Annotated in this window: 46 protein-coding genes, 1 tRNA gene and 3 riboswitches; of the genes, 10 read left to right on the forward strand and 37 right to left on the reverse strand. The window is 36.9% G+C overall.

Annotation, left to right across the window (positions count from 1 at the left end; genetic code table 11):
• Positions 1 to 212: 212 nt before the first annotated feature.
• The 3 genes from KGI01_RS06780 to apf all read right to left on the reverse strand — a co-directional run bounded on the left by KGI01_RS06780 (position 213) and on the right by apf (position 3229).
• Complete coding sequence (locus KGI01_RS06780) at positions 213 to 1520, reverse strand: NCS2 family permease (RefSeq protein WP_141274064.1); 1308 nt, start codon at positions 1518 to 1520, stop codon at positions 213 to 215.
• A gap of 88 nt (positions 1521 to 1608) precedes the next feature.
• Positions 1609 to 1710, reverse strand: a riboswitch (purine riboswitch).
• 141 nt (positions 1711 to 1851) lie between these two features.
• Positions 1852 to 2478, reverse strand: a complete 627-nt coding sequence (locus KGI01_RS06785) for a pentapeptide repeat-containing protein (protein WP_141274065.1) — start codon at positions 2476 to 2478, stop codon at positions 1852 to 1854.
• A gap of 88 nt (positions 2479 to 2566) precedes the next feature.
• On the reverse strand, positions 2567 to 3229 hold the full coding sequence (gene apf / locus KGI01_RS06790; protein ID WP_141274066.1) for an aggregation-promoting factor: 663 nt from the start codon (positions 3227 to 3229) through the stop codon (positions 2567 to 2569).
• Between the two features lie 389 nt (positions 3230 to 3618).
• Here apf and KGI01_RS06795 point away from each other — a divergent pair, with 389 nt between their 5' ends.
• Positions 3619 to 5016 (forward strand): aminotransferase class I/II-fold pyridoxal phosphate-dependent enzyme, encoded by a 1398-nt coding sequence (locus KGI01_RS06795; RefSeq protein ID WP_141274067.1) that lies wholly within the window; start codon positions 3619 to 3621, stop codon positions 5014 to 5016.
• Positions 5017 to 5178: 162 nt separating this feature from the next.
• On the opposite strand, the gene KGI01_RS06800 is transcribed toward KGI01_RS06795, so the two are convergent.
• The 3 genes from KGI01_RS06800 to KGI01_RS06805 all read right to left on the reverse strand — a co-directional run bounded on the left by KGI01_RS06800 (position 5179) and on the right by KGI01_RS06805 (position 7993).
• The gene (locus tag KGI01_RS06800; protein WP_141274068.1) at positions 5179 to 6516 is read right to left on the reverse strand and encodes a radical SAM/SPASM domain-containing protein; all 1338 of its coding nucleotides are present in this window, start codon (positions 6514 to 6516) and stop codon (positions 5179 to 5181) included.
• A gap of 273 nt (positions 6517 to 6789) precedes the next feature.
• Positions 6790 to 6927, reverse strand: coding sequence for a hypothetical protein (locus KGI01_RS13855; RefSeq protein WP_165442702.1), 138 nt, complete (start codon positions 6925 to 6927; stop codon positions 6790 to 6792).
• Between the two features lie 118 nt (positions 6928 to 7045).
• The gene (locus tag KGI01_RS06805; RefSeq protein WP_141274069.1) at positions 7046 to 7993 is read right to left on the reverse strand and encodes an arsenic resistance protein; all 948 of its coding nucleotides are present in this window, start codon (positions 7991 to 7993) and stop codon (positions 7046 to 7048) included.
• Positions 7994 to 8163: 170 nt separating this feature from the next.
• Here KGI01_RS06805 and KGI01_RS06810 point away from each other — a divergent pair, with 170 nt between their 5' ends.
• A complete protein-coding gene (locus tag KGI01_RS06810) occupies positions 8164 to 8907 on the forward strand; it encodes a DUF3800 domain-containing protein (RefSeq protein WP_141274070.1) in 744 nt (247 codons plus the stop codon).
• A 216-nt stretch (positions 8908 to 9123) separates the two neighbouring features.
• On the opposite strand, the gene KGI01_RS06815 is transcribed toward KGI01_RS06810, so the two are convergent.
• The 12 genes from KGI01_RS06815 to KGI01_RS06870 form a co-directional block, all read right to left on the reverse strand.
• Entirely contained in the window at positions 9124 to 9726 is a 603-nt protein-coding gene (locus KGI01_RS06815) for a DUF4166 domain-containing protein (protein ID WP_141274071.1), read from the reverse strand.
• A 493-nt stretch (positions 9727 to 10219) separates the two neighbouring features.
• A complete protein-coding gene (guaA, locus tag KGI01_RS06820) occupies positions 10220 to 11752 on the reverse strand; it encodes a glutamine-hydrolyzing GMP synthase (RefSeq protein ID WP_174795798.1) in 1533 nt (510 codons plus the stop codon).
• Positions 11753 to 11932: 180 nt separating this feature from the next.
• Positions 11933 to 12034: riboswitch (purine riboswitch) on the reverse strand.
• A gap of 34 nt (positions 12035 to 12068) precedes the next feature.
• The gene (locus tag KGI01_RS06825; RefSeq protein ID WP_141274073.1) at positions 12069 to 14273 is read right to left on the reverse strand and encodes a DUF4129 domain-containing transglutaminase family protein; all 2205 of its coding nucleotides are present in this window, start codon (positions 14271 to 14273) and stop codon (positions 12069 to 12071) included.
• A complete protein-coding gene (locus tag KGI01_RS06830; RefSeq protein ID WP_082701341.1) occupies positions 14263 to 15480 on the reverse strand; it encodes a DUF58 domain-containing protein in 1218 nt (405 codons plus the stop codon). The genes KGI01_RS06825 and KGI01_RS06830 overlap by 11 nt, the downstream gene beginning before the upstream one ends.
• Entirely contained in the window at positions 15477 to 16427 is a 951-nt protein-coding gene (locus KGI01_RS06835) for an AAA family ATPase (RefSeq protein ID WP_141274074.1), read from the reverse strand. The genes KGI01_RS06830 and KGI01_RS06835 overlap by 4 nt, the downstream gene beginning before the upstream one ends.
• Before the next feature lie 188 nt (positions 16428 to 16615).
• Positions 16616 to 17317, reverse strand: coding sequence for an ABC transporter ATP-binding protein (locus tag KGI01_RS06840; RefSeq protein ID WP_068450681.1), 702 nt, complete (start codon positions 17315 to 17317; stop codon positions 16616 to 16618).
• Positions 17314 to 18123: an ABC transporter permease gene (locus tag KGI01_RS06845; RefSeq protein ID WP_068450679.1), complete on the reverse strand. Its 810-nt coding sequence runs from the start codon at positions 18121 to 18123 to the stop codon at positions 17314 to 17316. The genes KGI01_RS06840 and KGI01_RS06845 overlap by 4 nt, the downstream gene beginning before the upstream one ends.
• A gap of 6 nt (positions 18124 to 18129) precedes the next feature.
• Positions 18130 to 18579 carry a nitrous oxide reductase accessory protein NosL gene (locus KGI01_RS06850; RefSeq protein ID WP_141274075.1) on the reverse strand — a complete coding sequence of 150 codons (450 nt, stop codon included), beginning with the start codon at positions 18577 to 18579 and terminating at the stop codon, positions 18130 to 18132.
• On the reverse strand, positions 18576 to 19853 hold the full coding sequence (locus tag KGI01_RS06855; protein ID WP_141274076.1) for a right-handed parallel beta-helix repeat-containing protein: 1278 nt from the start codon (positions 19851 to 19853) through the stop codon (positions 18576 to 18578). The genes KGI01_RS06850 and KGI01_RS06855 overlap by 4 nt, the downstream gene beginning before the upstream one ends.
• A gap of 68 nt (positions 19854 to 19921) precedes the next feature.
• Positions 19922 to 20560 (reverse strand): nitrous oxide reductase accessory protein NosL, encoded by a 639-nt coding sequence (locus tag KGI01_RS06860; RefSeq protein ID WP_141274077.1) that lies wholly within the window; start codon positions 20558 to 20560, stop codon positions 19922 to 19924.
• A gap of 185 nt (positions 20561 to 20745) precedes the next feature.
• A complete protein-coding gene (gene nadE, locus KGI01_RS06865) occupies positions 20746 to 21570 on the reverse strand; it encodes an NAD(+) synthase (RefSeq protein ID WP_141274078.1) in 825 nt (274 codons plus the stop codon).
• On the reverse strand, positions 21567 to 23054 hold the full coding sequence (locus KGI01_RS06870) for a nicotinate phosphoribosyltransferase (protein WP_141274079.1): 1488 nt from the start codon (positions 23052 to 23054) through the stop codon (positions 21567 to 21569). Before KGI01_RS06870 ends, nadE begins: the two co-directional genes overlap by 4 nt.
• A gap of 362 nt (positions 23055 to 23416) precedes the next feature.
• Between KGI01_RS06870 and KGI01_RS06875 the strand changes: the two genes are divergently transcribed.
• Positions 23417 to 23980, forward strand: a complete 564-nt coding sequence (locus tag KGI01_RS06875) for a phosphoribosyltransferase family protein (protein ID WP_141274080.1) — start codon at positions 23417 to 23419, stop codon at positions 23978 to 23980.
• 47 nt (positions 23981 to 24027) lie between these two features.
• Here the strand turns inward: KGI01_RS06875 and KGI01_RS06880 are convergent, their stop codons facing one another.
• Together KGI01_RS06880 and KGI01_RS06885 are read right to left on the reverse strand one after the other, a co-directional pair.
• Entirely contained in the window at positions 24028 to 24501 is a 474-nt protein-coding gene (locus tag KGI01_RS06880) for a methylated-DNA--[protein]-cysteine S-methyltransferase (protein WP_141274081.1), read from the reverse strand.
• Positions 24502 to 24511: 10 nt separating this feature from the next.
• On the reverse strand, positions 24512 to 25069 hold the full coding sequence (locus KGI01_RS06885) for a helix-turn-helix domain-containing protein (RefSeq protein ID WP_141274082.1): 558 nt from the start codon (positions 25067 to 25069) through the stop codon (positions 24512 to 24514).
• 76 nt (positions 25070 to 25145) lie between these two features.
• Between KGI01_RS06885 and KGI01_RS06890 the strand changes: the two genes are divergently transcribed.
• From KGI01_RS06890 to KGI01_RS06900, 3 genes are all read left to right on the forward strand, one after another.
• On the forward strand, positions 25146 to 25877 hold the full coding sequence (locus KGI01_RS06890; RefSeq protein WP_141274083.1) for an ABC transporter ATP-binding protein: 732 nt from the start codon (positions 25146 to 25148) through the stop codon (positions 25875 to 25877).
• Entirely contained in the window at positions 25874 to 26638 is a 765-nt protein-coding gene (locus KGI01_RS06895; protein WP_141274084.1) for an ABC transporter permease, read from the forward strand. The genes KGI01_RS06890 and KGI01_RS06895 overlap by 4 nt, the downstream gene beginning before the upstream one ends.
• 374 nt (positions 26639 to 27012) lie before the next feature.
• Positions 27013 to 28092, forward strand: coding sequence for a proline dehydrogenase family protein (locus KGI01_RS06900; RefSeq protein ID WP_141274085.1), 1080 nt, complete (start codon positions 27013 to 27015; stop codon positions 28090 to 28092).
• Here the strand turns inward: KGI01_RS06900 and KGI01_RS06905 are convergent.
• From KGI01_RS06905 to hemG, 6 genes are all read right to left on the reverse strand, one after another.
• Positions 28030 to 28632: a response regulator transcription factor gene (locus tag KGI01_RS06905; protein ID WP_141274086.1), complete on the reverse strand. Its 603-nt coding sequence runs from the start codon at positions 28630 to 28632 to the stop codon at positions 28030 to 28032. The genes KGI01_RS06900 and KGI01_RS06905 overlap by 63 nt on opposite strands.
• A gap of 79 nt (positions 28633 to 28711) precedes the next feature.
• Positions 28712 to 29752: a Delta(5) desaturase DesA gene (gene desA / locus KGI01_RS06910; protein ID WP_141274087.1), complete on the reverse strand. Its 1041-nt coding sequence runs from the start codon at positions 29750 to 29752 to the stop codon at positions 28712 to 28714.
• Positions 29753 to 29900: 148 nt separating this feature from the next.
• Entirely contained in the window at positions 29901 to 33335 is a 3435-nt protein-coding gene (metH, locus tag KGI01_RS06915; protein WP_141274088.1) for a methionine synthase, read from the reverse strand.
• A complete protein-coding gene (locus KGI01_RS06920) occupies positions 33316 to 35172 on the reverse strand; it encodes a bifunctional homocysteine S-methyltransferase/methylenetetrahydrofolate reductase (RefSeq protein ID WP_141274089.1) in 1857 nt (618 codons plus the stop codon). Before KGI01_RS06920 ends, metH begins: the two co-directional genes overlap by 20 nt.
• A gap of 92 nt (positions 35173 to 35264) precedes the next feature.
• Positions 35265 to 35373: riboswitch (SAM riboswitch) on the reverse strand.
• A 184-nt stretch (positions 35374 to 35557) separates the two neighbouring features.
• Positions 35558 to 36223 (reverse strand): class A sortase, encoded by a 666-nt coding sequence (locus tag KGI01_RS06925; protein WP_141274090.1) that lies wholly within the window; start codon positions 36221 to 36223, stop codon positions 35558 to 35560.
• A gap of 34 nt (positions 36224 to 36257) precedes the next feature.
• On the reverse strand, positions 36258 to 37655 hold the full coding sequence (gene hemG, locus KGI01_RS06930; protein WP_141274091.1) for a protoporphyrinogen oxidase: 1398 nt from the start codon (positions 37653 to 37655) through the stop codon (positions 36258 to 36260).
• A 175-nt stretch (positions 37656 to 37830) separates the two neighbouring features.
• Between hemG and KGI01_RS06935 the strand changes: the two genes are divergently transcribed.
• Positions 37831 to 39855 carry a Na+/H+ antiporter gene (locus tag KGI01_RS06935; protein ID WP_141274092.1) on the forward strand — a complete coding sequence of 675 codons (2025 nt, stop codon included), beginning with the start codon at positions 37831 to 37833 and terminating at the stop codon, positions 39853 to 39855.
• Between the two features lie 77 nt (positions 39856 to 39932).
• Here KGI01_RS06935 and KGI01_RS06940 read toward each other — a convergent pair whose 3' ends face one another.
• A complete protein-coding gene (locus tag KGI01_RS06940; RefSeq protein ID WP_141274093.1) occupies positions 39933 to 41885 on the reverse strand; it encodes an acyltransferase family protein in 1953 nt (650 codons plus the stop codon).
• Between the two features lie 305 nt (positions 41886 to 42190).
• On the opposite strand from KGI01_RS06940, the gene KGI01_RS06945 reads away from it, so the two are divergent.
• On the forward strand, positions 42191 to 43288 hold the full coding sequence (locus tag KGI01_RS06945; protein WP_141274094.1) for an N-acetylmuramoyl-L-alanine amidase family protein: 1098 nt from the start codon (positions 42191 to 42193) through the stop codon (positions 43286 to 43288).
• A gap of 97 nt (positions 43289 to 43385) precedes the next feature.
• On the opposite strand, the gene groL is transcribed toward KGI01_RS06945, so the two are convergent.
• Together groL and groES are read right to left on the reverse strand one after the other, a co-directional pair.
• Positions 43386 to 45014, reverse strand: coding sequence for a chaperonin GroEL (groL, locus tag KGI01_RS06950; RefSeq protein WP_141274095.1), 1629 nt, complete (start codon positions 45012 to 45014; stop codon positions 43386 to 43388).
• Positions 45015 to 45067: 53 nt separating this feature from the next.
• Positions 45068 to 45352, reverse strand: coding sequence for a co-chaperone GroES (gene groES / locus KGI01_RS06955; protein WP_068450638.1), 285 nt, complete (start codon positions 45350 to 45352; stop codon positions 45068 to 45070).
• Between the two features lie 216 nt (positions 45353 to 45568).
• On the opposite strand from groES, the gene KGI01_RS06960 reads away from it, so the two are divergent.
• Positions 45569 to 46300: a CPBP family intramembrane glutamic endopeptidase gene (locus KGI01_RS06960; RefSeq protein WP_141274096.1), complete on the forward strand. Its 732-nt coding sequence runs from the start codon at positions 45569 to 45571 to the stop codon at positions 46298 to 46300.
• A gap of 77 nt (positions 46301 to 46377) precedes the next feature.
• Here the strand turns inward: KGI01_RS06960 and tatC are convergent, their stop codons facing one another.
• The 3 genes from tatC to KGI01_RS06975 all read right to left on the reverse strand — a co-directional run bounded on the left by tatC (position 46378) and on the right by KGI01_RS06975 (position 48099).
• Complete coding sequence (tatC, locus tag KGI01_RS06965) at positions 46378 to 47130, reverse strand: twin-arginine translocase subunit TatC (RefSeq protein WP_141274097.1); 753 nt, start codon at positions 47128 to 47130, stop codon at positions 46378 to 46380.
• Positions 47131 to 47142: 12 nt separating this feature from the next.
• A complete protein-coding gene (locus KGI01_RS06970) occupies positions 47143 to 47370 on the reverse strand; it encodes a twin-arginine translocase TatA/TatE family subunit (protein ID WP_068450632.1) in 228 nt (75 codons plus the stop codon).
• A 93-nt stretch (positions 47371 to 47463) separates the two neighbouring features.
• Positions 47464 to 48099, reverse strand: a complete 636-nt coding sequence (locus tag KGI01_RS06975) for a redox-sensing transcriptional repressor Rex (RefSeq protein ID WP_068450630.1) — start codon at positions 48097 to 48099, stop codon at positions 47464 to 47466.
• 101 nt (positions 48100 to 48200) lie between these two features.
• Here KGI01_RS06975 and KGI01_RS06980 point away from each other — a divergent pair, with 101 nt between their 5' ends.
• Positions 48201 to 50144, forward strand: coding sequence for an ABC-F family ATP-binding cassette domain-containing protein (locus KGI01_RS06980; RefSeq protein ID WP_141274098.1), 1944 nt, complete (start codon positions 48201 to 48203; stop codon positions 50142 to 50144).
• A gap of 378 nt (positions 50145 to 50522) precedes the next feature.
• Here the strand turns inward: KGI01_RS06980 and tsaD are convergent, their stop codons facing one another.
• From tsaD to KGI01_RS07005, 5 genes are all read right to left on the reverse strand, one after another.
• The gene (tsaD, locus tag KGI01_RS06985; protein ID WP_141274099.1) at positions 50523 to 51548 is read right to left on the reverse strand and encodes a tRNA (adenosine(37)-N6)-threonylcarbamoyltransferase complex transferase subunit TsaD; all 1026 of its coding nucleotides are present in this window, start codon (positions 51546 to 51548) and stop codon (positions 50523 to 50525) included.
• Positions 51548 to 51991, reverse strand: a complete 444-nt coding sequence (gene rimI, locus KGI01_RS06990) for a ribosomal protein S18-alanine N-acetyltransferase (protein ID WP_068450623.1) — start codon at positions 51989 to 51991, stop codon at positions 51548 to 51550. The genes tsaD and rimI overlap by 1 nt, the downstream gene beginning before the upstream one ends.
• Positions 51984 to 52694 (reverse strand): tRNA (adenosine(37)-N6)-threonylcarbamoyltransferase complex dimerization subunit type 1 TsaB, encoded by a 711-nt coding sequence (gene tsaB / locus KGI01_RS06995; protein ID WP_141274100.1) that lies wholly within the window; start codon positions 52692 to 52694, stop codon positions 51984 to 51986. Before tsaB ends, rimI begins: the two co-directional genes overlap by 8 nt.
• Positions 52691 to 53143, reverse strand: a complete 453-nt coding sequence (gene tsaE, locus KGI01_RS07000) for a tRNA (adenosine(37)-N6)-threonylcarbamoyltransferase complex ATPase subunit type 1 TsaE (protein WP_141274101.1) — start codon at positions 53141 to 53143, stop codon at positions 52691 to 52693. Before tsaE ends, tsaB begins: the two co-directional genes overlap by 4 nt.
• A gap of 132 nt (positions 53144 to 53275) precedes the next feature.
• Positions 53276 to 53352: transfer RNA gene (locus tag KGI01_RS07005), tRNA-Asp, on the reverse strand.
• Positions 53353 to 53821: the final 469 nt, after the last annotated feature.

The following is a 53821-nucleotide window of genomic DNA, read 5'->3' on the forward strand; positions in this document are numbered from 1 at the left end:
CCATCTTTGTTAGCGACTCTTAACATTATAAATGTTTGTTATTTATAAGTCAACAACTTTTTTTAAAAAGTGAATTCCATAAACATTACTGTTTGAAAAGCACTTGTATTACTATACCTCTATAACGAATAACTGTCAACAATTTATTTCAAATAAAAAAGCTATTTAATTGATTCTTTTCTAAGAACCAACCAAATAGCTTCGTTGTTTAATTACCGTACCCAGATGAAGTAACTTAGGAAGACAAAGAATAAGATGTACATAATCCAGTGAACTTCTTTACGACGACCTGCTAATAACATTGTTAACGGATAGAAGATGAAACCAACCGCAATACCTGAGGCAATACTATAACCTAAAGGCATCATTAGCATTGTTAAGAATGCTGGTACAGCAATTTCGAATTGATCCCACTCAATATTTTTCAATGAACTTACCATTAGAATACCTACAATAACTAATGCTGGTGCTGTTACTGCCGATGTGATTACATCGAGTACTGGGAAAAAGAATAGTGATACTGCGAATAACACTGCTGTTACTACTGCTGCAAAACCAGAACGCGCTCCTGCTGCCACACCTGCTGTTGACTCTACATAAGCAGTTGTTGTTGATGTACCTAATACTGAACCTACTGTCGTACCTAATGCATCGGCCATTAATGCACGACCAGCACGTGGTAACTTATTATTTTTCACAAGACCTGCTTTATCTGCTACAGCCATTAATGTACCAGCTGTATCAAAGAAGTCTACAAATAAGAATGTTAAAACAACTACTAAGAATTGAATATTTAATAATGACGAGAAGTCATGTAAGATCGGGTCAAGTGCAACACCGAATGTTGGTGCGATACTTGGAATTGATGATACAACTGATTTTGGAACTTCGATTACGCCAGAAATCATACCAATGATTGTTGAAGCGATGATTGTAATAAAGATAGCTCCTGGAACTTTTTTAACCATTAAGATGACTGCAATGACAATCCCTACAACTGCAAGAAGTGTGTCACCTTTTGTAAAATCACCTAATGTAACAATCGTGTCTTTGTCTGCAACGACGATTCCTGCACCTTTTAAACCAACGAATGTAATGAATAAACCGATACCAGCTGATACTGCATATTTTAATTGAACTGGAATGGCATTAATAATTGTTTCACGAATGCCTGTTAATGAAAGAAGAATAAAAATAATACCTGAAAAGAATACACCTGTTAAACCCGTTTGCCACGGAATACCATATGTTCCTACTACAGCGAAAGCAAAGAATGCATTTAATCCCATACCTGGTGCTAATGCAATTGGATACTTCGCTAAAATACCCATAATAAGCGAACCAACAATCGCCGCTAATGCTGTTGCAACGAATGCAGCACCTTTATCAATTCCTGCTGCGGCTAAAATGCCTGGGTTGACCGCCAATATGTATGCCATTGCTAAGAACGTTGTAACTCCACCAATGATCTCTCGGCGATAATTCGTGCCAAGTTCTTCAAATTGGAAATACTTTTTCATGATTAAATCCTCCGAATGTCGTCAAAAATAAAAAGCGCACAACTTTTAACAGTCGTACACTTACGATTCTATGTATCCATAGTATGAATAGAATGATCTATTCAATCGTAGTCAAGTCATTTACGGTAACTTGGTAGAAACTTCTGAGCCTTATTCTCAGCTTTATACGACGACGTTATTTAATTTACATTCATAATATAGCACTGTATTTTTCAATTTGCAATACTTTTCACGAACATTTTTAATAACTAATTAATAATAGTTCGTGAATAAAGTATTTTCTGTCACTGTAAATCTCTTTATCTATAAAACGAATATCAAATTTTGTTATCTACTCAACTCGAATACCTAATAAAGAGGCTAATACTAATGCCTGTTCCATATTGACACGACAACCTTTCAAACGTTCTAAATCAACAGTTAAATGTGTGAATTGTGAAGATCGTAAATCAAGTGTAGTTAAATCAGTCTGCTGCATCTGTAAACCTGACAAGCGACATTGTTCAAATTGTAAAAATTGATGTGTCACTGCATAGAAATCAGATTGTTCCAAATCACATTGATTAAATAACACATGCTTTAACCTTGTTTCATTAAATAAAGAAAAATTCATTTTGCACGATTCAAACGTTATGTCCCCCAAACTTGACCCTTGAAAAATCGTTCCAACTAATTTGCAACGTTCAAATACAACTCGGTGAATGGACGACTTTGAAAAATCTACATTGGATAAGTCACAATTTTCAAATCGAACATCTAAAGCATTTAATCTTTTAATGGAACTATTATTCAAACGACAATCTCGTATGATGACTTGTACAAAGCGAAGATCGCAAGCTTCATCTTCTTCGAAGTTAATACTCTCTATTAAACTCTGCTCTGCTTCCCACTCTTCTTGCGCTAAGATACGATTCCATGTTGTCTCTGTTAAATGTTGTGGTAGTTTTGGTTCATTCATCTTACCATCCTCTCCTTTCTTATCACTTTACACTAAAAAAGAGGAACCGCAATTGCAGTCCCTCTTTAATTCACTGTTTAAAAAAATCTTAGTACCAGCCGTTTGCTAACCAGAATTGTTTTGCTTTTTCCCATGAACCGTAACGTTGTTTTACATAGTTATCTGCTACACGTTCTTGGTTTGCTGGTGAGTAGTCACCGTTTAAATATGATTTATCTAGTTGGTATTTACCAATATATTTACCTGTTGCGCTTCGTGCATCATATGAGTTGCTTGACTCTTTTTGTGCAATCCAAGCTTTCGCTGAAGATGATGAACCTTGATAAGATGATGCATTACTTGCTTTTTGTGTTGATTGGTATGATTTTGTTTGTGTTTGCGCTTGTTGTTTTTGTTGTACTGGCGCTTTGTAAGTTGTTTGTTGCTTTTGTTGAGATGGTGCTTTATATGTTGATGATTGTTGTACTTGTTGTTTTTGAACAGGTTGAGCTGTTTTTCTTACTGTTGTTGTACCATCAGGGATTACTAATGTTGTTCCTACATGGATTAAATTTGGATTTGAAATTCCATTTGCTGAAGCGATACTTGATACGAATGAATAGTCTTTACCAAATTTTTGAGAGATACCTGATAATGTATCACCTGATTGTACTTTATATGAAGTGTGCGCACTAGCATCTGCTCCTGCTACAAAACCTGCAACACCAACTGCTACTGTTGTACCTAACACTAACGTTTTTAATGATTTCATAATATTCATTTCCACCTTTTGTTTAATTTTTATATTTGTCTCTCTATTATGTTCTTGCTGATTTTTAATATTTTTTTGCTCCTTCTCTGAAGCTGATAATAGATTAACATGATTTTTTATTACAAAAGTTACAGAAATATCACAGCTAAATGACCAACATGTATTAAAAGTTATATAAAGAACCGAATTAATTATTAAAATAATATATCGTTATTATGATATAAGACCTAAAAACATTAGAATGTTGATATGACTTTGTTTTTACAATAAATTATAGGCTATTTTATTTTTCAATTTATTTAAGCAACATAATAAGAAAAAAGATAAAAATAGATGCAGATTTTTTTGTTATAGTGGATTTAATGAATAAAAAGGAGATTTTTTAGCTTATGAATCAACAACAGACACCACTTTACACCGCACTTATTCAACACAATGCGAAGCAGCCGATTAGTTTTCATGTGCCTGGACATAAAAATGGTATGCTGATCCCTTCTTTTGCACAATCAACCTATGAAAAGCTGTTAAAAATTGATGCAACCGAAATTACAGGACTTGATGATTTACATGATGCAGAGGGATGTATTGAAGAAGCACAGTCATTACTGAGTGAATTGTACAAAACAGAAGCAAGCTATTTTTTAGTAAATGGTTCAACGGTGGGAAACTTAGCGATGATTTTAGCGACATGTCAGCAAGGCGATACCGTTCTTGTTCAGCGTAATTGCCATCAATCGATTTTGAATGGATTAGAACTTGCAGGAGCAGAACCTATCTTTTTAACTCCAGCTTTTTATGAAGATGGACAACTCCCTACCTTATTAACAAAGAAAGTTGTTGAACGCGCGACTCAACTTTATCCAGAAGCGAAAGCCATCATTCTGACGTATCCAAATTATTATGGATTTTCGGATGCGATTGAAGATGTAATTCACGCTGCAAAAGAAGCAGGGCTTTTCATTTTAGTCGACGAGGCGCATGGGGCTCATTTTCAATTAGAAGGTTTTCCAAAAAGTTCACTGTCATTTGGCGCAGATATCGTTGTTCATTCAGCGCACAAAACGTTACCTGCGATGACGATGGGTTCATACCTTCACATCGGAACAGAACGTATTAACAAACGATCAGTTGAACACTACCTTCGTATACTCCAATCAAGTAGCCCCTCTTATCCAATTATAGCTTCACTTGATTTAGCTCGTTACTATTTAGCCAATTTACAAGATGTACAGGCAATTCTAGAAAATATCCAAGGATTCCGTCAGTCTCTACAAAAGATTGAAGGCATTCGTGTTTTAGAAGCGCCTTCACTCGATCCATTAAAAGTAACGATTCAATCAACAACAGGATTAAGCGGTTATGCACTACAATCTCTTTTTGAACAACAAGGTATTTTCTCTGAACTAGCTGACCCTTTCAATGTATTACTCGTACTTCCACTGGCAGTAACGGATTATACTGATACGTTGCAACGAATTAAAAGCTGTTCATTTGAAAAAGGTGAGCCACTTCAAAAAGAAAAAAACATATATATAGAAGAAACTCAAAAATTAGCACGATCTTTTCATGAATTAAAGGGTGAAACAGACTATGTAACATTTGAACATGCTGCCGGAAAAATAAGTGCTGAACTTGTTACTCCATATCCCCCTGGTATTCCACTCATTATGAAAGGTGAATGCATTACACAACAGCACATTGAAACCATTCAGCGTTACCAAAAGCTAGGAAGTCGCTTTCATGGTGGTAGTAAATTAGCATCTCAACAACTACTTGTATATCAATAAAAAAGAGGAGCCGCATGTGATTGCGTCTCCTCTTTCTCATCATTAGTTTAAGTTACCAGGTACAGTTTTCATGATACGACCTGATTTTACGTTTTTTACAGGTTTTGTTGCTGGACGTAATACGCGCATTCGTCTCACCTCCTCTCAAATCGATTCGAACAATTATTGCTCTACTGTTTGTAAGCTGTTCTTCCAAACAAGATTCAATACTTTTTTAATGTTCTTTTTCTCTGAAGGACATGGACGTTCGCCTGATACGACACGGTACCATGGGCAGTGATTCCCTTGACATGCTGGACGGAAGAAGCAAGATTGGCATACTGTATCTGTTTCTTCACCTGATAATAACCAAGAAGCAATTTTATCGTAGTCTAAATCCATTGTACCGTCTGCTTGAATTTTACCTACTTTATTTACTTCTTCGTCTAAAACCGTTGTACATTTATACAATTGACCATCTGAACCGATAACCATCGCATTCGGTTTTGCTGCGTAACATACTGCTGCTGTCGGATTCAATGCACCTTCAACCATGTTACTCATCGCAAGACCTTTATCCATCGCTGTTTCTGTGAACTCCCAGATTTTCTTGTTTGCTGTAATATGCGTACAAGTTGGAATTTCTTCATCGTTCGGACCGCCCCAACGACCAACAGGACGGAAGAATACGCCAAAGCGTGAATCATTCGCAAAGTGCTCTTTTAAAAAATCAATTAAGTGTTCTGTTTCACGTAAGTTATCTTCATCAAAGTTAATACGGATTGTCATATTGAAGTCGCCTTCTACATCACGTAATGATTGTAAGTTTTCAACGATTTTTTCAAACGTTCCTTGTCCGCCAATCATATGACGACGCGCATCATGTACTGCTTGAACGCCATCAATTGTCACCATGTATTGTGATACATTCCATGATAGTAACTTTTCAAATGTTTCACGATTTAAAAAGTAACCATTCGTTACAACGTCTGCTGAGTAATCAATATTATGTTGCTCTGCTTGTGCCATGAATTCTTTCGATAATTCTTCGATAATTCCTAACTCTAATAGTGGCTCTCCACCGAACCAGCTAATGTGCAAATTATCTAGTGTACCCGCGCGCTCTTTTACTAAAGCTTTAACACCTGATTTTGTTTCGTCTGTCATCTTACCTTTTGCAAATGACTCATAGCAATAACGGCAACGGAAGTTACATTGCTCTGTTGTCATTAAGATTAAGTGCAGCATATCTGTACGGTGCATCGTTTGGTGTAATAAATCAGCACGTTTTAACTCATCTACTGTATCTTTTACGATAAAACCATTGTCGAATAAAGCTTGCTTTACTTCTGTATCAAGAGCTGGTGATCCTTGACGCTTTAGTGCTGTTAATACTTCTTCCCGCTCTTTTTCGTCAAAATTAACGATGGCGCCTGTGTAACTATTGTAGACAATTACGCCACCGTCTTCTGTTTTCGTTAATGCATTAAATTTCGATGGAATGTATTTTACTTGTTCCATGTCTGTTCCCCCTCAAAAATCAATCTTTGTACATCCGATAGATGTCATCTTCTCAAACCTTTTTGAAACAGAAAAAAAGGATTGTCCCTTCTATAAACGCTCAGTATTCGCCTTACTGCGTGTTTATACGAAAGACAGTCCTTTAAGTAGAAATAATCGTCATGCTTTTGAATACGGACTTCTGCCCACAAGCAAACAGACCTGTCCTACCTATTTTGCTCACGACAAAATAGAAGGTAGCAACAGTTGTTTGCTCGATTCTCCCTCATGCGATTATTTCGATTCTGTTGTTGGTGGCTTAGAAGTAACATCTTCTTGTACACGTAATGCGCATTCGACTTCGCCAGAAATACGTGTCATAACAAATGCAATGGTTGTACCGATTGTTTTCGTGTTTGCATTATTTCGCATACAGCTTCCCTCACAACTTTTTTATCAATCATTCGTCCGTTTAGCTAGCCCATACATGTATGCGCTAGTGATTGAGTTTATTTTACAAGGGATTTCCGCTTTATGTCAATGTTCTATTTTATGTCCATTTTGGAACAAGTCGAATATAGATTAATTCAAAAATCAGTTCACAAACCGTTTGCGTCAGAATAATCGTCATTGTTAAACTTTGCATCGCATGTGGTAAAGCAAATGTTAATGGTAAGACAGCTAATGAATTACGCGTAAAACCACTAAAGATTAATGCTCGTTCTGCTGGCTTTTTCAAACGATATAAACGTGCAATCATGACAGATAATACAGGCATAATGAGAATGAAGGCAATATAAATCGGAATCACTGCAAAAATTTCTTCCTTCATATTTGCCATGCGTTGTACTTGGGGCGCGACAATCACAAAGATTGTCAAAGCCATCGTCGGCACAGGTAACCATGCAGAGGCTTGTTGAATCTTACGAATGGGTGAATCGAATCGCAAACAATATTGGATTGTTACTGCCACAAATAGTGGTAATACGAAAATCCATAAGAATGATGTGAGGAACGGTTTCCACTGCATGAGCGCAAGACCTTCGCTTCCAACAAAGAACCATAGTTCAAATGGCAAAATGATGAGCTGAAGAATAAGTAAAAAAGGCGTCGCAAATAACATTTGTTTGGCATCACCATGACCAAGTGCTGTAAATACGATGACATAGTCTACACACGGCGCAAGTAATACGAGATAGACAGCTAGTCGTAAAGCAGGTTCAGTTGGTAAGAACGTAACGAGCCCGTAGACCACAAGCGGTACAACGATAAAATTCACCGCAAAAAGCGCAAAGAAAAAACGTAAATTCACGCGGAAATCATACTTCGTAAAGAATGGAATTTGTGAGAACATACTGTACAGTAAAACAGCTAAAACAAATGGAATCCACTGCTCTAATAAGCTACTACTCGTTTGAAAAAAGTAACCATAGATGAATGCAACTCCTAATACAATAAAATAAAAAGTCGCTTGTCTCTCTTCTAATTTTTCACGCATCGAATTCTCTCCTTTCTTCGTGTTATAACACATACTTATTCATTGTGACGGAGGGATGCAAAGTGCGCAACCTCCAAATTCAGTACATTCTTTAGCACAGACCATTATTTTCTTTTTCCAAACAGATGATTTACAATAAAGAAAAGTAGCTCGGTTTCGGGGGTGGGACGATGTTTTATTTAGATGAGTCAGGCACAATTTCAAAGAACAAGCCACACGCTAATAATATGCGTGATGTGTATTTCATCATTTGTTTCGTGCATACTCACGACCCCGAACAATTAAAAAAAGTGTATCGTCGCACGATGAAAAAATTACGTCGTACATTTGCTGATTATTTTGCAACGCATGTACGCAATCCACGCGAACCAAAAGGCTCTGAACTCACACCGATTATGAAGCATTATTTTATTTCGGAACTCATTCAAAAAACGGATATTACTGTATCCTATGTTGTGATTGATAATCGTCATATAAAAGATGTCTTCCGAGAAAATGATGCACGCACATTCAATTTTTTCGTGAAATATTTACTTCAATTAAAAGAGCTAGATGCACGCGATCAGGAACACTTACATCTAAATATTGATAACCGAAATGTATCGCTCATGAATATGCATCAATTAGAAGAATATCTTGCGACAGAACTTGTTTTAACAGAGAAAGTAAGACATGTGCAAGTCGAATATTTAGACTCACGCGATAGCTACGGGGTTCGTACAGCCGATTTGTTTGCGAACTTACTCTATCAACGATTACGCTATCGTCGTAATCCGTTTCCAGACTACCACTTACAAGATCGCATACGAAAAAAATCACCGATTCATCCCGCTTCACTCGAATGGGTATTCCAACAATTTAAAGCGAGCGGACGACTTCAGAATTATTTTTACATCCCTACGCAAAAAAATTGACGCTTACTTTTCGCGGTGCTACTATAGATTTAGGCGTACAAGTAAATCCTGAATCTACGCAATTGTGTCGAAAGACGACTGTAAGCTGTCTCTGTTTGGCAGCCGTACTCAGGTCAGTATGCCTTGAATTGAATACATGCGACATTTTGTCGTCACATAGAAGAACCCCTGATTTTTTAAAAATCAGGGGTTTTGTTTTATATAAAAAGCTAATCTTTATTCTGTTATTTCTTCAAATTCACCCGCATACATCATAATCGTACCGAGTAAATCATTAAAGACTGTCGCATGAACGGTATACACACCACGTTCATCATCATAACCATCTTCAACAATCGCCTGTCCTTTGAAAAAAGAAGGAAGTGGCACCAGTCCAAATAAGTGCTGGGCATTCGTACGTGTAATGAGTTTGCCCTCTTTTGAAACATCCAATAATAAATTCGAACGCATCATCGCAGGTTTTCCGAGTAAATCGTAAGCTGTATTCGTATTCAAATCAATACGTGTTGTCGAGTTGAACGCACGTGTTTTCTTTGGAAAATAAAAATTACGCGACCAATTCATATCGACAATACCATTCCCCTGATCCACCGTTTCGTACATCATATCAAATGGCACATTCGACCCCTGCTCTGGAAATAAAAAATCCATCAACGGCGCTGCATAATAAAAAGGCAACAGTAACGGACTCCCATGCTTCACCGTTGACATCACCCCTTTTGCGCGGAATGTTTCACCAGGAACTGTATGGTAGCGGTGTTGTAACATCGGATGCAAACGTTCAAAATCCTCACCAAGTAATTGCTTATAGACAGACATAGATTAGCCTCCTTTCTATAGTGATTCCCGATTTAGTTGAAAACATACTATGAGAGTATGCGCCCAACTAAATCTCTGGAATGAGATGAATCGCTAAAATATGACGCTGTACAATATGACGCTTTACACTGTTATTATAATATGAATGGAAGGGGAAATATAGTTTGGTGGGTTGGAGAGGAAGGACTTCTTATTTTATAGCATAAAAAGCCTACACCTCTTGCGAGATATAGGCTTTATTGAAGTTTTTGTGCTCCTGCGGTGCTTACGCATCCTCGTCGCAGATTAGCCGTGCGCTTATGTGTAAATTCTTTTATGAGCGATAACCATTTCTTCTTCTCTCACATCATAAAAAGCCTACACCTCTTGTGAGGTATAGGCTTTACTCGATTTTTTGTGCTCCTGCGGTGCTTACGCATCCTCGTCGCAAACATCAACTTCGCTTGCGCGAAAAATTTCTGCGGGGCTTCGCTCCTCGAAATTTGGTTGATGTTTATTCCCACTCAATCGTTGCTGGTGGTTTAGATGTAATGTCATACACGCAGCGGTTGATGTGGTCTACTTCGTTTATGATACGTACTGAGATTTTTTCTAATACGTCCCAAGGGATACGTGCCCAGTCAGATGTCATACCGTCGATTGATGTTACAGCGCGGATTCCGATTGTGTAATCGTATGTGCGTTGGTCGCCCATTACGCCGACAGAGCGGATGTCAGGTAATACAGTGAAGTATTGCCAGATGTCGCGGTCAAGGCCAGCTTTTGCGATTTCTTCACGTAGGATGAAGTCAGATTCGCGAACGATTTCTAATTTTTCTTCTGTTACTTCGCCAAGTACACGGATTCCAAGACCAGGGCCTGGGAATGGTTGACGCCATACTACTTTTTCATCAAGACCTAATTCAAGACCTAATTGACGTACTTCGTCTTTGAATAGTGTGTTTAATGGCTCGATTAATTCGAATTGCATGTCTTCTGGAAGACCACCAACGTTATGGTGTGATTTAATTGTTTGCGCTGTAGCTGTACCAGATTCAATAATGTCTGTGTATAGTGTTCCTTGTGCTAGGAAGTCCATACCTTCTAATTTTGAAGCTTCTTCGTCAAATACGTAAACGAATTCGTTACCGATGATTTTACGTTTTTTCTCTGGGTCAGAAACGCCTTTTAATTTGTTCATGAAGCGTTCGCGTGCATCAATTTTGATCACGTTCATGTCGAAGTCTTCAGTGAAAGTTTTCATTACTTGTTCAACTTCACCTTTACGGTTTAAGTTGTGGTCTACGAACATACAAGTTAATTGGTCGCCGATTGCTTTGTGGATTAATACCGCTACAACTGATGAGTCAACGCCACCTGAAAGTGCGCAAAGTACTTTTTTGTCGCCAACTTGTTCACGAATTTTCTCGATTTCTACTTCGATGAAGTTCGCCATTGACCAGTCGCCTTTTGATTGGCAAATGTCTAATGCGAAGTGACGTAGTAAGTCGTTTCCATAAACAGAGTGACGTACTTCTGGGTGGAACTGTACTGCATAGAATTTGCGGCTTTCGTCTGCCATTGCAGAGATTGGGCAAGATTCGCTTGTTGCGATTGTAGTGAAGCCTTCTGGTGTTTCTGTTACAAGGTCACCGTGGCTCATCCATACAACTTGTTCTTTTGGAAGGTCTGCAAATAATGCATTCTCTTGTAAAATTTTAATTTCAGCTTTACCGTATTCACTGTTACCTGCTTTTTCAACTTTACCGCCTAGTGTATGTGCCATTAATTGCATACCATAGCAAATACCTAAGATTGGTAAACCTAATTCGAAAATAGCTGGGTCAATGCTGAACGCACCTTCACCATATACTGAGTTCGGGCCGCCTGAGAAAATAATCCCTGTAGCATGCATGCCTTTGATATCTTCAGCTGTAATTGTGTGTGGGTGTAATTCACTGTATACACCGAATTCACGAATACGACGTGTAATTAATTGATTATATTGGCTACCGAAATCAAGAACAACAATCTTCTCTTGATTCATTAAATTTGTACTTGCTGACAAAAGTTCCACCTCTTCATTAATAGTTAAATTGATTACGTACTCATACGGTAGGACGGCTGTAGTTTATCTCAATTGATTCGAAAAGAACGCGTATGAAAATATCACTATTTTCCACGCGTCCTCACTTCACATAAAAGATGATTTACTAAGCCTCTATATATACCGTTCATCCACCTTCATAGTCAAGTTATTTACGGCAACTCGGTAGAGACATTCGAACCATATTATCGAACATATATGAGGGTAATTCAATTATTATACTTTGCACTTAGTTTAACTGTAGTAAAGCTTAAAATCAACCTCTTGTTTCATTAATTAAATTTTTCCAACATTCTTTAAATTCATCCCATCTAGCCGAATCAGCATTCGGATCATATAAGCGTCGTTCCATTAAATTTGTCAATTTCGACATATCTTCTGTACGGAGCTGTTGATCCACTCGTTTTGCGAATGTTGCTAGTGTTTCACCGTCTTCTCTCACAAGTAGATTATGACGCGCTAGTCGGCGAAGTAGTACACGATAAGCTTGTTCAATTGGTGGTTTTTTCTGATTGTAATACCAGATGAACAAGTTCACATACCAGCGATGACGTGTAAAGAATAAAACAATTGCTAGTACTATGACACCAATACCAAATGCGATTGGTAACCAATTATTCGTATTCGTTGTTGTTGCTTTTTGTTCTTTTGGTTGTTGTTCTTTTTTCATTTCTTGCTCTTTTTTTGGTTGTTCCTTCTTTTGCTCCTCTTGCTTTTTCTGTTCTTCCTGCTTCTTTTCTTCTTTCTTCGTAGGTGCTTCGTTTTGTGTCGTTTCTTCTTCGACTTGTTCATCGAATCCTTCAAAACCGATTGTCGGTTCAAATGGCATCCAACCAACTTCTGGAATATAGACCTCTACCCAAGAGTGCGCATTATTGTTCGTTACGCTATATTGGCTCATACCATCCTTTAATACTTCCGTTGAAGCGGTTTTATCGCCTGGTGAGAATCCTTTCACCCAGCGTGTTGGCACACCAATTGAGCGCATCATCATGACCATCGAAGTCGAGAAGTTATCACAATACCCTACCTTTGTATCGAATAAGAAGCGATCAACATAATCTTCATCACCTGTTGGGTAACCAACATTTATATTTGAATAGCGATATCCCGATGTTTTAAAGTAATCGACCACTGCGTTTGCTTTGTCATATACACTTTTTTCGTCTTTCGTAATATCTGTTGCTAAGTCGCGTACTCGTTTTGGTAAGGTTGCAGGAACTTGTAAATTTTCTTTTTTCTCTTTCGGTGTAATACCTGTGTCTTTTGCAATCATTTGCATGCGTGATGCATCTAATTCTTTTTGTTTATAGATTGGTTTCGTATAAACATATTCATAACTTAATAAATCAACGACTTTACGATCTTTACCTTTCGTTGCACGAATCTTACCTGAATCTATCTCGATATAAAATTGATTGTTCTTTTCATTACTGCGTAAGATTTCTTTAACTCCATACGGCTGTACAAGGAAGCTATATTTCTTATCCATCTTCACTCGCATATCTAATTCATTCTTTTTCTTACCGCCTGGAATTGATGTTTTAATCGCTTCACCATAGTCAAATGTAGAGACGAGAATTTCGTTCTGTGCATTCTTCCAACCTCGTCCTGTATAAGAAGACTTCGATTCTACACGCATGTACTGCGGTTCTTTTGCAGTGTATTGGAAAACCGGTGTACTATCGCGTTCAAAGTCTCCCCCTAATTGGTCGTCATTTTCAACATAGCCAATTTTACCAACTGTATTAATATTGGCATTCGTCCACTTTACTAAATTTTCAATTGGTTCTGGTAAGTTTGTTGCTGCTTTTTGTTTTGGCATTGCATAAGCAAATGCCGCACTTACACCAATCAATAAAAATAACGGAACCAGTAGTTTTAAATAGTTCCCAATCGTTTGTTTCATTTTATTTTCACTCATCAGTCGCTCTGTGAATAATAAGCCCGTCAATAAGAGACCTAAAATCATCGTGCGTATAATACTTGCATCCGCATTATATTTTGTAAATGTATCAATGAGTGCTAAAAATAAAACTGTTAAAATAAAGAAGAATAAGATAGAACGACGAATCGTCAACCAATGATGGATTAAGTAGATAGTCATCCATAATAAAATTAAGAAGAGCATCGTTTTAAATCCATCTGACATATCTATCCAATTTCCTGTAACAAGCGCACGCATACTCTCTGTTATACTCTGGATAAATGGTCCGTCTTGTGGCTTTTGTATGTATAACATAAACCAAATAATATAGGCGCCTTTAATTCCAACAGAGATACCTGTATGTACGTGCGCAATATTTGTTACTAAGCAAATAACGATAAATAACATTAATAAATCGTAATGACCTGTATTCGTCAATTCCATAACGGGTAGTAACCACTCTCGTAACATAAAGAAAATAAGTATATATAAAAAGAGCAGCTTACTCCACTTCAACAAATCTTTATTCTCCATATCTACCCTCCTGACCCACTAAAGAAAAGCGTCCGCGTTCTACATAGACAACTTGAATACCTGCTTTTTCAGCATGATACTCAACAACTGGATCAGCTTTCCATGTTGTTTTATCATTTGGTTTTACGACATAGATGATTGGTTTACTACCGCGCGTGGCATTCATCTTTAATAAATCAATCCAATCCACATCTAACTGTGATGTAACGAGCATGAGTGCGTTTGAACTACGAACTAATTCATCATGTCCATAGATTTTCTTCGGCTCATAAATTGATGGTTCAATTGTCGCCAAATAATACATCAATTGCTCCAAATCATTCTCTGAACGAAACTCAGCTAATGAGAAGCGGTGTTCTCCTGCTCCTAAAAAACAAACAGGCTCCTTTTGGCGATGTGCCGCTTGCATAAGTGAAGCAACAAACGAAATCTGCCCTTCAAAATTCGCACCTTTTGATGTATCTAACACAACACATACATCATCTGATTGTTGATATTCAAATTCTTTCGTATAGAGCATGCCAGTTTTTGCAAAGCTCGACCAGTGAAGCCATGTCATACGATCTCCTGGGGCATAATCTCGAATACTTGCAACCATTGTCGACTGCTGCGGTTGTTTTTGTGATGTATAACCTAGCATTCCCTGTTCTTGTGAGAATCGTCTAGTGAAGGACATGTTCTCGACTTTCGGATAGACAATCAACGTCTTTTTCGCTTCAATGTATTTCGTCTTTTGAATCCACCCTAATACATCGGCTACTTGTACTTGAATACCTTCTAATTCATGGCGACCACGAGCTAGTTTTGGAACGGTATAGCTCCAACTTACTTGTCGCTTAAAGCCCATCGGTAATAACTTGTGTAAATCACGTGTCTGTAGTTCAGCAAAGGCGCCTTTTGGTTCCATTTCTTGTACAACAATGAACAAGATGGGAAGCCATGATTGTCTTTTTAATGTGACTTGAACTTTTAGTGCGTCACCTTCTACAAAACGCTTATTTAAAACCTTTCGTTCGACTGTCATATGACCAATTGGCGTTAAAAAGACAAGGAAGGAATACAGTGCAAATGGAATGACCATAAAGAACACAAACCATAACACGAATCCTCCTTGAATCGTTGCAAATAATAAACTGCCTAGCACAAGTAATAGGACGAGTAACATACGTGTGACAGACGATGTAATTCGTCTTAACCTCGATTTCATCGTGCTTCCGTCTTTCCAACAGGTACAGGAACACTTGCTAACACGCGTGCTACAATATCCTCTGCTGTTAAGTTTTCATAACGAATCTCTGGTTTTAAAAGAAGACGATGGGAGAATACGAATGGTGCTAAATATTGTACATCGTCTGGTGTCACATAGTTTCTTCCTTTTAAAAGCGCATAAGCTTGTGAAGCTTTCATTAAAGCAATCGAAGCACGAGGGCTTGCTCCTAAATAGATGGCTGTATGTTCACGTGTCGCTTGTGCAATCGATACAATATACTCTTTTAATAATTCTGATACAGCTACTTTATCCACTTGTTTTTGAAGACCAATCAGTTCTTCAATCGTAATGACTGCTTGTAAATTCTTAAGTGGACTTTCTCCCTCTGCTCGTCTTAACACTTCAATCTCCTCCATTTTTGTTGGATAACCCATTTTCATTTTTAATAGGAAACGATCGAGTTGTGCTTCTGGTAATGGATACGTTCCTTCGTACTCTACAGGGTTCTGTGTCGCCATGACGAAGAATGGTTGACCAATATCGACTGTTTCACCATCAATTGTGACAGAAGCTTCTTCCATCGCTTCTAATAAAGCAGATTGTGTTTTAGGTGATGTACGGTTAATTTCATCGGCAAGTACGATATTCCCCATAATCGGCCCCGGACGGAAGTGGAATTCCATCTCTTTTGGGTTATAAATCGAAACACCGACAACATCAGAAGGAAGTAAATCAGGCGTGAATTGAATACGCTTAAATTCTGCGCTAAGTGATTTCGCTAAAGCACGAACCATGACCGTCTTACCTACCCCTGGCACATCCTCTAATAATACATGCCCTTTGGCTAGTAAAGAAACGAGACTTAATTCGGCAATATGTTTTTTACCAATCATCACTTTCTCGATGTTTTCAATGACTGCTTGTAATTTATGTTGTGCTTCCATCCATATTCCTCCTAATATTACTGATTACTTCTATTTTGAAGTTATTTTCATTTTTCGTCAATCTAAGCGCAAGAAAACGAATTAAAATATACTTTTGATTTCTTTATTCTATAAAAAAGAGAAGATGCGCTCCAAATGTCACATCTTCCCTCTTTCCACCTAGAACATTCATCCTGTGTGAAACAAACTTAGTATTTTTTGTTTTGCGCACGAATAAGACCGATTTTACGCATGAAAAGTTCCTCCAAGTGTTCAGCTTCACCTTGAGCTAATACCTCTTCTAAAGGGCCATTCATTAACACTTCACCATCATGTAGTAGAAGTACATCGTCTGCCAATTCTTCTGCGAATGATAGTAAGTGTGTAGAGAATAAAACTGTCTTACCTAAATCTTTTTGTTCTTGTAGGATTTGTTTTAACTCTGCAATCCATAATAGATCCAGTCCGTTCGTTGGTTCATCTAAGATGAGTAATTTTTCATCACCTAGTAAACTTTGTGCTAAGTTCAGGCGTTGGCGCATCCCTTTAGAAAATTGACGCACATGCTGTTTTCTAAATTCCCATAGACCAACACGCTTTAATACTTGTTCTACATCAGACTTTGGTAATTTTTTCAGATGCGCAAGTAGTTGTAGAATTTCATACGCTGTTAACGTTTGTGGGAAGTTTACGTCATCTGGCATGTACTTAATCGATACGCCATCTTCCCATTGTAATTCACCTGATTCTAAATCTTCTTGACCGATTAATAAACGAATTAGCGTACTTTTACCCGCACCATTACCACCTGCTAAAGCAATAATTCTTCCGCTATTTAATTCAAAGTTAATGCCATGTAAACCATTATTAGAGGAATAGACTTTTTTGACATCAATACCTTTTACAATCATTCTGCTTTCCCCTTTCTAGATAGAATCCACTGTGCAAACAGTAGGGGACCTAAAATCCAAGCAACACAAACAACCATATAGATTAGATAACCAAAAACAGAATTATAGAATTCTGTAAAGTCAAAGAAGGCAGGTCCTAAAGCAGTTGTTTGTCCAGAGAATAGGAAATAACCGAAGCGAATCCATTCTGCAGGGTTTAAATGCATCATAATAATCGTTAATGTTAACGTTAATTTACCTGATACGAATGTACCGATTGCCATTAATAAATATGAAATTAATAGCAGTGCAGCTGCCCAGACAACGAGTGAGAGAGATAGTGCGTGTAATCGGTTTTTCGCAATAACACCGCATAGTACGGCAATTGCTGCAAAAATTAAGACGAGTAGGATTGATAATGTAACGAAGACTAAAGGTAATTGCACAGAACCTGCAATACCACTCATAATTAATACGACTGCAAACGATAGGATTAAGATTAAGAAGAACGATAAAACAATGGAGATGTATTTACCGAAAATGTAACTTCCAAGTGACAGAGGATATGTTTTTAGGAGTGAGTACCACCCTGACTCCACATCGCTCGCTACACTCATACTACCGATTGTTAAGATGAATAGTGGTAGTAAGAAAAGTAATAGATTTAAAAAGCTTGCTGTTTGTCTCGTAAAACCATCAACAGGTAATGCGAGTTGTTGAATCAATGCAATTGCTGCAAAGACTAGAATGAACAGAACACCGACAAGTTGCATCCAGCGACTGCGGAGCATCTGCTTCCATTCTAGTTTAATAAAAAGTTGGTTCATGATGGATTACGCTCCCCAATTAAAGCTTTTTAGTTCGTCAAAGCTCATTACTTTTCCAGAGCCATTCTTTTCAACATATTTTTTTGCTGCTGCTTCATCTTTGAATGCAATGACACCATAACTCATTGGTGTTGGTACTTTTTTATCGTAAACGAATGTTGATTTTTCAACGTCTAACCATTCGTCACTGTCATTATCTTTAATGAATGCTTCACCAATATCATCTTTGTTCATTGTTTTATAGTAATCCATTAAACAACCGAGATCATCGAACATTTCATAATCGCCATTTTTCAAAGCGATTTGTCCAGCGTATTTTTCATTCGCTAAACTCATGTTACAGATTTTGCAAATGTCTGTTTGTTTATTAATTTCTTTTGCTTCATATTCTTTATTACCACAAGCAGTTAATAAGAGACTTGTTGCTAAAAGTGCGCTTAACCATTTTTTCTTCATATTTTAACACTCCTTCTCCAGCCATAAAGACTACCAATAAATAAAATACCACCTAAAATAATGAGCCACATTTTCATTGGGCGATCTGTTTCAAATTCTGTAATGGATTTCATACGTGGTTTTTCATCCACTAATTGACTTGTTTCTGTCTTATTTGTTTGTTGGTCCATCTGATTCAGTAGTACAACACTTGGTGATTCAATGTAGTATTGGTAAGCAGGTTCGCGTACCATCCACTGCCCGAAACTTTGAAGTGCTACATATTTGGAGTCGCCAATACCATCATCTTCTACGTCAAAACCAGAATAATCATCATAGTAGTTTCCGACAATATTACTCGCTGTACCATCTGAACGAATGTTCACGATATTCCCCAGGAAATCATTATGCTCTACTTTGTTCTCTTTATAAGACCCTGTGAATTCAACTGCTGTTTGATTCGTTAAAAATGTATTATCAAGAATCGTTGATTTTTTCATATTTTGACTTGAAATCGCTGTTCGATTCCCGATTAATTCATTATTTTTCGTCACGATATTCTCTGCATTATAAAGTGTAAAACCTGAACTATTCCAATCACTTTGATATTGGATTTTGTTCTTTTCTAATAATGCATTTTTCGCAATCATGAGCATAATTCCTGTCACATTATTTTCAAGTGTATTTCCTGTTGCATAAATATCTTTTCCGTACATATAGTGAAGACCATAACGACTAAATGTAGCAATATTATTAATGATTCGTGATCCTGTTACACGTTCTAAATAATAAGCATCTAGCACTTCTGTAATGTCACTATCGGAGATATTAATGCGCTTACTATCATATGCCGCAATCCCTGTCCCCTTATCTGCATACTGTCCATCAATACCACGCATCTTAAAGTTTTTTACGTGGACATCCGATGAGTTTCGAATGTTTACACCGCTGAACATATAGACCATCTTCAGGTTCTCAATATGTATTTGTGAAGATTTCTTCACATCTATGGCAGACTGAGAACGTGAAAAGTTCAAATTTTTAAGGGTGACATCTTTTGTATTTTCGATTGTTAATACGGTCTTATCATAGCCAGCTTTCAGCAGTGTTTTTTCACCACCGACAATCGTAATCGGCTTACGAACCGTTGCCTGTTCTCGGTACACACGATCAAATAGTTTTAACGTGCCTCCGCTTGGCGTTTTGTCGATTTGTTTTTGTAGTGATTCAGCATGGGCTTGTGCTGAAAAGCCAATTAAGCTAATGAAAAAAACGAGTAAAAAACGCCATTTCATATTGGTGCCTCCATTAACTACAAAGGGGAATTGCCCAAAAGGACAACTCCACTCCATGTATTATTTACTTAATGACCGCTGTTATCTGAATGTTCTTCGCTGTCTTTATGGCCTTCTTTGCTATCACCGTGGTGACCGCCACCATTTGCTGCTTTGTACTTTTCGTGTGCTACATCATCAATGTCACTTACTTTTACGATTTTTGCACCTTTATGTTTGTCTGTGAAAGCTTTTGCACTTGCATCGTCTTTGAAGTAAGCAAAACCATAATGCATTGGTGTTTTAATGTCGCCTTTGACAACAACTGCATCATCAAGTTTCATCCAACTCTTATCATCGTAGTTTCTCACATATTTATCAAGTGTTACGTCGTGCTTTCTTTCATAGTTTAACATACAACCTGCATCATCAAAGAATAAATTCTTTCCGTCTTTGTCGACAGCTTGAGCTGTAAATGCGCCCATTTCATCAGACTTTTGATACACCGTCATATTACAGAATGCACATACTTCATCTTTCGCTGGCTCTTTTAATGTGACGCCATCCACTACAGTTGTACCATTTGAATCTTTTGTTTGATTTTCAGTTTGTGTTGTTGAAGCCGTTGTCTTTGGTGATTCCTCTTTCTTTGCTTCATCTTCTGTATTTCCGCAAGCTGTTAATAATGACATAGCAATTAATGCACTAATTCCTAAATGATATTTCATATATTTTCCACTCCTTTTTTTCATTCACTTTATACTCTAACGGTCAATTGTGAAATAAGATGAAAGTTCATGTGACTTTTTTTCGTCAAAAATGAAATCTATTAGACAAAAATCATCGAAACTTTTCACATAAAAAAAGAACCGTACTTAATTTTGTACGGTCTCTTTCATTCTACACGAACATACTATTTCCAAAAATCATCGTACACGGTAATTGGTAGATGACGTTTATGTTGTGAGCGTAAATAATGCTTTTCAAGTGTTTCTTGTGCTGCTTTTGGAATTTCCTTACCTTCCAAGTAATCATCAATTTCATCATATGTGATGCCAAGCGCTACCTCATCTGGCAGAGAAGGACGGTCTTCTTCAAGATCGGCAGTTGGTGTTTTTTCATATAGATGTTTTGGACATCCGAGTTCCGCTAACATCGCGCGACCTTGACGCTTATTCAAACGCCATAAAGGTGTTAAATCTGCACCACCGTCACCGTACTTTGTATAGAAACCTGTTACGGCCTCTGCCGCATGGTCTGTGCCAATGACAACCGCTTGTTTCGCAGCCGCAAGCGCAAACTGGACTTTCATACGTTCACGTGCTTTGTCATTTCCTTTGATAAAGTCAGATATTGTAATACCTGCGTCTGCTAAAGCTTGAACACCTGCATCTACTGCTGGTTTTATATTCACTGTATAAACCTGTGTTGGATTCATAAAAGCAAGCGCATCATTACAATCTGATTCATCTGCTTGTACACCGTAAGGGAGGCGTACTGCATAAAACGCATAGCGCTGTTCACCTACTTCATCATTCAATTCATCTACAGCCATTTGTGTTAGTTTGCCTGCCAATGTTGAATCTTGTCCACCTGAAATACCTAATACGAAGCCTTTTAAGAATGCGTGCTTATGTGCATATTCCTTTAAAAAATCAATTGTACGACGAATTTCTTCATGTACATTAATCGTTGGTTGTACATGTAATTCTTTTATAATCTGTTGTTGAAGTGTCATTTTTCAAAGCCTCCAATTCGATCATTTACCACCTTAATCATTTCTTGTACTTCTGCGATGTTACGCATTTTGTTATCCCAACATTTTTGGCTTAAATCAACAGGATATTCTTCTGGATTTAGTGAACGCTTATATTCATCCCATAGTAATTGTAAGTTGTCTTTTGCATATTGCTTCATCTCATACACTGTTGGATTTGTGTAGATGACTTCACCTTGCTCAATCACTTTTGTGTGTAAGTTCTTCGCTTCAAAGTTTGTGACAAATTTTGAGATGAATGTATGAACAGGATGGAACATCTTAATTTTTTCTTCTGATTGTGGGTCTTCATCATACATCGTAATGTAATCCCCCTCAGCCTTACCATTTTCACGATCGATAATACGGTATAGCTTTTTGCGTCCTGGTGTCGTCACTTTTTCTGCGTTTGCTGAAATCTTAATTGTATCGACCATCTCACCATGTTCATCCTCAATTGATACAATTTTATAGACTGCACCTAATGCTGGTTGGTCATAGGCTGTAATAATCTTTGTACCGATTCCCCACATATCCACTTTTGCATCTTGTGCTTTTAAGTTCAACATCGTGTATTCATCTAAATCATTTGAAACAACGATTTTTGCGTCTTTGAATCCTGCTTCGTCTAACATTTTTCGAGCAGCTTTTGATAGAAAAGCGATATCACCGCTATCTAAACGAATACCGATAAAGTTAATTTTGTCACCTAATTCTTTTGCAACTTGAATCGCTGAAGGAACACCGGATTTTAATGTATCGAATGTATCAACTAAGAATACGCAGTCTCGGTGACGACGTGCGTATGCATGGAACGCTTCATAATCACTGCGGTAAGATTGAACAAGTGAATGTGCATGTGTTCCAGCGACAGGGAGGTCAAATAATTTTCCTGCGCGCACATTACTTGTGGATTCAAATCCACCAATAATGGCAGCACGTGTACCCCAAATCGCTGCATCCATCTCTTGCGCGCGACGTGTACCAAACTCCATTACAATCTCATTTTCTGCTACATGTTTAATACGACTTGCTTTTGTTGCGATTAATGTTTGGTAGTTCACAATATTTAAGAGAGCTGTTTCGATTAATTGCGCTTCTACAAGAGGCGCTTCAATGCGTACAATCGGTTCATTGCCAAAGACAATCTCACCTTCTACCATTGAATAAACATCACCTGTAAAACGTAGATCTTTCAAATACTCAATAAAATCTTCTTGATAACCTACTTCATCACGTAAATAGGCAATATCAGATTCACTGAATTTAAAATCTCGTAAATACTCAAGCATGCGTTCCAAACCGGCAAATATAGCGTATCCATTGCCAAACGGAAGTTTTCTAAAATAAAGTTCAAACACTGATTTTCGATTATGAATCCCATCCGCCCAATAAGATTCTGCCATATTAATTTGATATAAGTCTGTGTGTAACGCTAAGCTGTCGTCAGGATAAGTTGCTTTCATCTTTACACTCCTTCTTCCCCTGTTTCATTTAGTCATTTAATACTTCATTTAGCGAATTACTCCGTATATTACCCGAATGGCTCCATTTCAAGTCATCTCTCATATATTTCAACGCTAAAATAAATATGTATGTCTATTATCATAGCAAAAAATAAGAGGTAAGTCGTCTATCTTGTCATAACTTTGACACATACACATTTTGTAAGTGCTATTATACCATGTAAAAAGTAAACCACTTACAAAAATCATTTGAAGTATTCGACTATAGCGATTAAACTAAATAGGCACCATATTTTCCTATTCCTTACATATGCTTTTTGAAGTTATGTTTGGAATTTAAAAGAGGAGAGGAAAAAGTTCACATGAAGACCTATACGGTTCAAATTGCTGGATTTACACGTCATTTACCCATCGTTCAAATCGAAGAAAACTTATCAATTGCAAGTTTTGATTTACTTGGGGATGTAGAACTTGTTGAAGTAGCTGCACAAAAACTGGCTGAAAAACTACCGCATGTTGATGTGCTCATCACAGCAGAAGCAAAAGGTATACCACTTGTTTATGAACTATCAAAGAAGTTACAATTACCACGCTATGTTGTCGCACGCAAACAAATAAAAAGTTATATGAACCAACCCATAATTCATGAAGTAAACTCGATGACAACGTCGACACCTCAGATTTTAGCAATTGGCTATGAGGATGCTGCTTTTTTAAATTATAAACGTGTTGCCATTGTTGATGATGTTATTAGCTCAGGTTCTTCTCTTGAAGCATTAGAAGCTCTTGTACAAAAATCTGGCGGTGAAATTGTTGCAAAAGCCTGTATCTTAGTAGAAGGCGACTCCAGTGGTCGTTGCGATGTGATCTATTTAGACAAGCTACCACTTTTCACTAATCACATACCAAATCTATCACATACATAATAAAAGGAGGACAGAATAATTTTATAATCATCTGTCCTCCTTCACCATTATATTTGAATTTTTTCATGTTGTAGTAAACGCTCTTTCAGTGGTAAACCGCTACGAAATCCTGTTAATTTACCATTCTTTCCAATAACACGATGACATGGAATGACAATGAGTAACGGATTTTTTCCAATTGCAGATGCTACAGCACGTGTCGCAGTTGGCTTACCAATCGCTTCTGCTATTTGTGCATAATAACGAGTCTCCCCATACGGAATGTTTACGAGCTCTTGCCAAACTTTTTTTTGAAAATCTGTTCCCTGTAAATCAATTGTTATCTGATCCAATTTGAATGCTTGATCTTTTGCATATGCTTCAAAATGATTTATGAATGGTGCTAACTTCAAATCATCTCGAATTAGATGATCTGCGTATTCATTCAATTCATCCCAATCATTCGTTACAAAAGACAGCCCTTCTTCTGTACAAGCAACATAAAATTTCGTTTCTAGCGCTTGCCATTCCGTATAGTACATAACATCACACTCAACTTTCTAACGTTTTTTTATATTGTTTAGGTGTTGTACCAACCAAATTTTTAAATAATGTTATAAAATAAGACGTGTTATGTAACCCCACTTGATGTCCAATTTCTTCAACTGATAAATACGTGTGTTTTAATAACTCCACTGCACGCTGAATGCGTACTTTTTGTAAGTACTCTGTTGGTGTATAACCCTTTACACTTTTATATATACGTTGTAAATGATAGGGGCTACTATGAAATTCATCTGCTAAGACACGTAATGTAATATGCTCTTGATAATATTGATCCATATAAGCATTCATCTGATTCGTCCAGTCTTGATTGCTCAGTTTTAAGCCACCTGGTTTACAACGTTTACATGGATAATAACCTGATTCCATTGCTAAGTCACTATTTTTATAGATGCGTACATGTTCTACATCGGGCTTACAAGATGGACATGACGGCTTACAAAAAGTCTTTGTTGTCGTAATTGCGTAAACAAATTCACGGTCTACACTTGAAGTTCTCATTTGAATTGCTTGCCATTCAAATTCTGTTGGCGTACGTCCTAACATATAATCATCACCTAATTTCTTTTTTCTTTCTAATTAAACATCTATTTTATCGAACTGATTTTAAAGGAGTGGTTTTTTGAATTCAATTTATCAACCTTCTATACATTTTCAAGATATTCATCTAACAATTGATGGACAAACGATTTTAAATGGCATTACAGGATCTATTCCAGATGGGAAAATCACCACATTTGTTGGTCCTTCTGGTGCTGGTAAAACAACTTTACTCAAGATGTGTAATCGTCTCATCTCCCCAACAAGCGGAGAGATTCAAATCTATAATAAAAATGCACAGGATTATAACCCTGTTGATTTACGCAGAGAAGTCGGAATTGCCCTTCAATCTGCTCCTATGATTAAAGGAACGGTCTATGATAACTTGAATCTTCCACGTACACTTCAAAACCAACAATTATCACGAGAAGATGCAATCTCTATCTTACAGGACGTCGGACTAGACGAAACGTTTCTTAAAAAGGATGCATTGGACTTATCTGGCGGACAAAAACAGCGTGTATCCATTGCACGTACACTCGTCAATCGCAATAAAATTTTATTATTAGACGAGATTACTTCCGCACTCGATCGTATTTCTGTACGTGAAGTTGAGGAGCTTATTCAAAAAATTAACAAAAAATACCATGTAACGATTATTTGGATTACACATAATTTAGAGCAAGCGATTCATTTAGGGGATTATGTATGGGTATTGATGGATGGCCAATTGATTGAAGCAGGCGAGAGTTCCATTCTAAAGTCACCGAAGAATGAGCGAATTAAACAATTTATTGAGGGGGTAGATGCATGAGTTATACAGCACTTGCGATTACTTTATTATTCGTTTTAATTCCTTTAATTCTTTCAAAAACACTACATTTACAATTAGAAAAAGACACAATCATCGCAACGATTCGTTCGATTGTTCAATTACTCATTGTCGGGTATATTCTAAAATTTGTTTTTACAAGTGATGGTTATCTTTATACAGGACTGATGATTGGTTTAATGGTTTTAGCCGCTACATTAAATGCGCGAAAAAAAGGCTCACATATTGATGGGATTACGTGGAAACTTGTCGTCACATTTTTAACAGTTGAAGTGATTACAATGTCTATTTTAATTGGTCTAAACGTAGTACCAGCTATACCTCAATATATGATTCCTCTAAGTGGTATGGCAATTGGAAATGCGATGGTTCTCTCTATTCTATTTTTAAATCGCTTCTCTTCTGAAATTGAAGCCTATGAAGACCAGATTGAATTAATCTTGTCATTAGGTGGTACACCAAAACAAGCGATTCATAGACAGTTAATCTCTTCGATTAAAGCGAGTATGATTCCAACGATTGAAAGTCAAAAAACAATCGGATTGGTTCAACTCCCTGGTATGATGAGTGGTCAAATTATTGCAGGAGCTGACCCTATTCAAGCGGTGCAATTCCAATTACTCGTTCTTTTCATGCTACTATCTACAGCTGCATTATCGAGTGTTATTTTAGGATTTTTATCATATCCAACACTGTTCAATAAACAAATGCAAATGATTCATGAGAAATTTTCTGGTGAATGAAAAAATCGTCTTCCCATTCCATGTGAGAAGACGACTTTTTTGTCATAATATTAATTTTGTACCTAGTAACAAGTTACAGATTTTGAGACTCAATTGCAACTCGTTTGTCATAAAACAGTGTAAATTCTGTAACAAAATAGTCGAAAAAGGTCTAAAACCATTAGTTTTCAGCTACAAGTCTATCTTATAATGGATAGAATTTGTTCTCAATTTTTATGCCTACACTTTCATTTTATATAAAATACATATTCTTTTTATTCAAAAGATTCTCTACATCTAGCATAAAATTTATGTTTTTCATAGAATTTTATGTTTTAATAAAATTAATAAAAGAACAGAAAGCTTTTAAATTCATTAGCGAAGGGGTCTGCTATATGGCACTAAAAGATTTTTTCATCGCATTATCTGAAAATCAATTTTTAAATGACAACGCAAAAAAATATGGTTTAAAGCTTGGCGCACAAACTGTTGTTGCAGGAATAAATTTAGATGAAGTCATTATAAGTATTCAGAAACTAAACGCACAGGGGATTTCTTGTACAGTCGACCATTTAGGGGAGTTTGTTCAAAATGAAGCAGAAGCCATCACTGTAAAAGAAGAAATTCTACACTTGATTGAAGTGATACATGAGCATCAACTCGATGCACATATCTCGCTTAAACCTTCACAGCTTGGTCTCAATTTAAATGTTGATTTTTGCTATCAAAACATTGAGGAAATCGTAAGTTGTGCGCAACAATCCAAAATATTCGTGAATTTCGATATGGAGAACTATGAACGTTTACAAACGACACTTGATTTCGTTTTACAGCTTTCAAAAACGTATGATAATGTGGGAACTGTTATTCAAGCCTATCTTCATTGCGCTATGGATGATTTAGAAACATTGAAGAACACGCGTGTCAGAATTGTAAAAGGTGCTTATAAAGAGCCTGAAACGGTTGCTTTTCAAACAAAAGGTGAAATTGATGCCAACTTTATCCGTTTAGCTGAATACCATCTATTAAATGGAAAATTCACATCGATTGCAACACATGATCATCGTATCATCGCGCATCTTCAAACTTTTATTCGAGAACAAGCGATTGCAAAAGAAAAATATGAATTCCAAATGCTCTATGGTTTCCGAACAGATTTACAGGAATCACTTGCAAATGAAGGTTATCCATTCTGTACTTATATCCCATACGGTGAAGATTGGTATGGATACTTTATGCGTCGTTTAGCAGAACGTCCGCAAAATATAAATCTTGTTGTTAAACAAGTGTTCAATAAAAAAACAAATACATTGATTGGTATTGGTGCAGTCGCATTTTTATTAGGACGCCTCACCAAAAAAATAATCGATACAAAAAAGAGAGGTCGGATTCTTCATCCCATCCTCTCTTTACTATTTGTTCCATCCTTTTTCTTTAAAACGCGCAATGGCTTCAATGCGATTACTCACATCTAACTTATCCAGAATTGTTGAAATATAATTTCTTACTGTTCCTGGCGATAAAAACAATTCTTTTGCAATTTCTTTCGTTGTTTTTCCTTCGGCAACAAGACCAAGTACTTCAGATTCACGCTCTGTTAAAGGATTCGAGTCATCTTCATATACGATATCAATTAATTCAGGCGCGTAAATACGACGACCATCCACAATCACGCGAATTGAGTTGACAAGTTCCTCAATTGGACTGTCTTTTAATAAATACCCACGTACTCCTGCTTTTTTCGCTCGTTCAAAGTATCCTGGGCGTGCAAATGTCGTTAAAATAATAATTTTATATTCTTGATCTTTTAATTGCTCTGCTACATCTAGCCCTGTTTTACCCGGCATTTCAATATCCATGATGATGATGTCTGGTTGATGTTCTGCAATTTTCTCAAGTGCTTCTTCACCGTTTTGAGCGATTGCCACAACTTCCATATCATCTTCCATATTAATTAATGCCTTCATAGCGCCTAGTAACATGCCTTGATCTTCTGCAATGACAATTTTAATCATGCTGCTCACACCTCTCGTCTCATTCTCCATATTATAACAAAAAGCGAGGAATATAAAAGCATTCATCCTCGCCCCTGTACTATACAATTTTTTTTATTGGTAAAATTGGTTTTACGGATGTTTTACGGATATGTTGTGGCAACTGCTTAAACGTAATAAATTGATATGTCTCTGGATCATATAATTTGAACTTAAGTGATGCCAAACTTAATTTTAATGTAATCGTCGTTGCATATTGTAATGGTGGTGTTTTTTCATGCGCTTCTTCTAGTGCGTAGTTTGGAATACGTGGCGCTAAATGATGTACATGGTGGAAACCGATATTTCCTGTTAACCATTGTAAAACAACTGGTAATTTATAATATGAACTACCTTCTACTGCTGCTTTCACATAACTCCATTCACTCTTCTCTTCAAAGTATGAATCTTCAAATGTATGTTGAATGTAGAACAACCATACACCTAGCATCGCTGCGATATACATTGATAATCCAGTTACAAGCAAGAATGGTACAAGACCTAAGAAATAAACGACTGCACCATATAGCACGACTAATACGATATTTGTAAAATACGTATTCATACGTTCTGGCATACGCGCACCACGACGATTTTTACGATTCACTACTAATAGTAAAAATAGTGGCCCTAGCCCAAACATAACTAGTGGATTTCGGTATAAACGATAGCCAATTTTCTTCACTTTTGATGCTTGTTGATATTCTTCTACCGTCATCATCCAAATATCGCCTACACCACGTGCATCTAAATTTGAGCTTGATGCGTGGTGTAAAAGATGTTCATGACGCCATTGTGAATAGCCGAACATCGTTAAAATCCCTGTAATTGTTCCCCACACTGCGTTTGCTTTTTTGTTTTTAAAGAACGACCCATGTGTACAATCATGAAAAATAATAAAGGTACGAATTGCGAAGAATGCTGCACCAATACTCAGTGCAATCGCTCCTACAATTGTTTGGTCAATAATCATATATGCAATTACCCACATAGCTACTAGTGGAATAATAGTGTTCATCAATTGGAAAATACTTTTGGTGCGATTTGATTTTGCAAACGGTTGAACCGCTTTGTGTAACTCTTTTGTTCTTTCACGTTCCATTCTTTTGCCCCCATCCCTATTTCCTTAATCTTAAAGGGAGATGGATTATTCACATAGGTGTGATTGTCATAGATGTCATGTGACAAATGTCACTTAAAATGACCCATTGGAAAAAGCGTTCAATATCTCATATCGAACGCTTTTCATTTTATACGTTAAAGTAACGAGCATCTGGGTGGTTAAATACCATCGCAGAAACAGATGCTTCTGGTTGCATCATAAAGCCTTCTGTTAACTCTACCCCAATATCCTCTGGTCGTAATAATTTAAATAACTTTTCTTGATCTTCTAAATTCGGACATGCTGGATAGCCGAATGAGAAGCGCTGCCCTTGATACTTCGCTGCAAAACGGTCGCGCATTGTAAAGTCTGTCGCATCTGGATAACCTGCATGGTCACGCATTTCTTGGTGAATACGCTCTGCAAATCCTTCTGCAAGTTCAAGTGCTGTTGCTTGGAACGCATGACTTTCTAAAAACTTTCCTTGCTCTTTTAGTCGTTGTGCATATTCTCTTACACCATGCCCTGCTGTCACTTGCATAAAGCCTACATAATCCATCTCTCCACTATCTTTAGACTTTAAGAAGTCTGCTAAACATAGGAATGGTGCTTTTTCTTGACGTGGGAATGTAAAACGCTCAATCTCTGTTTTCTCATCTTTTGGATCATAAATGACAACATCATCTCCATCAGATTGCGCTGGGAAGAATTGATACATACCTGAAGCCGATAATAAATCTGACTGTAAGTATTCTGTCACTAAATCATATAACTCATTCGCGCGTTTGTCGCCGTTAAGACGTAAGTCCTCACTATAACCTCTCAGCCCTAAATGATGACCGATTAGTGTACGCATATTCACATATGGATATAAGTGCTTTACAGAATAGTCACGAATAACATGACGTTCTGTATCATGTGGTTTATACACTTTAAAGTCACTGCTTACTGTTTTAACAGGACGTGTCGCTACTGCTACCGCTCTACCTCCTGCTGGTTTATTCGCTTCCTTTTCAGCACGTTTTTGTTGTGCTGTAGCGATTTCAGCGAGTAATTCTTCTCGTTCCTCACCTTGTAATCGGTTGATAATTTCAAGCCCTGCCATCGCATCTTTTGCATACATCACAGGTCCATCATAGTTCGCCGCAATTTTCGTATCAGTGAAGCGACGCGATAGTGCTGCTCCTCCAACGATAATCGGTGTATCGATTCCGGCTTCTTTGAAGTCCTGCGCTGTTATCACCATTTGTTGTGCTGATTTCACAAGTAGTCCTGATAATCCAACAATATCCGGTTTCTCTTTACGAACTGCTTCAATTAATGTTTGCGGTGCGACTTTAATACCTAAATCCACAACTGTATAACCATTATTACTCATAATAATCTCTACTAAATTTTTACCGATATCATGTACATCACCTTTTACAGTTGCAAGTAACATCTTACCCTTACCGACATCATCTACGTGTTTCTCCATGAACTGTTCTAGATGGGCAACAGCTGCTTTCATTACGCCGGCTGATTGTAATACTTCTGCTACAATCAATTGATTTTCGTTGAATAGCTTGCCGACTTTCGCCATCCCTTCCATTAACGGTCCATTAATAATATCAAGTGGTGTATCGTACATCTCACGCGCTAATTCTAAATCTTCAATTAACCCCTCTTTTGTACCTTCTAAAATATAGTAAGCTAAACGTTCTGGTACAGTTTTTGGAATATCATCTTCTGATTTTTCTTTTTTCTTATCTCGGTAAAAATCAGTAAATACAGCTAATGTTTCGTCTGTTGTGTTGAATAATAAATCGTTCGCTAAATTGATTTCTTCTTCTGGAATCGACGCATAACGCTCTAATTTTTCAGTATTCACAATCGCATAATCAAGACCAGCTTGTGTACAGTTATATAGATAGACTGCATTTAACACTTCACGTCCTACAGGTGGTAAACCGAACGATACATTCGATACACCTAGAATCGTTAAAGCGCGCGGTAGCTCCTGCTTAATTAAGCGAATTCCTTCGATTGTTTCAACAGCTGAACCGATATATTGTTCATCACCTGTTCCAACAGGGAATACAAGTGGATCAAAAATAATATCTTCTGGTTCAATACCCCACTTATTCACAAGTAAGTCGTACTCGCGCTTCGCAATTTCGAGTTTACGGTGACGGTCAACAGCCATCCCCTTCTCATCAATTGTTCCAACAACAATCGACGCACCATACTTTTTCACGATTGGAATAACAGCATCAAAGCGTTCTTCACCGTCTTCTAAGTTAATGGAGTTAATAATCGCTTTACCTTGTGAATACTTTAAAGCTTCCTCAATTACTTTTTCATCTGTTGAGTCAATAACGAATGGTACTTTTACTTTTTGTCCAACTTCTTTCATGAAGTTAACCATATCTTCTAATTCTTCTCGGTCAGGATTCGCTAAACAGATATCAATAACATGCGCACCGTTTTTCACTTGAGCACGTGCAATTTCAGCAGCTTCTTCAAACTTCCCTTCGATAATTAGACGCTTAAATTTACGTGAACCGATTACGTTTGTACGTTCCCCTACAAATAGTGGTCGCATAGAGTCATCATATATAAGTGCTTCAATACCTGAAACTGTATGATGCGGTTCTTTTTCTTCCAGTGGTCGTGGCGGTGCATTTTCTACCACTTTACGAATCGCACGAATATGGTCCGGTGTCGTTCCACAACAACCACCTACGACATTTAACCAACCTTTTTCAACGAAACCAGCAAGCTTTTTCGATAAACTATCAGGTGTTTCATGGTAATGCCCTTCTTCATCTGGTAAACCCGCATTCGGATAACAACTAACATAACTTGTTGCTAGTTCAGATAATGAACGTAAGTAGTCGGTCATAAACTCTGGACCCGTCGCACAGTTTAAACCAACTGATAGTGGTTTAATATGTTCAATTGAAATATAGAAGGCTTCAATACTTTGACCTGCAAGTGTTGTTCCCATCGGTTCAATCGTACCTGATATCATGATTGGAATTTCTTTACCGAGTTCTTCAAATGCTTGCTTAACACCAAGTGTACCGGCTTTTACATTCAACATATCTTGCGATGTTTCAAGGAGTAGTACATCTGCGCCACCTTCAATCAAAGCTTTTGCCTGTACATAGAAGTCGTGTTTTAACGCATCAAATGTAATACCACCTGTTACAGATAGCGTTTTTGTTGTTGGGCCCATCGCACCTGCAACAAAACGTGGCCATTCAGGTGTCGATAATTCCTCCGCTACTTCTTTGGCAATTTCGACAGCACGTTTGTTAATTTCAACTGCTTGATGACCTAAATCATATTCATTTAATACGAGTGGTGTACCACCAAATGTATTCGTTGAGACGATATCCGCTCCTGCTTCAAAATAAGCACGATGAATTCCTGCAATAACATCCGGTCGTGTTAAATTCAAGTTCTCGTTACAACCATCATATTCATCGCCTCCGAAGTCATCTGGCGTTAAATTCGCATTTTGTAACATAGTACCCATCGCACCATCTAATACAAGAATATGATCTTTAATTCTTTCTTCAATGAGATATTTCGACAACGTGACTTCCTCCCTTAACCTTTTCATCTAATTCCTTAATGTAGTGAATTAATTCAACAGACATGTCGTAGCGCATGAACGGTGTAATCAGATAAATACCGTTAAAGAGTGATGCAGCTGTGTCAATTAATTCTTTTGCTATTTGGACCCCCTCTGCTTGTGCGCGTTCTTTATCGCCATCTGCTGCTTTCATGCGTTCAAGTACTTCATCTGACAACTTAATGCCTGGCACTTCATGGTGTAAAAACTCAGAATTTCGTAAACTTGTTAGTGGCATGATTCCGATGTAAATCGGTGTATCTAAATGTTTTGTTGCTTCATATATTTCAATGATTTTCTCTTTTGAGTAGACAGGTTGTGTAATGAAATAGTCTGCACCTGCTTCAATCTTTTTCTCTAAACGTGGAATGGCACGTTCGACGACACGTACATTCGGATTGAATGCTGCCGCTACAGAGAAGTTTGCCTTTTTACGCAGTGGTTTTCCCGAGAAAGAAATACCTTCGTTTAATTTTTTAATTAATTGTAGTAGTTCAATACTTGAGACATCATAGACGCTTGTAGCACCTGGAAAATCTCCTACTTTTGTTGGGTCACCTGTTACAGCTAAAATATCGTGAATACCTAATGCATCTAGCCCCATCAAATGAGATTGTAGCCCGATTAGGTTACGGTCGCGACATGTAATATGTGCTAATCCTCGTACATTCTTTTCATATTTTAAAATCGATCCCATCGCCACATTCGATACACGTGGTGAAGCAAGTGAATTATCTGCCATTGTGACAATATCAGCGCCCGCTTCTTGTAAAATCGCTGCTCCTTCTAAAAACTTTTCTGTTTCTAAATGGCGTGGTGTATCAAGTTCAACGATAATGGAACGCCCTTTTTTTACTTTTTCGTGAAGTGGTTCAAATTTAGACACATTAGCTTCACGAATCACTTCTTCTTTAGTTGTGATAACTTCTTTATTTTCCATTGGTAAAACATCTGATAAATGTTTCTTCACTTCGTGAATATGTTCAGGTGTTGTTCCACAACATCCACCAATTAAGCGAACCCCTTCATCACGTAATTCAACTGCAGCGCGCCCAAAATATTCTGCTTCTGATTCATATACTACTTTTCCTTCTTCTACATCGAGTAGACTTGCATTCGGATACGCAGATAAGAACGAATTCTTTGGTAGCTCAACATTTTCAAGCGCCTTCACTGTATGGTACGGGCCTAACCGACAGTTCACACCGACAACATCAGCTCCAGCTCTTTCTAAATGTTGCAGTGCATCATTCAACTTCATTCCATTTAATAAAACCCCTGGGTCATGCATCGAAACTTGCGCTACAATCGGTCCATCTGAGAATATGCGAATTGTTTTCACTAATGTTTCAAGCTCTTCTAAGTCGTAAAATGTTTCGAGTAGTAAACCATCTACACCTGCATCAAGTAATACTTTTGCTTGTAAAACAAGTGATTCAATAATCTCATCTAGTGAATGTTCATCCTTACGAATACCTCGAATTCCACCAATTGTTCCAAGTACGTACTCGCCATTCTTTGCAGCTCTTTTCGCTACTTCTACACCTGCACGATTCAGTGCTTCATATTCATCTTGAATACCGTAGCGAGCTAACTTAATCGTATTCGCTGTGTACGTATTCGTCTGAATGACATCTGCGCCCGCTTCAATATATAGTTTATGAATGTTCTCGATTACTTCCGGCTTTCGAACATTCAGTTCTTCATAACAAAAATCAATCCCATATGAATAGAGCAGTGTCCCCATTGCGCCATCTGCTGTTAATACCTTTGTCTTTAAATCTTCTAGTAACCCCATACACTCCCCATCCTTCCTTCATTTCAAAAAAGCTATAAAAAAACCTTCTTACATTGCATAAGAAGGTTTGAACTGACACTTGAAAATAAGCCTTCTTATCTTTTAAGAACCATACGTCCTTCTGGAATTAGCACCTGACCATCTAAATGGCTGGTTGCTGAAGCGTCGTCGGGCCAGTCCCTCGGCTTCTCTTGATAAGAAATTATTGAATTTTTAAAATATTAAAAGAATCATACCTCTTAAATAGAGTACCGTCAATAGCTTCTACCACTTTCAGCTAAATATTGTACGAAAAAGCGCTTACTTTATCACAATATTTCGCAAATTTAGTAATAGAAATTAAAAAAGCGTATGAGGTTTTTTCACATCTCATACGCTTCATATTTTATTTTTTTATCGTAAATGCATCGCCAGCATTTGAATCAAAGTCACGCGCATTGACATACTCACCTTGTACAATTAATCGTTTCGAACCATCATAATTACATGTAACGAGCGTCAGTAGTCTTTTTTTAGCTTGATTTTCGATAACTTGAACGTCAGTTGCTTCTGTAATAAAGATTTTTGTAATTTTATACGTATACACACGCTTATAGTCCGTTGTGTACATAAGCATTCCTTTTTTTGCTTTCGTTAAAGGGCTAAATAATGTTTTATCATTATTCATATTATGACCTGCTAATGCATAATTACCTTGCCCCATCTTCATATCCTTCTTTAATGTACCTGCGCCAATTGCTAGATTTGTATTTGAAATTCCGTATAAAATAGGCAATTGTAAAGATACATCGGGAACACTTAATGCACCAATTGAATGTACATCACCTTGATTCATTTGTGCCTTTAATACATCTTGTAAGCTAATATTTTCCACATTACCAAAATCAAAACTTACGTCATCCGCATTTTGTGCTTTTCGTTCATCAAACTGCTCAATTGCTTGATTACTCATATGTGACACGATGAACCCCATAATTTGTTTATTGAAAATTAGTGCAACACCTAAAACAAACAAAACAATGCCAATCGTTAAACTTAATTTCCTGTTCATTATGGAATCCTTCTTTCACACTTTATACGAATTCTCATTGTCTTTGAATAAATTGATTCATAACTCGTGTAGCAACTTCTTCACCATTTTGAATACATAAACCAATCCCCACACCATAATACGAACAACCAGCTAAATGTACATGTGGATGATATTTCACCATTTGTTTTTCAATACGTTCAACTGCTTGTTTATGTTGTAAATTATAAATTGGCATCGCATCAAACCATTTTCTTACATCAATCCATGTTGGTTCATCTGTTATTTTCAAGCTTTTTTCGATGTCTTGACGTGCAATTTGTGCTAATTCATCATTTGTCATCTGACAAAATTCTTTAAAACGAGGGTTATTCTTTTTATAAAACATACGGATAAGTAACTTATCGTCTTTAGAAGTATGACGCCATTTGCGACTTGTCCATGTACATGCATTACAATTTACATCATTACCTGATGATACAATATATCCTGTACCATCTGCTGGTAGCACATCATTCGGTAAATCATAAGCCAAGTAAACTGTAATAATAGAACCCGTTTGTAGTTCTTCAAAATCACGTTGGAAAGGCTCTTCCTTCAATAGTTTTTGTGCGACTTGGTGCGGTACAGCTAATACGACCTCATCTGCATCTAACCATTCACCCGTATCTATTTGAATCTTATACCCATTCGTGTCTTGTTTTAACAATTCCGCCGATGTATTTTTTAAAATCGTCGCGTTCTCTAGCGTTTCTTCGATTCGTTCAAATAATTCTACTAGACCATTTTTAAACGAAATGAATTTCTTTTTGGCATTCTTTTGATAGAAAGCTTTATTCGCTTCAAATCCACGCATAATACTGCCAAATTCATTTTTATATTCAAATAAGTAGGGTAAAGTAGAAGCAATTGTTAATTTATTCAAATCACCTGAATAGACACCAGATAAAACAGGTGCGACTTGTTTTTGAACAATTTCTTCACCTAAATAATATGTTAAAAATTCTCCGACCGAATGATTTGTTGTAAAAGGAAGTTCGGTTTTTTCTAAGTCTTGTAAAACAGCTTTTTTTCCTTCTTCTGAAATAAGCGTACTTTTATTTAATGCTTGTTCATTCATAGGAATTCCAAACACGCTATCTTCTGGAATTGCATGTAACTGATTTTCAGTTAAAATATATGAAACGCCTGTGTCATTATAAACAACGCGATCTTCTAATTGTAATTCTTCGATTAATTTTCGAACACTCGCATGGCGCGACACGATGGAATCTGCACCAACTTCCATTAAGTAACCATCACGTTGTTTTGTGACCATCTTACCACCGATTTGTGCGTCTTTTTCAATCAATGTCAAAGCGAGATCCAACCCTTGTTCTTTGGCTTGTTTTTGCAAGTAATGCATCGTACTCATTCCGGTAATACCGCCACCAATTACGACTACTTTTCTCAACGTCTGTCATCTCCGTTCATTCATGTTCTTCCTTAGTATAAATCAAATTGACTCGGAACCACATTGTTTTATCTTACAAACTCTTGAACACTTTTCAAATACGCAAGCGTTTAATTTAGCTTTTTGTTCCATTTACGGTAACCTTAAATTAATCCTATTTTGAAAGGGTCTTGCTATGAATTTATTAATGATTACACTCTTTTTATTAATCGGTTTACTAGCGTCTAATATTATTAGCCACTATGTAAAATTTTTACCGACTGCTTTAATTCAAATTGGTCTCGGTGTTATTTTAGCACTTTTCGTTCCGAGCTTAGACTTAGAACTCGATACCGAATGGTTTTTATTACTTTTTGTTGCGCCGTTATTATACAATGATGGACGCTATTTTCCACGCAAAGAATTATGGAGTATGAGACTACCTATTTTAGGGAATGCCATCGTACTGGTACTCATCACAACGATCGGCGGTGGATATTTTATTCACTGGCTTGTGCCAACAATTCCACTCCCTGCTGCCTTTGCACTTGCTGCCATCCTATCTCCTACTGATCCTGTGGCAGTAAATGGCATTGCAAAACGTATTCGAATACCTGAAAAGATTTTAAGTGTTGTACGCGGGGAATCACTTATCAATGACGCTTCAGGGTTAGTAGCTTTTAAATATGCAGTTGCTGCAGCTGTATCAGGGTATTTTTCATTCCAAAGTGCCATTTTAAATTTCTCTTATACGTTTTTAGCAGGAGGGATTTTAGGTTTAGTTCTTGGATTTGTTCTAATTGAATTACGATTTGCTTTTAGACGTGCTGGCATACGAGATGCTGTTTTCCACACACTTTATCAAATTTTAACGCCCTTTATCATTTATCTCATTGTGGAAAATATTTTTCATGCTTCTGGCGTTATCGCCGTTGTCATTGCGGGGATTATTCAAGCTATTTTCAAAGAACAAACCGAAACTGTCCTTGCAGAAGAACAAGTGCTAACAGAGAGTGCTTGGGAAATCGTTTTATTCGTTTTAAATGGCGTTGTTTTCTTATTACTTGGTTTAAATATTCCATTATCTATGAAGCAATCGATTTTAGATACACAAATCGATAATTGGATTTTAATTCTTTATGCATCTGCAATTGGTGCAATCATTCTTCTTATACGCTTCGTTTGGTCACATTTATTTGCACTGTGGCAATTCAAGCGAAAAAGAGATGAAAAACCAACGCTGAAAATGAGTCTAATTAGTAGTTTGGTTGGTGTACGTGGTGCTGTCACAATGGCGGGGATTTTATCATTACCTTTCTTCCTCGATACAGGAGAACCATTTCCAGAACGATCTTTAATCTTATTTTTAGCTTCTGGTGTTATTCTTTTCACACTGATTATTGCTACAGCCTTCTTACCGTTACTAACGGATAAAGAAGAAATGACAGTTGTAAAAGAAGGTCAGCTGTCATTCCATGAGGCGAAAAGTTTTGTTTTAGTGCAAACTGTAAAAAAGATGCAATCAAAAATTAACGAGGAAAATCGTTATATTATTTATGATTTAATTGATAATTTACAACAGCTATTCAGACAAACACAATTAGAAGCCAATGCAGATGATTCAGGTAGTTCAAAACATGCACCAAAATTAGAACGTATTCGCTTGAATGCATTACAAGTTGAACGTGACTATATCAATGGATTGTATAAAGATCATAAACTTGATGAACATATGTACCAGTCATTACTACATTCTATATCTGATCGCGAAAAAATGCTGTCGATTAGCACTTGGAAACGTGGATTGTTTACATTAGGAAAAGTTTTACGCGAGTTATCGATTGCTAAAAAGCATTATAATAACGAAAAAGAAAAATATCTATCGTATGTTCTCATGCGTCAAGATGTTCGTCGACACGCTTATAAAAAAGCAATCGATTATTTAAAAGAAAAACGAAAAAAATCAGATCACCCTGAGCTATACACCGTTATTCTTTTTGAATATCAAAAAGCATACGAACGCCTACGAAAAAAAGTCACAATGGACTCTGTACGCGAAGAAGAACTAAAAGAAGAATTAAATTTAGTGATGCTCGAAACAGAACGTCAAGAAATTCACTTATTATATGAAGAAGGCAAAATTACACGCGATCAAGAAAAAGACTTACGTCGCCTTGTAAACTACATGGAAAATATCGCATTATACGAACATGTGGAATAAATAGCAAAAGAGCTTCGGCATTTTCATATGCTGAAGCTCTTTTGCTTTTAGCTAGGATTTTGTTCTAGTCTCTTGTATTATTTTTTCTTTTTGTACTTTGCAATTTCATGAACTACTAAATTCGAATAGAATTTACCACCTTCAGGGTTCGGGTGGATATGGTCATTATAAAAGATTTGTGGTTTATTTTTAGATGCTTCATACCAATCAATCTCATGTACATTCTCATATTCTTTCGCTGCATTTCGAATCGTCTTATTCACACTATCTTGCCAACTACGACTCACGCGCACATTCATTAAGAATATTTGACGTTTTGATCCAAGTAATTCATAAATCTCTTCCCACTGCGCTTTTGTAAATGTACCATTCGAGCCCAAACCAATTAGTACCGTATCCGATACCTGTCCTTGATTCACCTTTGTACGCAATTTATCAATCGCTGCATCAACTTGTAATGCCACTGTCGCATCGACATCAATACGCGGTAAATCTGCTTGTAAAGCACTAGCAGCACTCAGCATAACAGAGTCACCCAATGCGGTAATCGGTGTATTAGCTAATGCAATCTTACCATTGGCGACATCCTTTTTATATTGCGCTTCTTTTTTCGCCTTTTCATCAGCTTTTGCTTTTTTCTCAGCTGCAGCTGCTTCTTTTGCTTCTTTTTTGGCTTTTGCAATGGCTTCTTCTTTTGCTTTTTTACGTTCTTCAGCGGTTTGCTCTTTTTTCGCTTTTTGCTGTTCTTCTTTTAACTTCTGCTCTTCTTTTAGATGTTGCTCCAGTTCATTCTCTTTAGAAGCTTGTGGAGCAGGTTCGACAATCATACCGTACGTGAAAACAATCGCAATTGCTGAAATAGCGAGCATTGTAAAGCGCTGTTTCATGTTTTGCTGTTTCCACTTCCACGACCATGTGCCGTTTCTAAAGACAGTCAACCAATTACGCCATTCCCCACGACGAATTGGATTTTCCACAAAACGATACGATAATGCTGATAAAATAAATGTTAAAACCAATGCTAATAGAATTTTCATACCGCTAATCTCATCTGTTTTAACTGCAATTCCTAATAATACAATGATTGGGAAGTGCCAAATATAAATACCATAAGAGCGTTCACCAATCCATAGTAACGGCTTAATACTAAAAATCTTCGCAATGGAATTAGCTGGATGTACAATAACAGCGATTAATACTGCCGTTACTGCCGAAGCCAAGTACATACCACCATAATATAAGAAGCTACCGTCTTCTTGTGTGAAAATCATTAAAATGATTAAAATCCCTAAACTGACCAAACCTGCGATATTCAATACTTTTTTCAAATCAGGTGTTACATTCGGACTCAATTTTGCACTTGGCCATACGAATGCTAATGCCGCGCCTAGTAAAATTGAAAAGGCACGTGTATCCGTCCCGAAATAAACACGACTTGGATCAGCATCTGGACTATACATGAATGCCATTGCCTCTGCTGAAATAAACGACAGTAAGACAATAAATATCGCAAGCTTTCCTTTTGAACGAATAAATGTTAACGCTAGTAACATTAAAATCGGCCATATAATATAGAATTGTTCTTCTACTGCAAGTGACCACATATGTTGCAGTGGTGAAGGCGGCGCAAACTTTGTAAAATATGAGTGATCTTGAAGTATGTAATACCAGTTACTCACATAGAAAAAAGCCGCAGCAACTTCTTCACGTAATCCTTCTAAGAAAGAACGCTGGAATAATGTAATCCACGTCACTAATGCAACTAACATTAATACAAGTGCTGGAATGAGCCTTCTAAATCGCTTAATCCAGAAACTCTTAAAATCTATTCTTCCATTCTTTTCGAATTCATTAATTAATAAATCTGTAATAAGATAACCTGACAATACGAAAAATACGGTTACACCGAGAAATCCACCATCAATTCCATCAATATGTAGATGATATAAAATAACAGCTAATACTGAAATAGCTCGTAATCCGTCCAATCCGCTAATATATCTGCGCTTTTGCTTTCCAGGACGCGGCATTGAAATACCTCCTAAATAATTGTTTCATCTCTCTATTTAATAAGACGTTTTATTTCTACATTAAGTTTTCTTTTTCATATTTTTATTGTAATTTCTATTCTAATAATAGCTTAAATTTATACATGCGTTAAGTTTTTTCATTCTTTGAATTAGCTATAAGATACGTTTTTTCAAAAATTAAAATCAATTATGCATCATCCGACTATTTCAGATATGTTACAAATAATACAACTTTATCACAATTCCCTTTTTTATACTATTTTATACATCATTAATATTATGATTAAGGAAATAGGAGGGAAATTATGCAATTTAAAAAGAAAAACATCATGTCATTCTTGCTCAGTATTTGTTTAGTTTTTACGATGTTCTTCTTACCTACTGAACAAGCTTCAGCAACATCTATCCAACTAAAAGTCGCAAATACAAATTCATTAAATCTTCGTATAGGTCCTAGTACAAAATATAAGGTTATAAAAAGACTAAAAAAAAATACAGTTGTCACACAAACTGCAAAAAAAGGTACATGGTCGAAAGTAAAAGTAGGTAAGACAACTGGTTATGTATCTTCCAAATACTTAACAAAAATTATACTCTCTACTAGTAGCACAAAGGTTGGCAAGTACTACTCCATCACTGCCGCTACACTTAACGTTAGAAAGACAAGTAGTGTTACGTCAAAAAAATTGGCTACTGTTCGCTTTGGCGATCAATTTAAAATTAAAGCCCAGGCTAAAAACGGTTGGTTTAAAATCGAGTACGCAAAAGAGAAAACAGGTTATGTCTCACATAAGTACGGTATTATTTCTACTTCCAAAGAGAACGCATATCCAGAAGGCACGATTTTTGGTCCATTAAGTGGTCGAACATTCGTCGTAGATGCAGGACATGGTGGCGCGCAAAAAGGTGCTTATTATTATGATATTGCTGAAAAAGATTTAAACTTAAAAGCTGCTAAAACTTTGCAACAACAACTTAAAAAAGATGGTGCGAAAGTCATTATGACACGCACAACGGATAAAACATTATCACTCGAAAAACGCGTACAAATTTCAAAATCTGCTAAACCAGATGCCTTTATTAGTGTTCATCACAATGTATATAACAAAAAAAGTGAGGAAGGCTATCTAGCTCTTTATACAAAAAAAGCTGAAAAGACATTTACGAAATACTTATTTAACGCATTAGATCGACCAGTTTCAGCTGTTTCAGACGTACCTGCAGAAGAATATCGCTATCAAAACTTACACGTTCTACGCGAAAACCCATACATCGGTACACTGTTAGAATACGGTTATATGAACCGAAAATCTGAACTAAAAAAGATTAATACAGATAGTTATCGTAAAGCAATGGCACAAGGTATTTCAACTGGTCTAATTAACTACTTTAAAAAGTATTAATAGTTAAAAAGACTTTAATTGTTTTCAAATACAAAAAAAGGAATCGCACATATTTAGGCGATTCCTTTTATTTGTGTAGTAATCGATTAAATTTCGATTACATCATTCCTGGCATGCCACCCATATCTGGCATTGCTGGTGCTGATGAGTTATCTGGAAGGTCTGCTACTACTGCTTCTGTTGTTAGGAATAGTGAAGCTACAGATGCAGCATTTTGAAGTGCTGAACGTGTAACTTTTGCTGGGTCTACGATACCTGCTTCAATCATGTTCACCCATTCACCGTTCGCTGCGTTGAAGCCTGTTCCAACTTCTTCACGTTTTAGACGATCTACGATGACAGAGCCTTCTAAACCTGCATTATTTGCAATTTGACGTACTGGTTCTTCTAATGCACGTAATACGATGCGTGCGCCTGTTGCTACGTCGCCTTCTGTACTATTCGCTACAGCTTCTACTGCTGCATGGATACTTACTAATGCAACACCACCACCAGCTACAATACCCTCTTCTACTGCTGCGCGTGTAGAGTTAAGAGCATCTTCAATACGTAGTTTGCGTTCTTTTAGTTCGATTTCAGTTGCTGCACCGACACGAATTACGGCAACACCGCCAGCTAATTTTGCTAAACGTTCTTGTAATTTTTCTTTATCGAATTCAGACGTTGCATCTTCGTATTGGTTACGAATGTTGGCAATTCGATATTCGATTGCTTCTTGTTGACCAGCACCTTCAACAATTGTTGTGTTGTCTTTTGTTACAACTACTTTTGCTGTGCGTCCAAGTTGGTCTACAGTTGTTTCTTTTAAATCTAAACCGATTTCTTCTGTGATCACTTGTGCACCTGTTAGAATCGCAATATCTTCTAACATCGCTTTACGACGATCACCGAAGCCTGGTGCTTTGACAGCCACTACGTTAAATGTACCACGTAATTTATTTAATACGAGTGTCGCAAGTGCCTCACCTTCAACATCTTCTGCAATAATTAACATTGGACGACCTTGTTGTACTACTTGTTCAAGTACAGGTAAGATTTCTTGAATGTTTGAGATTTTTTTATCTGTAATTAAGATATATGGATTGTCTAATACTGCTTCCATTTTATCTGTATCTGTTACCATGTAGTGTGATAAGTAACCGCGGTCGAATTGCATACCTTCTACAACTTCTAATTCTGTATTGAAACCTTTTGATTCTTCTAATGTAATAACACCATCATTACCTACACGTTCCATTGCTTCTGCGATTAATGAACCTACTTCATCATCTGCAGCTGAGATCGAAGCTACTTGTGCAATTGCTTCTTTGTTTTCAACTGGTTTTGAAATGTTTTTTAATTCTTTAATTGCTGCTTCAACTGCTAAGTCAATCCCTTTACGGATACCGACAGGGTTTGCACCAGCTGTTACGTTTTTTAAACCTTCTGTAATCATTGATTGTGCGAGTACTGTTGCAGTTGTTGTACCGTCACCAGCGATTTCATTTGTTTTTGAAGCTACTTCAGAAACTAATTTTGCGCCCATGTTTTCATATGGATCTTCTAGTTCAATTTCTTTTGCAATTGTGACACCGTCATTTGTAATAAGTGGTGCACCGAATGCTTTTTGTAATACAACATTACGTCCTTTTGGTCCTAATGTTACTTTTACTGTATTCGCTAATTTATCCACACCTGCTAACATTAAACTACGTGCATCTTCGCTAAATTTAATTTCTTTTGCCATTGTATAATTCCCTCCTAGAAAATCAATCCATTCGTTTATTTGTATATATTAGATTACTCTACAATTGCTAAAACGTCGCTCTCGCGTAGTATTAAATAGTCTTTACCTTCATATTTTACTTCCGTACCTGCGTATTGAGCATAAATTACTTGGTCGCCTGCTTTTACGCTTAACGGAACCACTGTACCACTATTTGTTACGATTCCAGAACCCACTGCAACAACTTTACCTTGTTGTGGTTTTTCTTTTGCAGAGTCGGGTAGTACGATACCGAATGCTGTTTTTTCTTCTACCTCTACTACCTCAATAATAATACGGTCACCTAATGGCTTTAACATGTTCTAATAACCTCCTAATTTCTATGCATCAATATTTTTTTGTTAGCACTCTTATATAACGAGTGCTAACTTACATTCTTAATAATAAGCACTCTCGATTTTTTTTGCAAGTCATAACATTTATTTTTTTATAAAAAAATGACTGATTTACATTTTCTTTTTACTTCAACTTATTGGTAGAATAGAGATACGAATATTTCCGGAAAGGATTTGCTTATGAAAACTAAAAAAACACCGCTCTATATATTAATTACATATATACTCATGCAACTATCACCTATCATCTTTTTAAAGCCGATTGCTTCTATTATTCAATGGTTGGAACCAAGTATCACCAATGATGAACTATCCGCACAAGCACGCAGTTGGACCATCTTCTTTACGTTCTTTCTCGGTACACTTGTAACGATTTTCTTCATCTTACGTGACAAAAACTTTTTCAAAAATGCTTTTGTTGGTGGTAAGCGTTTTTCTACTATGGGGGCGATTGGATGGGGCGTTTTAGGATTCTTCATGATTTTAATTGGCCAGTCTCTTGCTGGTTTAATCGAAACATCACTTGGCATTACACCTGGTTCTGAAAATACAGCACAACTTTCTGCAATGGCTAAAGCAGCCCCTATTGCCATCATCAGTATTGTATTTTTCGGACCATTCCTTGAAGAAGTCGTATTCCGTCGCGTCATTTTCGCATCGTTAAACCAAACAACGAACTTTTTCATCGCAGCGAGTGTCAGCGCCATTGTATTTGCAATCGTGCATATGGATTTTTCTCATATCATCATTTACGCAACTGTTGGGTTTATCACTGCTTTTCTCTATAACAAAACAAAGCGACTGCTCACCACGATTATTGCACATACGATGTTGAATGGTTTTGTTATTATCATGAATCTCAATTTAGACAAAATAGAAAAATACCTCGAAACACTAAAATCCATGCAATAAAAAGAGTCTCTTTTTTTTAGTGTTCGCAACAAAAAACTGGAATCGCACAACATTACGATTCCAGTTTTTCTTTTATATTATGCAGCTAGCTCCATTTCTCGCTGCTGCTCTGCTTTCAAATAACTTCTATAACCTATACGCGAAATCATGATACTGATTTCGTATAAAATACATAGTGGTAATGTGACAATCATGTGTGACACGATATCTGGAGGTGCGATGACTGCTGCTACACAGAGTAGTGCAAAGTATGCGTACTTCCTTACTTTTGACATGCCCATTGGCGTAATAATTCCGAGACGCGTCAAAAATAACATAATGATTGGCAACTGAAAAATCAATCCAAATGGTAATGTAATTTGCATTAAAAATTGGAAGTATTCATAGATTCCAATGGTCTGTTCAACATCCATTTCTCCTGCTAAACCCATCATCCATTTCAACAAATACGGACGTAACACTAAATACGAAAATACAATCCCTACAATGAACAATAGGAATGCATATGGAATATAGCGTAATGTCACTTTGCGTTCTTTTTCATAAAGTCCTGGGCTCACAAAACCCCATAACTGAAATAGAATAATCGGTGATGTCATAACAAGCGATAAAATAAAGATAACTTGTATGTAAACCTTCACTGGATCGGTAACACGAAAAGCATGCAATTGAAGCGATTTTGCTTCTTCAGTATGTTGTAAAAATTGTATGAGTGGTTGTGCTAAAAAGAAACTTCCAATAATCGCTAAAACAAAGAATCCTGCAACAATTAATAGCCTCTTTCGAAGTTCCTCTATATGTTCAACGACTGTTAGTTCTTCTTGTTCCATCAGATGAACACCCTACTTCGTCTCTTCGATTTTTTCGACAGCTTTTACTTCATTTGCGCTGTTTGTTTCAACTGTTTTTTGTTTTGTACTTTCAAAATCTTCGTCTGTTAAACCTTTTGTTGCAGATTTAAACTCACGGAGTGTAGAACCCATCGCTCTTCCTAGTTCAGGAAGTTTTTTGGGACCAAAAATAATGACAGCAACACCTGCAATAATCGCAATACTAGCTGGACCTACCATTACACACACCTCCTCAATTTGATAACTACATTCTACTCCACACTTCGTCATTTGTATATTATTCTTTCGGTCTACAAAACTGAATATTTAAGACTATTCTTCCACATTTCGAATAAAATAACTAAGCGTTTGCAATTCAATCGATAAATCAATTGTATGAACGCGGAATGTCTCAGGTACTTGCAGACGAACCGGTGTAAAATTCAACACACCTTTCGCACCCATCTGAATTAATCGATCTGTCATAAACTGTGCTGAACGTGCTGGTACAGTTAAAATAGGTAGTTCTGCTTTGAATTCTTCAAACTTCTCTTCCATCACATCTGGATGGAAAACAGGAACACCATTTACAAGCTGCCCTTCCATTGGATAATTTGTATCGAATGCTACAACAATTTTCATATTATGGTTCTTTTGAAAATTATACTTCAGTAAGGCATGACCTAAGTTACCAATACCGATTACTGCTACATTCATACGTTGATCTTGATCAAGGACGCCTCTAAAGAACACAAGTAATTTTTGTACATCATATCCGTAGCCTTTTTTACCAAGTGGTCCGAAATATGAAAAGTCACGACGAATCGTCGCTGAATCAATTTGCATGGCCTCACTTAACTCTTTTGATGAAATTCTATTCTTTCCTGCATCCGCAAAATTTTGGATGAAGCGATAATACAGCGGAAGTCTTTTCGTTGTGGCCTGCGGTATCCTATAATTCTCTTTCAAACATGTTTCCTCCTACGAATCTGGTTATACGATTTAGATAGATGACTATTGCACCAATGACAGCATTTCGTTACACTTAAGATTGAACTGAGGTGTCGAAAATGATTGTATTACAAGTCAATCAATTATATAAATCATATATTGCAGATGAAATTTTAAGTGGCGTTAAACTCGAAGTTCAACATCGGGATCGCGTCGCACTTGTTGGCCGAAACGGCGCAGGTAAATCTACTCTTTTAAAAATTATAGCAGGTCAACTCTCCTATGACTCTGGCGAGATTATTATGCCAAAAGGAATTAAACTTGGCTACTTAGACCAACATGCTGGTCTAGAATCTGATTTATCCATTTGGGATGAGATGATGACCGTATTTGAACCATTAAAACAACTCGAACAACAAATTCGTTCACTTGAGTTGCAGATGGCTGAACCTACGATTTATGAAAATGCAGAACGTTATCAAAAAATCACAGCTGAATATGACCAGCTACAACATGAATTTAAAGAACGTGGCGGCTTCCAATATGAAGCGGATACACGCTCTGTTCTACATGGTATGCAGTTTTATCCTGATTCCTATGAACAGTCTATATCTTCATTATCTGGTGGTCAACGTACAAGACTGGCTCTAGCAAAATTACTTTTAACAAAGCCCGAATTACTTATTCTGGATGAGCCGACCAACCACCTGGATATCGAAACATTAAACTGGCTTGAAAATTATCTAAAAAACTATGACGGCGCTATCCTTATCGTATCACATGACCGCTATTTCTTGGACCAAGTTGTGTCTATTGTTTATGAAGTTTCTCGTCATCATGTCACAAAGTTCACAGGTAACTATTCAAGTTACTTAGATCAAAAAGCAAAGAACTATGAACGTGACCTGAAACTCTATGAAAAACAAATGGACGAAAAGTCAAAACTCGAAACATTTGTTCAAAAGAACTTAGCGCGTGCATCAACTACGAAGATGGCACAATCTCGTCGTAAAGTTTTAGAGAAAACCGAGTGGATGGATTCTCCTGATGGCGATGAAAAATCAGCTACTTTTACATTCGATATCGAAAAGCAAAGTGGTAATGATGTGTTATCCGTTGATGATCTTACAATCGGTTATGGACAAACGCCAGTTTCTGAACATATTAACATGCGTGCCTATCGAAAAGACCGTATCGCCCTTGTTGGTCCAAACGGTGTCGGAAAATCTACGTTATTAAAAACGATTATAAAAGATTTACCTGCTCTATCCGGTGATATTCGTTATGGTACGAATGTACAACTAGGCTATTACGATCAGGATTTAGCAAAACTCTCTACGAATCGTACAGTACTACGTGAGATTTGGGATGAATGGCCACTAATGAATGAAAAAGATGTTCGTACTGTTCTTGGACGTTTCCTTTTTTCAGGAGAAGACGTAAATAAAATTGTACACGATTTATCAGGTGGCGAAAAAGCACGTTTAACGCTCGCAAAACTCATGCTTGAGAAAAATAATGTACTGATTTTAGATGAGCCGACCAACCATCTTGATTTAGATAGTAAAGAAGTATTGGAAAATGCACTAATTGATTTCCCGGGTACGCTCATCTTCGTATCACATGACCGTTACTTCATCAATCGCATTGCAACAAAAGTTGTCGAGTTATCGAATGAAGGTTCTTTTGAATACTTAGGTGATTATGATTACTATGTAGAGAAAAAAGAAGAGCTAGCTGAAATCGCAGCTGAAAAAGAAGCTGCTCTTGTAAAAACAAAGCCAATCGTTCAAAAAGAAATACCTACATCGAATCAAGCCATCGACAAAGAAACGAAGAAAAAAGAACGTAAAATTCAACGTCAAATTGAAGATATTGAACAGATTATGAGCGACCTTGAAATAGCCATTGCAAAACTAGAAGAAGAGCTATGTGATCCCGATGTATTTTCAAATCATGAAAAAGCATTAATCATTCAAACACAATTAGATGAAGAAAAAGTGAAACATGAAGAACACGAGTTACAGTGGCTCGCTTTACAAGAAGAATTAGAGCAATTATAAATATAAAAAAGAAGGTGTCTTTTCCAAATGGAAACTTGATACCTTCTTTATTTTTTATTACAATAATATCTTGTGACGAATCTAGATTTTTGCACTAATTGCTTTTCTAACAAAGCAACTACATACTACCTACAATTTCCATCTATCCACTGAAATTGTGTATAACTTGTAAAAATCTCCACAAAGTTATGCACAGGTAAGATGCTTATATAATCTGAATCCACAGAACTTGTCCACACTACCCACAGAATTTTCTGAATTTATCCACAAATAACTGTGTAAAACTCAAGCAATTTACAAATTCTTCTTCTCACATTTACACACCATTAAAAAAGCGATTTTCCCATTTCTCATGAGAAAACCGCTACTATTTCATCATTATTTACGATTCCACGATACTAATTCCATACCTGGACGGCCATTTAGACTCCAGTCACTACGGACACCCATTTTAAACATTTCTGTACCCGCTGCTGCAATCATTGCGGCGTTATCTGTACATAATGGTAATGGCGGTACATAGAATGGAATTCCTTCTTCTTTAAATACTTTTTCTAAAGAAGCACGTAATCCTTTATTCGCTGCAACACCACCTGCTGCAATGACTTGTTTTACTTGATATTCTTTTGCAGCACGCAACGTTTTAGCTGTTAATACCTCTACAACACTATCTTGGAAGCCTTTCGCTACATGATATCGATTAACTTCTTCACCACGCTGAATTGCATTGTGTTGATAATTAATCACTGCTGATTTTAAACCACTAAAACTAAAATCATATGAGTCTGCTTCTAACCAGACACGCGGGAAGTTGACTGCGCCGTCACTTTCATGCGCCATCTGATCAATTTTCGGTCCACCTGGATATGAAATATTCAATACACGCGCTACCTTATCATATGCTTCACCTGCTGCATCATCACGTGTTTCACCGATTAATTCGAATGAGCCATGTTCTTTCATCAATACAAGCTCCGTATGACCACCTGATACAACTAAAGCAAGCAATGGGAACTCCATCGGCTGTACAAGATGGTTCGCATAGATGTGACCTGCGATATGATGCGTACCGATTAATGGCAACTGATGTGCAAATGCAAAGGCTTTCGCTGCATTAATGCCAATTAGTAATGCGCCTACAAGTCCTGGACCTTCTGTTACACATACTGCATCTAAGTCTGATGGCTGTACACCCGCTTTAGTTAAAGCTTCTTCAATAACGAGCGTCACATTTTCGACGTGATGACGTGAAGCAATCTCTGGTACGACACCGCCAAAACGTTTATGACTTTCAATTTGAGATGCCACAACATTCGAAACAATCTCTGTTCCGTTCTTAATAATGGCTGCGGCTGTTTCATCACAACTACTTTCAATACCTAATACATAAAGATCTTTTTCCATTATAAATTCACCCACATGACAAGAGCATCCTCTTGATTATCTGTATAGTATCCTTTACGAATACCACCTTCTTGAAAACCTAATTTACGATATAAATTTTGCGCGACTTCGTTTGTCACACGTACTTCTAAACTCATGACAACAACATTTAAAGATTTTGCATAGGCAATGGCTTCACGCATCAATGCTTCCCCAATGCCTTTTCCTCGTCCTTCTGGTAATACAGCGACATTTGTAATCTGGCTCTCATCTAATACGACCCACATGCCACAAAAACCAATAACCTTTTCTTCCTCATTTACAGCAACAAAATAATGTGCTTGTGGATTCTTCTCCATCTCATAATAAAATGAATCTAATGTCCACGGAGTCGGAAATGCAATTTGTTCAATATGATGAACAGCCGGTACATCTTCTACGGTCATTAAACGATATTTAATCATGCTGTTTGGCCTTCTGTTCTTTAATCCAGTTAGCTTCAGCTTCTGCAATTCGTTTATATGTTGGTACAAATGCATGTACAGTTTCAGCAGCTGGTAATGGCTGTTGTTCTGCTAAATAGATTAATTGACTAGCACTCGGTAAATTAAACGGATATGGTGCACGTAAAGCACGTTCTCCTAAGCGTTCAGCTATTTTTTCATAAAAGACTTCAACATCATGACCAACAAATAAGATGGGCTGATTTAATGCGTCTAATTGATTTAATAATTGTTCTAATTCATAATGTCCATCTTCAATAATAACTTCCAATGAATCCTTACTACTATATGCACCTGCATACACATTTTGTCTTCTAGCATCTACAAGCGAGCAAATCACATGCGGGAAGTATGGTACATTTGCAGCCAATATCTTTAAACTCGATACACCTACGATTGGGATATTTAATGTCCACGCCAATGTTTTGGCAATCGTAACGCCAATTCGTACACCTGTATAAGAGCCTGGCCCCTCACTCACTGCAATGGCATCTAAATCAGCAGGTTTCATTTTTGTATGTGCAAATAAACGATCAATTGCTGGCATCGCACCACCAGAATGATTCAATTTTATATTTGCGACTTCTTCCGCAATTACTTGACCGTCTTTTACAAGTGCAATCGCAAGCGGTGTATTTGCTGTATCAATTCCTAACCAGATCATCTCATAATCTCCTTACATAATAGCGTATAACGCTCGCCAATTGGCGTTAATATAAATAAACGTTGATTCTCATCGATTCGCTTAATCGTAATGTCTAAACGCTCTGCTGGTAAGTCTGGCTCGATTAATTGTGCCCATTCTACAACTGTCGCCGCATCACCATAAAAAATCTCATCCCAACCTAAGTCTTCATCGCTATCTGCTAAGCGATATACATCTAAATGGTTGAAAGGGATACGTCCTTCATATTGCTTCATAATTGTAAATGTCGGACTATTAACGTGGCGTTTCACACCTAATCCTTTAGCCAAAAATTGTGTAAAAGTTGTTTTTCCAGCCCCTAGATCTCCTTCAAGCGTTAAAACATCTTGAGGCTGTAATCGTGTCGCTATTTTTTCTGCTAATTGCTGCGTTTCTTCAAGTGATTGAATCGGTATTTCAATTGTCATGTATTTCGTCCTCTCACAACATACTTATCTATCTATTCTATCGAAAATTCTATATTTCTTCAAAGTGAATGTATTCGTTTTTAAACAAAAAAAATAACACAGCACCATCTGCTGTGTTTACATAAATATAAATGGCGGTCCGGACGGGACTCGAACCCGCGACCTCCTGCGTGACAGGCAGGCATTCTAACCAGCTGAACTACCGGACCATTTCTTCTATGATATTATTCTAACATATCTTCTATGTCATTGCAAGCTTTTTAAAAATCTTTTTAAAGCTCACTTTGTGTCGTTTTCTCTCTTCTCGACTTCTTTATTCTAATATAAGTATGAGTTGTTTGCAATAGTTTTTTTCTAAAAAAACTTAATTATTTTTTAACCTTCACTTTATTATATTTATAAAATGAAAAAAAGAATTGTATTAGATAATTAGAACGAGTGATCCATTTTCGATTTCCAATGTCCCGTTTACTCAGATGAATGTTCTAAACTACAGTGCAAGTGGCTCGTTTCGAAGATTCAATGTTCGATTTCACATTAGAATAGTCAGCTCAAGTCTCTTTTACTAATTAAAAGTCTTGCAAAAAGTAAAATTATGCTCAAAATCGATATTCTGCGCTGCTAAATACCACAGCATTTCCTCTTTAAATCTTTTCAGGGTTTCCCCCTTTTTAGAAC

It is taken from the genome of Kurthia gibsonii (assembly GCF_006539985.1).
Lineage (GTDB): Bacteria > Bacillota > Bacilli > Bacillales_A > Planococcaceae > Kurthia > Kurthia gibsonii.

Coding starts and splice junctions, on each gene's coding strand:
- tsaE (WP_141274101.1), bottom strand. CDS start 53,143: ATGACAATTGAAATACCGATTCAATCACTTGAAGAAACGCAGCAATTA.
- KGI01_RS06945 (WP_141274094.1), top strand. CDS start 42,191: ATGCAATTTAAAAAGAAAAACATCATGTCATTCTTGCTCAGTATTTGT.
- KGI01_RS06875 (WP_141274080.1), top strand. CDS start 23,417: ATGAAGACCTATACGGTTCAAATTGCTGGATTTACACGTCATTTACCC.
- KGI01_RS06925 (WP_141274090.1), bottom strand. CDS start 36,223: ATGAACAGGAAATTAAGTTTAACGATTGGCATTGTTTTGTTTGTTTTA.
- KGI01_RS06840 (WP_068450681.1), bottom strand. CDS start 17,317: ATGATTGTAAAAGGTATTGATGTCAAAAAAGTCTATTCCTCTAATAAT.
- KGI01_RS06830 (WP_082701341.1), bottom strand. CDS start 15,480: ATGAAATCGAGGTTAAGACGAATTACATCGTCTGTCACACGTATGTTA.
- KGI01_RS06960 (WP_141274096.1), top strand. CDS start 45,569: ATGAAAACTAAAAAAACACCGCTCTATATATTAATTACATATATACTC.
- KGI01_RS06860 (WP_141274077.1), bottom strand. CDS start 20,560: ATGAAATATCATTTAGGAATTAGTGCATTAATTGCTATGTCATTATTA.
- KGI01_RS06970 (WP_068450632.1), bottom strand. CDS start 47,370: ATGGTAGGTCCAGCTAGTATTGCGATTATTGCAGGTGTTGCTGTCATT.
- KGI01_RS06800 (WP_141274068.1), bottom strand. CDS start 6,516: ATGGAACAAGTAAAATACATTCCATCGAAATTTAATGCATTAACGAAA.
- KGI01_RS06900 (WP_141274085.1), top strand. CDS start 27,013: ATGGCACTAAAAGATTTTTTCATCGCATTATCTGAAAATCAATTTTTA.
- KGI01_RS06825 (WP_141274073.1), bottom strand. CDS start 14,273: ATGGAGAATAAAGATTTGTTGAAGTGGAGTAAGCTGCTCTTTTTATAT.
- KGI01_RS06835 (WP_141274074.1), bottom strand. CDS start 16,427: ATGGAAGCACAACATAAATTACAAGCAGTCATTGAAAACATCGAGAAA.
- KGI01_RS06780 (WP_141274064.1), bottom strand. CDS start 1,520: ATGAAAAAGTATTTCCAATTTGAAGAACTTGGCACGAATTATCGCCGA.
- desA (WP_141274087.1), bottom strand. CDS start 29,752: ATGGAACGTGAAAGAACAAAAGAGTTACACAAAGCGGTTCAACCGTTT.
- KGI01_RS06870 (WP_141274079.1), bottom strand. CDS start 23,054: ATGAAAGCAACTTATCCTGACGACAGCTTAGCGTTACACACAGACTTA.
- guaA (WP_174795798.1), bottom strand. CDS start 11,752: ATGAATCAAGAGAAGATTGTTGTTCTTGATTTCGGTAGCCAATATAAT.
- KGI01_RS06935 (WP_141274092.1), top strand. CDS start 37,831: ATGAATTTATTAATGATTACACTCTTTTTATTAATCGGTTTACTAGCG.
- KGI01_RS06905 (WP_141274086.1), bottom strand. CDS start 28,632: ATGATTAAAATTGTCATTGCAGAAGATCAAGGCATGTTACTAGGCGCT.
- KGI01_RS06785 (WP_141274065.1), bottom strand. CDS start 2,478: ATGAATGAACCAAAACTACCACAACATTTAACAGAGACAACATGGAAT.
- KGI01_RS06895 (WP_141274084.1), top strand. CDS start 25,874: ATGAGTTATACAGCACTTGCGATTACTTTATTATTCGTTTTAATTCCT.
- KGI01_RS06920 (WP_141274089.1), bottom strand. CDS start 35,172: ATGGGGTTACTAGAAGATTTAAAGACAAAGGTATTAACAGCAGATGGC.
- tsaD (WP_141274099.1), bottom strand. CDS start 51,548: ATGGAAAAAGATCTTTATGTATTAGGTATTGAAAGTAGTTGTGATGAA.
- KGI01_RS06810 (WP_141274070.1), top strand. CDS start 8,164: ATGTTTTATTTAGATGAGTCAGGCACAATTTCAAAGAACAAGCCACAC.
- tatC (WP_141274097.1), bottom strand. CDS start 47,130: ATGGAACAAGAAGAACTAACAGTCGTTGAACATATAGAGGAACTTCGA.
- KGI01_RS06885 (WP_141274082.1), bottom strand. CDS start 25,069: ATGTTAGGACGTACGCCAACAGAATTTGAATGGCAAGCAATTCAAATG.
- KGI01_RS06850 (WP_141274075.1), bottom strand. CDS start 18,579: ATGAAGAAAAAATGGTTAAGCGCACTTTTAGCAACAAGTCTCTTATTA.
- KGI01_RS06805 (WP_141274069.1), bottom strand. CDS start 7,993: ATGCGTGAAAAATTAGAAGAGAGACAAGCGACTTTTTATTTTATTGTA.
- nadE (WP_141274078.1), bottom strand. CDS start 21,570: ATGACACTTCAACAACAGATTATAAAAGAATTACATGTACAACCAACG.
- groL (WP_141274095.1), bottom strand. CDS start 45,014: ATGGCAAAAGAAATTAAATTTAGCGAAGATGCACGTAGTTTAATGTTA.
- KGI01_RS06845 (WP_068450679.1), bottom strand. CDS start 18,123: ATGAACCAACTTTTTATTAAACTAGAATGGAAGCAGATGCTCCGCAGT.
- KGI01_RS06880 (WP_141274081.1), bottom strand. CDS start 24,501: ATGTACTATACGGAATGGCAAGCGCTAGAAACGAAATTTTATGTTGCT.
- KGI01_RS06815 (WP_141274071.1), bottom strand. CDS start 9,726: ATGTCTGTCTATAAGCAATTACTTGGTGAGGATTTTGAACGTTTGCAT.
- apf (WP_141274066.1), bottom strand. CDS start 3,229: ATGAAATCATTAAAAACGTTAGTGTTAGGTACAACAGTAGCAGTTGGT.
- groES (WP_068450638.1), bottom strand. CDS start 45,352: ATGTTAAAGCCATTAGGTGACCGTATTATTATTGAGGTAGTAGAGGTA.
- KGI01_RS06980 (WP_141274098.1), top strand. CDS start 48,201: ATGATTGTATTACAAGTCAATCAATTATATAAATCATATATTGCAGAT.
- KGI01_RS06795 (WP_141274067.1), top strand. CDS start 3,619: ATGAATCAACAACAGACACCACTTTACACCGCACTTATTCAACACAAT.
- rimI (WP_068450623.1), bottom strand. CDS start 51,991: ATGATTAAATATCGTTTAATGACCGTAGAAGATGTACCGGCTGTTCAT.
- KGI01_RS06855 (WP_141274076.1), bottom strand. CDS start 19,853: ATGAAATGGCGTTTTTTACTCGTTTTTTTCATTAGCTTAATTGGCTTT.
- KGI01_RS06940 (WP_141274093.1), bottom strand. CDS start 41,885: ATGCCGCGTCCTGGAAAGCAAAAGCGCAGATATATTAGCGGATTGGAC.
- tsaB (WP_141274100.1), bottom strand. CDS start 52,694: ATGATCTGGTTAGGAATTGATACAGCAAATACACCGCTTGCGATTGCA.
- KGI01_RS13855 (WP_165442702.1), bottom strand. CDS start 6,927: ATGCGAAATAATGCAAACACGAAAACAATCGGTACAACCATTGCATTT.